General features: G+C 69.2%; 51 protein-coding genes, 1 tRNA gene and 1 riboswitch (1 of these 53 cut by a window edge). Of the genes, 25 read left to right on the top strand and 27 right to left on the bottom strand.

The features are described 5' to 3' along the window. Positions 1-7: 7 nt before the first annotated feature. The 5 genes from pqqE to pqqA are packed head-to-tail and all read right to left on the bottom strand — an operon-like array spanning position 8 to position 3,232. Entirely contained in the window at positions 8-1,159 is a 1,152-nt protein-coding gene (gene pqqE / locus AB5S17_RS20485; RefSeq protein WP_369242895.1) for a pyrroloquinoline quinone biosynthesis protein PqqE, read from the bottom strand. Further along, the gene (pqqD, locus tag AB5S17_RS20480) at positions 1,156-1,434 is read right to left on the bottom strand and encodes a pyrroloquinoline quinone biosynthesis peptide chaperone PqqD (RefSeq protein ID WP_369242893.1); all 279 of its coding nucleotides are present in this window, start codon (positions 1,432-1,434) and stop codon (positions 1,156-1,158) included. The genes pqqE and pqqD overlap by 4 nt, the downstream gene beginning before the upstream one ends. After that, positions 1,431-2,201, bottom strand: a complete 771-nt coding sequence (gene pqqC, locus AB5S17_RS20475) for a pyrroloquinoline-quinone synthase PqqC (protein ID WP_369242891.1) — start codon at positions 2,199-2,201, stop codon at positions 1,431-1,433. Before pqqC ends, pqqD begins: the two co-directional genes overlap by 4 nt. Further along, positions 2,198-3,112 (bottom strand): pyrroloquinoline quinone biosynthesis protein PqqB, encoded by a 915-nt coding sequence (gene pqqB / locus AB5S17_RS20470; protein WP_369242907.1) that lies wholly within the window; start codon positions 3,110-3,112, stop codon positions 2,198-2,200. Before pqqB ends, pqqC begins: the two co-directional genes overlap by 4 nt. 42 nt (positions 3,113-3,154) lie before the next feature. Further along, positions 3,155-3,232, bottom strand: a complete 78-nt coding sequence (gene pqqA, locus AB5S17_RS20465) for a pyrroloquinoline quinone precursor peptide PqqA (RefSeq protein ID WP_369242905.1) — start codon at positions 3,230-3,232, stop codon at positions 3,155-3,157. A gap of 203 nt (positions 3,233-3,435) precedes the next feature. Here pqqA and meaB point away from each other — a divergent pair, with 203 nt between their 5' ends. From meaB to AB5S17_RS20430, 7 genes are all read left to right on the top strand, one after another. Then, on the top strand, positions 3,436-4,434 hold the full coding sequence (gene meaB / locus AB5S17_RS20460) for a methylmalonyl Co-A mutase-associated GTPase MeaB (RefSeq protein WP_369242889.1): 999 nt from the start codon (positions 3,436-3,438) through the stop codon (positions 4,432-4,434). Positions 4,435-4,612: 178 nt separating this feature from the next. Then, complete coding sequence (locus tag AB5S17_RS20455; RefSeq protein ID WP_369242887.1) at positions 4,613-5,404, top strand: NYN domain-containing protein; 792 nt, start codon at positions 4,613-4,615, stop codon at positions 5,402-5,404. Between the two features lie 483 nt (positions 5,405-5,887). Continuing rightward, on the top strand, positions 5,888-6,367 hold the full coding sequence (locus tag AB5S17_RS20450; protein WP_369242885.1) for a GNAT family N-acetyltransferase: 480 nt from the start codon (positions 5,888-5,890) through the stop codon (positions 6,365-6,367). A 256-nt stretch (positions 6,368-6,623) separates the two neighbouring features. Further along, on the top strand, positions 6,624-7,016 hold the full coding sequence (gene sdhC, locus AB5S17_RS20445; protein ID WP_369242883.1) for a succinate dehydrogenase, cytochrome b556 subunit: 393 nt from the start codon (positions 6,624-6,626) through the stop codon (positions 7,014-7,016). 11 nt (positions 7,017-7,027) lie between these two features. Next, complete coding sequence (gene sdhD / locus AB5S17_RS20440) at positions 7,028-7,408, top strand: succinate dehydrogenase, hydrophobic membrane anchor protein (protein WP_369242881.1); 381 nt, start codon at positions 7,028-7,030, stop codon at positions 7,406-7,408. A gap of 2 nt (positions 7,409-7,410) precedes the next feature. Next, complete coding sequence (sdhA, locus tag AB5S17_RS20435; RefSeq protein WP_369242879.1) at positions 7,411-9,312, top strand: succinate dehydrogenase flavoprotein subunit; 1,902 nt, start codon at positions 7,411-7,413, stop codon at positions 9,310-9,312. A gap of 86 nt (positions 9,313-9,398) precedes the next feature. After that, positions 9,399-9,707, top strand: coding sequence for a virulence factor (locus AB5S17_RS20430; RefSeq protein WP_369242878.1), 309 nt, complete (start codon positions 9,399-9,401; stop codon positions 9,705-9,707). 60 nt (positions 9,708-9,767) lie between these two features. Here AB5S17_RS20430 and AB5S17_RS20425 read toward each other — a convergent pair whose 3' ends face one another. Continuing rightward, positions 9,768-9,950 carry a hypothetical protein gene (locus AB5S17_RS20425; protein ID WP_369242876.1) on the bottom strand — a complete coding sequence of 61 codons (183 nt, stop codon included), beginning with the start codon at positions 9,948-9,950 and terminating at the stop codon, positions 9,768-9,770. A gap of 265 nt (positions 9,951-10,215) precedes the next feature. Here AB5S17_RS20425 and AB5S17_RS20420 point away from each other — a divergent pair, with 265 nt between their 5' ends. Continuing rightward, a complete protein-coding gene (locus tag AB5S17_RS20420; RefSeq protein ID WP_369242874.1) occupies positions 10,216-11,625 on the top strand; it encodes a cache domain-containing protein in 1,410 nt (469 codons plus the stop codon). Further along, on the top strand, positions 11,546-12,235 hold the full coding sequence (locus AB5S17_RS20415; protein WP_369242903.1) for a methyl-accepting chemotaxis protein: 690 nt from the start codon (positions 11,546-11,548) through the stop codon (positions 12,233-12,235). Before AB5S17_RS20420 ends, AB5S17_RS20415 begins: the two co-directional genes overlap by 80 nt. Before the next feature lie 201 nt (positions 12,236-12,436). Here the strand turns inward: AB5S17_RS20415 and hutU are convergent, their stop codons facing one another. The 3 genes from hutU to hutI are packed head-to-tail and all read right to left on the bottom strand — an operon-like array spanning position 12,437 to position 16,919. Further along, the gene (gene hutU / locus AB5S17_RS20410) at positions 12,437-14,116 is read right to left on the bottom strand and encodes a urocanate hydratase (RefSeq protein ID WP_369242872.1); all 1,680 of its coding nucleotides are present in this window, start codon (positions 14,114-14,116) and stop codon (positions 12,437-12,439) included. An 11-nt stretch (positions 14,117-14,127) separates the two neighbouring features. Beyond that, a complete protein-coding gene (gene hutH / locus AB5S17_RS20405; protein WP_369242870.1) occupies positions 14,128-15,666 on the bottom strand; it encodes a histidine ammonia-lyase in 1,539 nt (512 codons plus the stop codon). Beyond that, positions 15,663-16,919, bottom strand: coding sequence for an imidazolonepropionase (hutI, locus tag AB5S17_RS20400; protein WP_369242868.1), 1,257 nt, complete (start codon positions 16,917-16,919; stop codon positions 15,663-15,665). The genes hutH and hutI overlap by 4 nt, the downstream gene beginning before the upstream one ends. An 89-nt stretch (positions 16,920-17,008) precedes the next feature. Here hutI and AB5S17_RS20395 point away from each other — a divergent pair, with 89 nt between their 5' ends. From AB5S17_RS20395 to hutC, 6 genes are all read left to right on the top strand, one after another. Then, positions 17,009-18,367: a formimidoylglutamate deiminase gene (locus AB5S17_RS20395; RefSeq protein WP_369242866.1), complete on the top strand. Its 1,359-nt coding sequence runs from the start codon at positions 17,009-17,011 to the stop codon at positions 18,365-18,367. A gap of 196 nt (positions 18,368-18,563) precedes the next feature. Continuing rightward, positions 18,564-19,394: a transporter substrate-binding domain-containing protein gene (locus AB5S17_RS20390; RefSeq protein WP_369242864.1), complete on the top strand. Its 831-nt coding sequence runs from the start codon at positions 18,564-18,566 to the stop codon at positions 19,392-19,394. 71 nt (positions 19,395-19,465) lie between these two features. Beyond that, positions 19,466-20,107, top strand: a complete 642-nt coding sequence (locus tag AB5S17_RS20385) for an amino acid ABC transporter permease (RefSeq protein ID WP_369242862.1) — start codon at positions 19,466-19,468, stop codon at positions 20,105-20,107. After that, positions 20,104-20,772 (top strand): amino acid ABC transporter permease, encoded by a 669-nt coding sequence (locus AB5S17_RS20380; RefSeq protein WP_369242860.1) that lies wholly within the window; start codon positions 20,104-20,106, stop codon positions 20,770-20,772. Before AB5S17_RS20385 ends, AB5S17_RS20380 begins: the two co-directional genes overlap by 4 nt. After that, complete coding sequence (locus AB5S17_RS20375; RefSeq protein ID WP_369242858.1) at positions 20,769-21,617, top strand: amino acid ABC transporter ATP-binding protein; 849 nt, start codon at positions 20,769-20,771, stop codon at positions 21,615-21,617. The genes AB5S17_RS20380 and AB5S17_RS20375 overlap by 4 nt, the downstream gene beginning before the upstream one ends. A gap of 12 nt (positions 21,618-21,629) precedes the next feature. Further along, positions 21,630-22,418, top strand: a complete 789-nt coding sequence (hutC, locus tag AB5S17_RS20370; protein WP_369242856.1) for a histidine utilization repressor — start codon at positions 21,630-21,632, stop codon at positions 22,416-22,418. Between the two features lie 167 nt (positions 22,419-22,585). Here the strand turns inward: hutC and AB5S17_RS20365 are convergent, their stop codons facing one another. Both AB5S17_RS20365 and AB5S17_RS20360 read right to left on the bottom strand, forming a co-directional pair. Continuing rightward, positions 22,586-23,989: an SNF2-related protein gene (locus AB5S17_RS20365; RefSeq protein ID WP_369242854.1), complete on the bottom strand. Its 1,404-nt coding sequence runs from the start codon at positions 23,987-23,989 to the stop codon at positions 22,586-22,588. A gap of 165 nt (positions 23,990-24,154) precedes the next feature. Next, positions 24,155-24,589: a Fur family transcriptional regulator gene (locus AB5S17_RS20360; protein ID WP_369242852.1), complete on the bottom strand. Its 435-nt coding sequence runs from the start codon at positions 24,587-24,589 to the stop codon at positions 24,155-24,157. A gap of 472 nt (positions 24,590-25,061) precedes the next feature. On the opposite strand from AB5S17_RS20360, the gene AB5S17_RS20355 reads away from it, so the two are divergent. Then, a complete protein-coding gene (locus AB5S17_RS20355; protein ID WP_369242850.1) occupies positions 25,062-25,340 on the top strand; it encodes a DUF2312 domain-containing protein in 279 nt (92 codons plus the stop codon). 146 nt (positions 25,341-25,486) lie between these two features. On the opposite strand, the gene AB5S17_RS20350 is transcribed toward AB5S17_RS20355, so the two are convergent. The 5 genes from AB5S17_RS20350 to aroA form a co-directional block, all read right to left on the bottom strand. Continuing rightward, the gene (locus AB5S17_RS20350) at positions 25,487-26,863 is read right to left on the bottom strand and encodes an HD-GYP domain-containing protein (RefSeq protein WP_369242848.1); all 1,377 of its coding nucleotides are present in this window, start codon (positions 26,861-26,863) and stop codon (positions 25,487-25,489) included. A 237-nt stretch (positions 26,864-27,100) separates the two neighbouring features. Beyond that, a complete protein-coding gene (gene rpsA, locus AB5S17_RS20345; RefSeq protein WP_369242846.1) occupies positions 27,101-28,804 on the bottom strand; it encodes a 30S ribosomal protein S1 in 1,704 nt (567 codons plus the stop codon). 274 nt (positions 28,805-29,078) lie between these two features. After that, positions 29,079-29,714 (bottom strand): (d)CMP kinase, encoded by a 636-nt coding sequence (cmk, locus tag AB5S17_RS20340; RefSeq protein ID WP_369242844.1) that lies wholly within the window; start codon positions 29,712-29,714, stop codon positions 29,079-29,081. Further along, positions 29,711-30,169: a hypothetical protein gene (locus AB5S17_RS20335; RefSeq protein WP_369242842.1), complete on the bottom strand. Its 459-nt coding sequence runs from the start codon at positions 30,167-30,169 to the stop codon at positions 29,711-29,713. Before AB5S17_RS20335 ends, cmk begins: the two co-directional genes overlap by 4 nt. 10 nt (positions 30,170-30,179) lie before the next feature. Further along, complete coding sequence (gene aroA, locus AB5S17_RS20330) at positions 30,180-31,547, bottom strand: 3-phosphoshikimate 1-carboxyvinyltransferase (RefSeq protein ID WP_369242840.1); 1,368 nt, start codon at positions 31,545-31,547, stop codon at positions 30,180-30,182. A gap of 281 nt (positions 31,548-31,828) precedes the next feature. On the opposite strand from aroA, the gene AB5S17_RS20325 reads away from it, so the two are divergent. Beyond that, positions 31,829-32,206: a TIGR02300 family protein gene (locus tag AB5S17_RS20325; RefSeq protein WP_369242838.1), complete on the top strand. Its 378-nt coding sequence runs from the start codon at positions 31,829-31,831 to the stop codon at positions 32,204-32,206. A gap of 191 nt (positions 32,207-32,397) precedes the next feature. Beyond that, positions 32,398-32,473 (top strand) — tRNA-Ala (locus AB5S17_RS20320). Between the two features lie 185 nt (positions 32,474-32,658). Here AB5S17_RS20320 and AB5S17_RS20315 read toward each other — a convergent pair. Beyond that, a complete protein-coding gene (locus tag AB5S17_RS20315) occupies positions 32,659-33,567 on the bottom strand; it encodes a mechanosensitive ion channel domain-containing protein (RefSeq protein WP_369242836.1) in 909 nt (302 codons plus the stop codon). Positions 33,568-33,726: 159 nt separating this feature from the next. Then, positions 33,727-34,377, bottom strand: coding sequence for an FMN-binding negative transcriptional regulator (locus AB5S17_RS20310; RefSeq protein ID WP_369242834.1), 651 nt, complete (start codon positions 34,375-34,377; stop codon positions 33,727-33,729). A 184-nt stretch (positions 34,378-34,561) separates the two neighbouring features. Here AB5S17_RS20310 and leuB point away from each other — a divergent pair, with 184 nt between their 5' ends. Next, positions 34,562-35,677: a 3-isopropylmalate dehydrogenase gene (gene leuB / locus AB5S17_RS20305; protein WP_369242832.1), complete on the top strand. Its 1,116-nt coding sequence runs from the start codon at positions 34,562-34,564 to the stop codon at positions 35,675-35,677. Positions 35,678-35,792: 115 nt separating this feature from the next. Here the strand turns inward: leuB and cobO are convergent, their stop codons facing one another. The 6 genes from cobO to AB5S17_RS20275 all read right to left on the bottom strand — a co-directional run bounded on the left by cobO (position 35,793) and on the right by AB5S17_RS20275 (position 44,283). Next, positions 35,793-36,401, bottom strand: coding sequence for a cob(I)yrinic acid a,c-diamide adenosyltransferase (cobO, locus tag AB5S17_RS20300; protein WP_369242901.1), 609 nt, complete (start codon positions 36,399-36,401; stop codon positions 35,793-35,795). Between the two features lie 41 nt (positions 36,402-36,442). Next, positions 36,443-36,895, bottom strand: a complete 453-nt coding sequence (locus AB5S17_RS20295) for a GNAT family N-acetyltransferase (protein ID WP_369242830.1) — start codon at positions 36,893-36,895, stop codon at positions 36,443-36,445. A gap of 31 nt (positions 36,896-36,926) precedes the next feature. Beyond that, on the bottom strand, positions 36,927-41,171 hold the full coding sequence (cobN, locus tag AB5S17_RS20290) for a cobaltochelatase subunit CobN (protein ID WP_369242828.1): 4,245 nt from the start codon (positions 41,169-41,171) through the stop codon (positions 36,927-36,929). Between the two features lie 11 nt (positions 41,172-41,182). Then, positions 41,183-42,271, bottom strand: a complete 1,089-nt coding sequence (gene cobW / locus AB5S17_RS20285) for a cobalamin biosynthesis protein CobW (RefSeq protein WP_369242826.1) — start codon at positions 42,269-42,271, stop codon at positions 41,183-41,185. Positions 42,272-42,312: 41 nt separating this feature from the next. Beyond that, the gene (gene cobU / locus AB5S17_RS20280; RefSeq protein ID WP_369242824.1) at positions 42,313-42,864 is read right to left on the bottom strand and encodes a bifunctional adenosylcobinamide kinase/adenosylcobinamide-phosphate guanylyltransferase; all 552 of its coding nucleotides are present in this window, start codon (positions 42,862-42,864) and stop codon (positions 42,313-42,315) included. Between the two features lie 216 nt (positions 42,865-43,080). Then, positions 43,081-43,330: riboswitch (cobalamin riboswitch) on the bottom strand. Between the two features lie 113 nt (positions 43,331-43,443). After that, positions 43,444-44,283 carry a universal stress protein gene (locus AB5S17_RS20275; RefSeq protein ID WP_369242822.1) on the bottom strand — a complete coding sequence of 280 codons (840 nt, stop codon included), beginning with the start codon at positions 44,281-44,283 and terminating at the stop codon, positions 43,444-43,446. 88 nt (positions 44,284-44,371) lie between these two features. Between AB5S17_RS20275 and AB5S17_RS20270 the strand changes: the two genes are divergently transcribed. Next, on the top strand, positions 44,372-45,898 hold the full coding sequence (locus AB5S17_RS20270; RefSeq protein WP_369242820.1) for an MFS transporter: 1,527 nt from the start codon (positions 44,372-44,374) through the stop codon (positions 45,896-45,898). Positions 45,899-45,939: 41 nt separating this feature from the next. Here the strand turns inward: AB5S17_RS20270 and AB5S17_RS20265 are convergent, their stop codons facing one another. The 3 genes from AB5S17_RS20265 to AB5S17_RS20255 form a co-directional block, all read right to left on the bottom strand. Beyond that, the gene (locus tag AB5S17_RS20265; RefSeq protein ID WP_369242818.1) at positions 45,940-49,437 is read right to left on the bottom strand and encodes an efflux RND transporter permease subunit; all 3,498 of its coding nucleotides are present in this window, start codon (positions 49,435-49,437) and stop codon (positions 45,940-45,942) included. Further along, positions 49,434-50,636, bottom strand: a complete 1,203-nt coding sequence (locus AB5S17_RS20260; RefSeq protein ID WP_369242816.1) for an efflux RND transporter periplasmic adaptor subunit — start codon at positions 50,634-50,636, stop codon at positions 49,434-49,436. Before AB5S17_RS20260 ends, AB5S17_RS20265 begins: the two co-directional genes overlap by 4 nt. Before the next feature lie 116 nt (positions 50,637-50,752). Then, positions 50,753-51,310 carry a TetR/AcrR family transcriptional regulator gene (locus AB5S17_RS20255; RefSeq protein ID WP_369242814.1) on the bottom strand — a complete coding sequence of 186 codons (558 nt, stop codon included), beginning with the start codon at positions 51,308-51,310 and terminating at the stop codon, positions 50,753-50,755. Between the two features lie 137 nt (positions 51,311-51,447). Between AB5S17_RS20255 and AB5S17_RS20250 the strand changes: the two genes are divergently transcribed. The 5 genes from AB5S17_RS20250 to phnE (AB5S17_RS20230) form a co-directional block, all read left to right on the top strand. Continuing rightward, the gene (locus tag AB5S17_RS20250; protein ID WP_369242812.1) at positions 51,448-51,807 is read left to right on the top strand and encodes a hypothetical protein; all 360 of its coding nucleotides are present in this window, start codon (positions 51,448-51,450) and stop codon (positions 51,805-51,807) included. A 103-nt stretch (positions 51,808-51,910) separates the two neighbouring features. Then, positions 51,911-52,750, top strand: coding sequence for a phosphonate ABC transporter ATP-binding protein (gene phnC / locus AB5S17_RS20245; RefSeq protein WP_369242810.1), 840 nt, complete (start codon positions 51,911-51,913; stop codon positions 52,748-52,750). A gap of 105 nt (positions 52,751-52,855) precedes the next feature. After that, positions 52,856-53,761, top strand: a complete 906-nt coding sequence (phnD, locus tag AB5S17_RS20240; RefSeq protein WP_369242808.1) for a phosphonate ABC transporter substrate-binding protein — start codon at positions 52,856-52,858, stop codon at positions 53,759-53,761. Positions 53,762-53,828: 67 nt separating this feature from the next. Then, complete coding sequence (phnE, locus tag AB5S17_RS20235) at positions 53,829-54,785, top strand: phosphonate ABC transporter, permease protein PhnE (RefSeq protein ID WP_369242806.1); 957 nt, start codon at positions 53,829-53,831, stop codon at positions 54,783-54,785. 10 nt (positions 54,786-54,795) lie between these two features. After that, positions 54,796-55,900: the 5' portion of a phosphonate ABC transporter, permease protein PhnE gene (phnE, locus tag AB5S17_RS20230; RefSeq protein WP_369242804.1), read on the top strand. It continues 563 nt past the right edge of the window; 1,105 of the gene's 1,668 nt are visible here — the first part of the coding sequence; the start codon lies at positions 54,796-54,798; its stop codon lies beyond the right edge, outside the window.

Genomic DNA, 55,900 nt, shown 5'->3' with positions numbered 1-55,900 from the left:
CCCTTCCTCAGCCGGCGCGGAAGCCGCGATAGGTCGCGGCGCCGGGATCGCTCACGGCGGACGACTCCGTCGCGGCGATCTCGCCGAGGCGCTCGTGCAGCGGCGACTTGATGCAGGCCGGGTCGGTATTGGCGGCATCGCCGGTCAGCGCCAGGGCCTGGCAGCGGCAGCCGCCGAAGTCGACGTGCCGGCGCTCGCAGGAGCGGCAGGGCTCCTTCATCCAGTCGGTGCCGCGATAGGCCTCGAAGGCCGGAGAGCCGTGCCAGATCTCGCCGAGGGAATGCTCCTGCACCCTCCAGAAGTCGAGATGGGTGATCGTCTCGGCGGCGTGGCAGGGCAGCGCCTTGCCGGAGGGCGTGACGCTCAGCGTACGCGCGCCCCAGCCGCCGTTGCAGAGCTTCGGATAGCGGGCATAGTAGTCGGGGAACACCGCGTCGATGACGAGCCGGCCCTTCAGCCGCTCGCGCGCCTCCTCGACCTCGGCAATCGTGCGGTCGACGTCCTCGCGCGCCGGCATCAGCTGCGCCCGGTTCTTCAGCGCCCAGCCGTAATATTGCGTGTGGGCGATCTCCAGCCGCTTCGCGCCGAAGGCGACGGCCTTGTCGATCATCGCCGGCACCTGATGGATGTTCATCCGATGGATGACGGCGTTCAGCGTCAGCGGGAAGCCGCGCGCGACGACGGCATGGGCGAAGGCCTCCTTCTTCTCGAAGCCGCCGCGATAGCCGCCGACCAGCTCGGTCACGCCGGCATCGGCGCCCTGCAGCGACAGCTGGACGTGGTCGCAGCCGGCCTGAAGCAGCGCGTCGAGCTGCTCTTCCGGGACGCCGATGCCGGAGGTGATGAGGTTGGTGTAGAGCCCGACCTCGCTCGCATGCCGGGTCAGCTCGACGATGTCCTTGCGCGCCGTCGGCTCGCCGCCGGACAGGTGCAGGTGGATGACGCCGAGATCGGCGGCCTCGGCAAACACGCGCTTCCACGTCTCGGTGTCGAGCTCCGACGAGCGCGGATCGAGCTGCAACGGATTCGAGCAGTAGGTGCAGCGCAAGGGGCAGCGATGCGTCAGCTCGGCGAGGAGGCCGAGCGGCGGGGCGGGCACCGGCCGCTCCGCCTGCCTTTCGCGCGCCGCCGGGCGGTCGACAAGAAGGGTCTCGCTCATAGCGTCACCATCTGCTTGTCCCGAAGGTCGAGGAGGAAGCTCTCGACGTCCGGGCGGATCGTGGCGGCATCGGCGGTGAAGACCTCGGTGAGCTGCCGGACGATGCCGGCGAAGTCGGTCTTGCCGTCGACCCGCTTCAGGATCTCGGTCGCGACGCCGTCGGCGTTGAAGATCCGCTCGGGCCCGACCAGGATGAAGCCGCCGCGGGCCTTGTCCTCCCGGAACTTCACGCCGTGCGGCAGTTTCGGAACCGTGTCGTCGGCGATCCCGGTCATGCCGCCGCTCCGATCGCGGCGGACGCCTCGCCCGGCTGCCAGACGCCGGGCGGGATCATGCCGGGCTCGACATAGGAGAAGTACAGCGCATCGAGTTGCGCCCACAGGACGTCGCACTTGAAGCGCAACGCGTCCATCACCGCCTGCTGCTCCTCCGGGCGGCGGGCATTCTCCAGGCAGTAGTTCAGGGCGAAGTCGCTGTCGCGCTTGGCCTGCACCGGCCGCTTGTCGAAATAGGCGAGCGTCTCCTGCGAGATGAAATCGTAATGGGCGAGCATGCCCTTCGTGCGCACGCCGATGACGCTCGGCGAAAACAGCTCGGTCAGCGAGGAGGCGATGGCTTCGAGCAGCGTGCGGTCGCGCACGAAATGCACATAGGCATCGACGGCGAAGCGCGTGCCCGGCAGGATGCCGCGTCCGGAGACGACGTAGTCCCGGTCCAGCCCGACACCGTCGGTCAGCGCGATCCACTTCTCGATGCCGCCGCGCTCGCCCTCGGAACCGTCGTGGTCGATGATCCGCTGGCGCCATTCGCGGCGCAGTTCCGGGGTCTGCAGCCGGGCGAGGATCAGCGAATCCTTCACCGGGATGTTCGCCTGGTAATAGTAGCGGTTCAGCGCCCAGGCCTGGACCTGCGCCCGGGTGAGCTCGCCGTTCTGCAGCTTGATCTGGAACGGGTGGCGGGAATGGTAGCGTTCCTCGCCGATCTGGCGCAGCGCCGCCTCGAACTCCGGCCGATCCATCATTCGCGTCGCCGATCCCGTCATGGCGCGATCTCCATCCCGTCTGCGGTGACCGCCCAGCCGGCGGCTTCCACCGTCTTCCGCTCGTCCGATCCTTCGATCAGGATCCGGTTCGTGTTGTTGATATGTATGTATGCGCGGGTCCCGATCCCAAGGCCGTCGAAGGCGTCGAGGCTGCCGCCCTCGCCGGAGATCGGGATATGGCCCATGCGCCGGCCGGTCTTCTCGCCGACACCGGCCCGTCGCATCTCGTCGTCGACGAAGACCGTCCCGTCGAAGAGCAGCGCGTCGGCGCCGCGCAGCCGCTCGCGCAAGGGCTCCGTCACGCGGGCGCAGCCGGGAATGTAATAGGCGGTGCGGCCGTGGGCCGTCAGCCGCACGCCGACGGTCATCTCGCCTTCCTCGCCGACATCGACCTCGCCCCGCTCCAGATAGAGCGGCACCTTGCCGGGCACCGGGAAGATCTCGACCTCAAGCCCGGGAACCGGCGAGAACGGCTCTTCCGCCCTGACCGGCTCGCGCCGCACATGCGCGGGATCGAGCACGGAAAAGACGGGGTTGTCGGCGATGACGCCGAGCACGCCCGCCGTCCCGTAGAGGGCGAAATCCTGCTTCTCGCGAAGCGTCAGGAGGCCGGCGACATGATCCACGTCGCCATTGGTGACCAGCACCGCGGAGATGGGGCTCGACCGCCGGGCGTCATCCCGCGCATCCGCGTCCGGCCGCAGCGGCCCTGAGGCCATGATCTGCTGCCTGAGGTCCGGCGAAGCGTTGAGGAGGAGCCAGTGGATCCCGTCCGCCGTCGCGGCGATCGACGACTGCGATCGCGCGGCCACCCGTTCGTCGCCCGCCCAATACAGCCGGCAGACGTCGCACAGACAGTTCCACTGGGGATAGCCGCCTCCCGCCGCCGACCCCAAAATGAAAAGCCGCAGGCGAGGATTCTCCCGCCCGCGGCTATCTTCATGCATCGTCAATTAGAATTCGACCGGCATGTAGCCGTTGATTTCCATCGCGACGCAGACTTCGGTGATAACCGGCTTGTTCCAGGCCATTGTACTTCTCCAATAAGCCGAGACCGATCGCGGGGACCGATCTCTTCTACGATGCCCACTGCCGGTCTTTCATAGCAGAAGGCGCACCGGCCTAGAACCCGAAACGGAAGCAAAGGGTTGCCGCGCGAAAAGATCGGGAATGTTTCCCAGCCATGCAGCCGCGGGCGTCGACAGGCGGGAGGCCGGCCCGTAAGGCTGAAGCCATGGCGAACTCACCCGACCCCGAAGAGCTGGCGGCGGCGATCAGGACCGGCCGGCGCGCCGCCCTCAGCCGGGCGATCACCCTCGCCGAGTCGACGCGGGCCGATCACCGGGCGCTCGCGGCGTCGGTGCTCGACCGGCTGGCGCCGCTGCCGCAGGGCACGATCCGGATCGGCATCAGCGGCGTTCCCGGCGCCGGCAAGTCGACGCTGATCGATGCGCTGGGGTCGATGCTGACCGAGCAGGGGCACAAGGTGGCGGTGCTCGCCGTCGATCCGTCTTCGGTGCGCAGCGGCGGCTCGATCCTCGGCGACAAGACGCGGATGCACCGCCTGGCGAGCGATGCGAACGCCTTCGTGCGCCCCTCGCCCTCCTCCGGCACGCTCGGCGGCGTCGCGGCGAAGACCCGCGAGACCATGCTTCTCTGCGAGGCCGCGGGCTTCGACGTCGTGATCGTCGAGACCATGGGGGTCGGCCAGGCCGAAGTCGCCGTCGCCGGCATGGTGGATCTGGTGGTGCTCCTGATGATCGCCGGCGGCGGCGACGAACTGCAGGGCATCAAGAAGGGGATCCTCGAGATCGCCGACATCGTCGCCCTGAACAAGGCCGACGGCGAGGACAGGCCTCGCGCCGAGCGGGCCGCCTCGGAGCTGCGTTCGGCGCTGAACATCCTCTCGCCGCCCTCCCCCGACTGGCGCGTTCCGGTATTGACCGTTTCGGGGGCGACGGGCGCCGGCCTGGACGCGCTCTGGGAGACGGTCCTTCGCCATCGCGCGGTTCACCAGGCGAACGGGGCCTGGCAGGCGCGCCGCGCCGGGCAGCGCATCGGCTGGCTGAAGGCGAGCCTCGACGAGGCGCTGCGTCGGCGGGTGCTCTCTGGGAAACAGGCGCGCGCGGCCTTGGCCGAGGCAGAAGCCGCGGTCGGCACCGGAAGCCGCGCGCCGACGGCCGTGGCCGAGGAAATCCTCGACCGACTGGGCCTGCCCGGGGAGCCGACCTGACGCGCGGCGCGTGCCCGATCCGACGCCCCCGATAGGAAATCGGAACAGAGGTGACCGCATCATCGGCGGCTTCAGCCGACGAAATTCTTCCGGGCCCCGCGCGCATTCGAACCGGACCGTCTATTCGTCGGATCGCTTCGCCTTAACTGCGGACGCGACGAAACCATGAGGAGCCGCCATGTCCGCCACCCAGCGATCCGACCGAACGCCCCGCCTCGCCGTCCTCATCGACGCGGACAACGCTTCGTCGCGCATTGCCGACGGGCTGTTCGAGGAGATCGCCAAGATCGGCGAGGCGAGCGTGCGCCGGATCTATGGCGACTTCTCCAACCAGCGCTCCAAGGGCTGGGCCGACATCCTCGCCCGCCACGCGATCATCCCGCAGCAGCAGTTCGCCTACACCCAGGGCAAGAACGCCTCGGACATCACCCTCGTCATCGACGCGATGGACCTTTTGCATTCGGGCCGGCTCGACGGCTTCTGCCTCGTCTCCTCCGATTCGGACTTCACCCGGCTCGCCGCCCGCATCCGCGAGCAGGGCGTCGACGTCTACGGCTTCGGCGAGCAGAAGACGCCGGAGAGCTTCCGCCAGGCCTGCCGCCGCTTCATCTACACCGAGAACCTCCTGCCGGAGCGGATCTCCGCCGGCGAGGACAATGGTTCGGCGCCGCTCGCCAAGCCGCAGGAGGCGGCCAATCTGCTCAAGCGGGTGATCGACCAGATGGACACCGAGGACGGCTGGGTGAATCTCGGCAGCTTCGGCAAGCAGATCCTCAACCTCTCCTCCGACTTCGACCCCCGCACCTACGGCTTCAAGAAGCTGTCCGACCTCGTGCGCTCGACCGATCTGTTCGAGGTCGACGATCCGGAGGGTGGCAGCGTGCGAATCCGGCTGAAGCCGAAGCGCGCGCCGCAACGGCGGCGCAGCACCGCGCGGCGGACAACGACGCGGAAGGCGGCTGAAAAATAGGAGCCGGGAGCGAGCGGTGGGACCGGCCGGGTTCGGCCTGCCGGCGACACTCGAGATGCGAACAGGAGAGCGGCAACCCCGGCGGGCCCACGGGATGGGCAACCGACAGAACGTCCCCATAGTCGCGGGCGGAGATGGCACCTCGGGGAGCGGCGAAGGTCGAGCCTGTTCCACGGCTCCGGCGGCTCGTCGGCCGCTCCCGAGGCGTGTCAGTGACAAGCCGCTGGACAGGATCCCGAACAACAGATCCTGTCGTCTAGGCGGCGTCCTGCTGGGGTGGTTCCATGTGTACCTCCCGAGGCATCTGCATAAGGACTTTACGCCGATGCCGGCGAGCGTCAAGGAGTAGGCCGGTGGCCGGGACTGTATGCGACAAGAAGGCGTGCCCCGTGCGATCGGATGGCGTGGCCCCATCCCGCCGGTCGCTCTCGCGCTGCGCGGAGGCAGGCTTGACCTTGCGGGCGTTCCGATGAACATCGCCGCATGGAGACTCCCGCACCGGACTTCGAGATCAGAAAGCTGCGCCTGTCGGACGCGCGCGACCTCGCGCCGCTGATCGCGGCCTACAACCAGTCACTGTTCCGCGGCGCCCCCGGCGCGCCGGACACCTACTACGCCGAGCAGCTGCTGCAGGATCGCACCGCCGAGGCGCTCGGCGCGCGGCTCGACGGCGCCCTCGTCGGCTTCATCCTGTTCTACGACATTCCGGACGTGTGGACCGGCATGCGCTCCGGCCTCGCCGACCACATCTATGTCGACCACAGCCACCGCCGCAAAGGCATCGCCAAGGCGATGATCGACGTCCTGGCGGAAGAAGCGGACGGGCGCGGCTGGTCGAAGCTGGTGCTGCATGCACCGCGCAATCCCGGCACCGGGCGCCGGCTCTACGAGAAGGTCGCCGAGCCCGCCGACTGGGCGAGCTACGTCATCCGCTTCGCCGATCGCCAGCCGGCGCCGCGCTGATTCGGTCGGAAGAATGGCTTTGGCACCGCCGCCGCGGCCGCCCGTCCTATTTCCTGCGGAATGCGCCGAGCGCCCGCCGGCCGCGCTCCTCTGTCGCGCCTAATCGATTAAGCGGCTGCGAGACGGGAGGCCTTGCGCCGAACGGCTTGCTTTCGGCGGCGCCTTCGTCCTCTTAGAAGCCTTCCATGCGCGTTGCGGCAGCGCACATTCGTGCTAAATGCGGGCCGCGCAAGCTTGCAGGGACAGGAAGGCACCGATGTCCGACGTCAAATCCGCGCGGCCCCTATCGCCGCATCTGACCATCTACAAATTCCGCCCGACCATGGCGATGTCGATCATGCACCGCATCACCGGCGGCGCGCTCTATGTCGGCACGCTGTTCTTCGTCTGGTGGCTGGTCGCCGCGGCGAGCGGGCCGGATGCCTACGAGACGGCGGCCAACTTCTTCGGCTCGATCATCGGCGAACTCATCCTGTTCGGCTACAGCTGGGCGCTGCTGCACCACGCATTCGGCGGCATCCGCCACCTGACCTGGGACACCGGCCACGGCCTCCAGAAGGAGACCTCGACGCGGATGGCCCAGATGACGCTGGTCGCCTCACTCGTCGCGACGATCGTCCTGTGGCTCATCATCGTGATCTTCACCTGAGGAACGGCCCGATGGAAAACTTCAGAACTCCCCTGCGCCGGGTGCGCGGCCTCGGTGCCACCCGCGGCGGCACCGACCATTTCTGGCATCAGCGCCTGACCGCCGTCTCCAACATCGTCCTCATCACCTTCTTCGTCGTGCTGGCGATCTCGCTGCACCACGACAATTACCTCGGCGTGCGCGACGCCTTCGGCAATCCGTTCGTCGGCATCGTCATGGCGCTGGTCGTGCTGTCGGCGACCTACCACATGAAGCTCGGCATGCAGGTGATCATCGAGGACTACGTGCATGGCGGCGCCAAGATGCCGCTCCTCATCCTCAACACCTTCTTCGCTTTCGTGATCGCCGCCGCGAGCCTGATCGCGATCCTCAAGATGAGCTTCGGAGGCTGACCATGGCCGAGAACGGAACCACCGCCAACGGCGCCACCCAGCCGAGCGCCAAGCCGGACGGCACCGGCGGCTACACCGCGCAGCCGCACCGCACTGCGCCCGGCCAGAACGGCAAGGCCTACGCCTTCGTCGACCACACCTTCGACGTCGTGGTGGTCGGCGCCGGCGGCGCCGGCCTGCGCGCGACGCTCGGCGCCGCCCAGGCCGGGCTTCGCACCGCCTGCGTCACCAAGGTCTTCCCGACCCGCTCGCACACCGTCGCCGCGCAGGGCGGCGTCGCCGCCTCGCTCGGCAACATGGGCAAGGACGACTGGCGCTGGCACATGTACGACACCGTCAAGGGGTCGGACTGGCTGGGCGATCAGGACGCCATCGAATATCTGGTCCGCAACGCGCCGCAGGCGGTCTACGAGCTCGAGCACTTCGGCGTGCCCTTCTCGCGCACCGAGGACGGCAAGATCTACCAGCGCCCGTTCGGCGGCATGACCACCGAGTTCGGCCAGGGCCCCGCCGCCCAGCGCACCTGCGCCGCCGCCGACCGCACCGGCCATGCGATCCTGCACACGCTCTACGGCCAGTCGCTGCGCCATTCGACCGAGTTCTTCATCGAATATTTCGCCATCGACCTGATCATGGACGAGGAAGGCGTCTGCCGCGGCGTCGTCGCCCTCTGCCTCGACGACGGCACGATCCACCGATTCCGCGCCAAGAAGACGATCCTCGCGACCGGCGGCTACGGCCGCGCCTACTTCTCCGCCACCTCGGCCCATACCTGCACCGGCGATGGCGGCGGCATGGTGCTGCGCGCGGGCCTGCCGCTGCAGGACATGGAGTTCGTGCAGTTCCACCCGACCGGCATCTACGGCGCCGGCTGCCTCATCACCGAGGGCGCCAGAGGCGAAGGCGGCTACCTCACGAACTCCGAGGGCGAGCGCTTCATGGAGCGCTACGCCCCCTCGGCCAAGGACCTCGCCTCGCGCGACGTGGTGTCCCGGTCCATGACGATGGAGATCCGCGAGGGCCGCGGCGTCGGCAAGAACAAGGACCACATCTTCCTGCACCTCGACCACCTCGATCCGGCGGTGCTGCACGAGCGCCTGCCCGGCATCTCGGAATCGGCGCGCATCTTCGCCGGCGTCGACGTCACCAAGGAGCCGATCCCGGTCCTGCCGACGGTGCACTACAACATGGGCGGCATCCCGACGAACTTCCACGGCGAGGTTCTGACCAAGAAGGACGGCGATCCGGATGCGGTCGTGCCGGGCCTGATGGCGGTCGGCGAGGCCGGCTGCGTGTCGGTCCACGGCGCCAACCGCCTCGGCTCCAACTCGCTGATCGACCTCGTCGTCTTCGGCCGCGCCGCGGCGCTGCGCTGCGCCGAGACCGTGACACCGTCGGAGGGCCAGCCGGACCTGCCGACCGGTGCCGGCGAGAACGCGCTTTCCCGTCTCGATCGCTTCCGCTACGCCTCCGGGTCGACCCCGACGGCGGAGCTGCGGAACCGGATGCAGCAGACCATGCAGTCGAACTGCGCGGTGTTCCGCACCGGCGAGGTGCTGGAGGAGGGTCACGAGAAGATCCACGACGTCTGGCGCGCCTCCGACGACGTGCGCGTCACCGACCGCTCGCTGATCTGGAACACCGACCTCGTCGAGACGCTGGAATACGACAACCTCATCGCCCAGGCGGTGGTGACGATGGATTCGGCCCGCAACCGGACGGAATCGCGCGGCGCCCACGCCCGCGAGGACTATCCCGAGCGCGACGACGCCAACTGGATGAAGCACACCCTGTCCTTCTGCGACACGGTCGAGAAGACCGTCACTCTGGAGGACCGGCCGGTGCACACCTACACGCTGTCGAACCAGATCGACTACATCGAGCCGAAGAAGCGGGTGTATTGACAGAACGTGATCGCCGGCTGTTTCTTGCCCTCTGAAGGAGACGCCTCATGTCTTCCATCGGACATAACAGCCGGCGGTCAGGATCCATGTTCGCCATCGTCTTCGACCTCGATACCAACAGCCTGAAAGAGGTTTATGGCGGCCCTTCCTGGAACAATGCCTATTCCGACGTGCGCAATTTCCTAAAAAGGCGCGGTTTCGGCTGGCAGCAGGGCAGCACCTATTTCGGCGACGACAGCGTCGACGCGGTCTCCTGCGTCCTGACCATTCAGGACATGACGGCGGAGTTCGACTGGTTTGCGCCCTCGGTCCGGGATATCCGGATGCTCCGGATCGAGGACAACAACGACCTCATGCCGGCGGTCGAGCGGGTGGCGAACCGCAAGAAGCCCTGAACCGCCTCTTTCAGTCAGGGCCTCACGCTCGTCCTTCGATCGGCAAGACTTCGTCGCGCCTCATGGACCGAACGGGTCGTTCTCCGCCTCTTCCTTGTCCTGCTCCTCGATTGGAATGTCGCGGCCGATCAGGCGCTCGTCGTCCGGCTTGCCCGCGAAGGCGTTGTCGGTGCGCTCGATGGCGTTGTCGGCAAGGTCCGGCTTTTCCCGCGTCTTCGGCGGAACCGGCTTCGTCTCGGACATGGTGCTCTCTCCCGTAAAGGCCTGCCACAGAACCGCAGAGGGTGCCCGGACGTTCCCAGGGGCAAGCCAGGCATCACGGCGAAGTTGCCTCAACTCTCCGTAGCGTTCCGCCGCCCTTTCCCGCAGATCGTCCGGCGCCCTTGCTTGTTCCGCAAGGTCAGAGCGGCTGTAGTTCATCCCTCTTTAAAGTGTTCCGGGCTACCGAACGGGGAAGCGGTCGAACATCCGGTTCGTCGCATCATGCGCAAGCCTCTGGACGGACTCGATGAACTTTTCGATTACGCGCAAACTGTCGGCCCTCATCGCCGTCGCGGCCCTTGTCAGCATCGTCGCAATGTCGCTGCAGCTCTACTCGCTGCACGAGACGATCTGGAAGGACCGCAAGAACCTCATCGTCTCCCAGGTCCAGAGCGCGATCTCGATGCTCGCCGGCTTCCAGGCCAAGGTCGAGAAGGGCGAGATGACGCTGAAGGAGGCGCAGGATCGCGCCCGCGAGGCATCGCTGCCGATCCGCTTCGGCCAGAACGACTATCTCTTCATGATGGACGGCAAGGGCCTCCGGGTCATGCATCCGGATCCGAAGCTGACGGGGACCGACTCCTTCACAGCTGTCGACCCGACCGGCAAGTACTACAACAAGGAGATGGTCGAGAACGCCCACAAGGGCGGCGGCTTCACCACCTATTACCGGCCTCGGCTGAAGGGCTCGAAGGAGTTGCAGCCGAAGCTCTCCTACGCCCAGCTGTTCCAGCCTTGGGACTGGACCGTCGCCGCCGGCCTCTATGTCGACGATCTCGACGCACAGTTCATGAAGGAGGTCTACAAGACCCTCGCCTGGTCCGGCCTCCTGCTTCTCGTGCTCGTCGCCTGCGCCTGGCCGCTGGCCCGGTCGATCTCGCGGCCGATCAACGCCATGACCGAGGCGATGCGGCGCCTCGCCTCGGGCGACAAGAGCGTGGAAGTGCCGGCGATCGGCCGCGGCGACGAGCTCGGCGAGATGGCCGGCGCGGTGCAGGTGTTCAAGGAGCAGGCGATCGAGCGTGACCGCCTCGCCGAGGAGGCCGAGGCGGCGCGGATTTCGCAGGACCAGGCCAAGCAGCGTCAGGCGGCGCTGGACAATGCCAAGGCCGAGGACCTTAGGGCCTTCGTCGGCATGGTCGAGGTGGGCTTCGACCGGCTGTCGGCGGGCGACCTCACCGTGCGCATGGCCGGCCAGGTGGCGCCGGAATTCGAGCCGATCCGGGCGNGTGGGCTTCGACCGGCTGTCGGCCGGCGACCTCACCGTGCGCATGGCCGGCCAGGTGGCGCCGGAATTCGAGCCGATCCGGGCCAAGTTCAACGCCTCGGTCGAGGCGCTCGAGGGCGCGATCGGCCAGGTGCTCACCTCGGTCGGCTCGATCCGCACCGGGCTTTCCGAGATCACCATCGCCTCGGGCGACCTCGCCCAGCGCACCGAGCAGCAGGCGGCGAGCCTGGAGGAGACGGTGGCGGCGCTCGGCGAGGTGACCGGGGCGGTGAACCAGACCGCCGACGGCGCCGGCAACGCTCAGAAGGTGGCGAGCGCGGCCCGCGAGAAGGCCGCGAAGGGCGGCGCCATCGTCGCCCGGGCGGTCGAGGCGATGAGCCAGATCGAGGCCTCGTCCAACCAGATCGGCCAGATCATCTCGGTGATTGACGAGATCGCCTTCCAGACCAACCTCCTGGCCCTGAACGCCGGCGTCGAGGCGGCGCGCGCGGGCGAGGCCGGCAAGGGCTTCGCGGTGGTCGCGCAGGAGGTGCGGGGCCTGGCCCAGCGCTCGGCGGAGGCGGCCAAGGAGATCAAGGGGCTGATCCAGGCATCCGGCGAACAGGTCGGGCGGGGCGTCGAGCTGGTGACGGCGTCGGGCCAGTCGCTGGAGGAAATCGTCGCGGAGGTCTCCTCGATGACCGAGGTGATCGCGACGATCGCCGCCTCGGCGCGCGAGCAGGCGGTGAGCCTGCGCGAGGTCTCGACGGCGGCCGACCAGATGGACAAGGTGACCCAGCAGAACGCGGCGATGGTGGAAGAGTCCACCGCGGCGGCGCAGACGCTGGCAGCCGAGACCGACGAGCTGGCAGCCGCCATCACGAAGTTCAAGACCAAGAGCGCAACGGCTTCGGCAAAGCGCGCCCAGCCGGCGGCCCAGGCGCCGGCGCCGCGCCCTGCCGCCGCGCGTCCCGTGCCGCAGCTGCGCGCCTCGGGATCGGGCGGCGCCGCCCGCAAGCCCGCGGCCGCAACAGCCGAGGAAAGCTGGGAGGAGTTCTGAGCCCCGTTCGTCCCCGCAAGGCGTAGAAATCCATGAAGGGGTCGGCCGGCAACGGCCGGCCCCTTGCCGTTTCGGACGCCAGCCCGCGTCAGCCCGTTGTCGGCAACCGCTTCACAGTCCCCAGTACCACCGGCCGGCGAATGGAAGGGCCGCCCGCCCGATCCCCGCGAGGGCCGCGCTCGGCGCCCGGCGCCGCGCGACCTATCCCAGGATGCCCGGCAGCTTCAGCCCCTTCTCCTCCGCGCACGCCACCGCGTCCTGATAGCCGGCGTCGGCATGGCGCATGACGCCGGTGGCGGGGTCGTTCCAGAGCACGCGTTCGAGGCGGCGGGCGGCGTCCTCGGTGCCGTCGGCGACGATCACCATGCCGGCATGCTGCGAAAAGCCCATGCCGACGCCGCCGCCGTGGTGCAGCGACACCCAGGTCGCCCCGGAGGCGGTGTTGAGGAGCGCGTTGAGCAGCGGCCAGTCGGAGACGGCGTCCGAGCCGTCCCGCATCGCCTCGGTCTCGCGGTTCGGCGAAGCGACGGAGCCGGAATCGAGGTGGTCGCGGCCGATGACGACGGGCGCCTTCAATTCGCCCGACGCGACCATCTCGTTGAAGGCCAATCCCAGGCGGTGCCGGTCGCCGAGCCCGACCCAGCAGATTCGCGACGGCAGGCCCTGGAAGCGGATGCGCTCCTTTGCCATGTCCAGCCAGTTGTGGAGATGGGCGTTGTCCGGCAGGAGCTCCTTCACCTTGGCGTCGGTCCTGTAGATGTCCTCCGGATCGCCGGACAGCGCCGCCCAGCGGAACGGCCCGATGCCGCGGCAGAACAGCGGCCGGATATAGGCCGGCACGAAGCCCGGGAAGGCGAAGGCGTCGCCGACGCCCTCCTCCAGCGCCATCTGGCGGATGTTGTTGCCGTAGTCGACGGTCGGAACGCCCGCCTTGTAGAGGTCGAGCATCGCCTTCACATGCACCGCCATCGACGCCTTGGCGGCTGATGTGACGGCTTTCGGATCGCGCTCGCGGGCACGCTCCCATTCGTCGAGCGTCCAGCCGGCCGGCAGGTAGCCGTTGACCGGGTCGTGCGCCGACGTCTGGTCGGTCAGGATGTCGGGGCGCACGCCGCGCCGGACCATTTCCGGCAGGATCTCCGCCATGTTGCCGAGGAGTGCGACGGAGACGGGCGTCTTCGCGGCCGTCGCCTCCTCGATCATCGCCAGCGCTTCGTCGAGATCCTTCGCCTGACGGTCGACATAGCCGGTCTTCAGCCGGAACTCGATCGAGGACGGCCGGCATTCGACGGCGAGGCACGAGGCGCCGGCCATGGTGGCGGCGAGCGTCTGCGCGCCGCCCATGCCGCCGAGCCCGGCGGTGAGGATCCAGCGGCCGGAGAGGTCGCCGCCATAGTGCTGGCGGCCCATTTCCACGAACGTCTCGTAGGTGCCCTGCACGATGCCCTGGCTGCCGATGTAGATCCAGGAGCCGGCCGTCATCTGGCCGTACATGGCGAGCCCCTTGCGATCGAGCTCGTTGAAATGCTCCCAGGTCGCCCAGTGCGGCACGAGGTTGGAATTGGCGATGAGGACGCGCGGGGCGTCCTTGTGGGTCCGGAACACCCCGACCGGCTTGCCCGACTGGACGAGCAGCGTCTCGTCGCTCTCCAGCTCGCGCAGAGCCGCGACGATCCGGTCGAAGCTCTGCCAGTCGCGCGCCGCCCGCCCGATGCCGCCATAGACGACGAGCTCCTGCGGCTTCTCCGCGACCTCGGCGTCGAGATTGTTCATCAGCATGCGCAGCGGCGCCTCGGTCAGCCAGCTCTTGGCGGAGATCTCGCTGCCGCGCGGGGCCGAGATCTTGCGGGCGTTGTCGAGACGGATCGGCGTCGTGGTCATGAAGCGGCTCCTCAGGCGAGCGTCGGAAGGGTCAGCGGGGCGACGGCCTCGGTCAGCGCACCGGAGCGGACAAGCTCTGCCGCGGCCTCGATGTCGGGCGAGAAGTGCCGGTCGTCCTGAAGCATCGGCACCCTCGACCGCACCAGGCGGCGGATGGCTTCGAGCGGCGCGCTGGAGGCGAGGCCGCCGCCGATGAGGTCGCACCCTTGCGCAGCTGCGAGGAGCTCGATGGCGACGACGTTCGACAGATTCTCGGCCATCGCCAGCAGCCGCCGGGCGCCGTGCGCGGCCATGGAGACGTGGTCTTCCTGGTTGGCCGAGGTCGGGATCGAATCGACGCTGGCGGGGGTGGCGCGCTGCTTGTTCTCCGAGACGAGGGCCGCGGCGGTCACCTGCGGGATCATGAAGCCGGAGTTGAGGCCGGGCTTCGGCGTCAGGAACGCCGGCAGCAGCGACAGGACGGGGTCGACCAGCAGCGAGATGCGCCGCTCGGCGATCGAACCGATCTCGCAAAGCGCCAACGCGATCATGTCAGCGGCGAAGGCGACGGGCTCGGCGTGGAAATTGCCGCCGGACAGCGCCTCGTCCTCGTCGGCGAAGATCAGCGGATTGTCGGAGACGCCGTTCGCCTCGGTCGCGAGCGTCGTCGCGGCCTGGCGCAGGAGATCGAGCGCCGCGCCCATGACCTGCGGCTGGCAGCGCAGGCAGTAGGGGTCCTGCACCCGCTCGTCGCCGAGACGGTGCGAGGCGCGGATCGCCGAACCCTCCATCAGCGCGCGCAGCGCCGCCGCGGTCTCGATCTGGCCGGCGTGTCGGCGCAGCGCGTGGATGCGCGGGTCGAACGGCGTGTCGGAGCCGCGGCCGGCATCGGTCGACAGCGCGCCGGTGACGAGGGCGGACTGGTGCAGCCGCTCGGCCTCGAACAGGCCCGCCAGCGCATTGGCGGTCGAGAACTGCGTGCCGTTGAGGAGCGCCAGCCCCTCCTTCGGCCCGAGCGTCAGCGGTTCGAGACCCGCCTCGCGCAGCGCCGCGTCCGCCGCTTTGCGTTCACCGCCGACGAACATCTCGCCGACGCCGATCATCGCCGCCGTCATGTGGGCGAGCGGGGCGAGATCCCCGGAGGCGCCGACCGAGCCCTGGCAGGGGACCACCGGCGTCAGGCCCTTGGCGAGCATCGCCTCGAGCAGCCGCACGGTATCGAGCTGCACGCCGGAGGCGCCCTGCGCGAGCGAAGCCAGCTTCAGCGCCATCATCAGCCGCGCGACCGCCACCGGCATCGGCTCCCCGACGCCGGCAGCATGCGAGAGCACGATGTTGCGCTGGAGGGTTTCGAGATCGCCGTCGCCGATCCTGACGCTCGCGAGCTTTCCGAAGCCGGTGTTGATGCCGTAGACCGGCTCGCCGCGCTCGAGGATCCGGCGGACGGCGGCGGCCGACGCTTCAATGACCGGGGTGGCCGCCGGATCGAGCGCCGGCGTCGCGCCGCGATAGATAGCGCGCCAGCCGGCGAGCGAGACGGCGCCGGGCGTCAGAACCAGAACTTCGCTCATCGTCCGGCCCCTTTCCAGATCCGGCCCTGCCAGATGCGGGCGTGCAGCGGGTTGAAGCCCATGCGGTAGACGAGTTCGGCGGGGCTCCCGATATCCCAGATCGCGAGGTCGGCGGACTTGCCGGCCTCGAGCGTCCCGGTCTCGGCCTGCAGGCCGAGCGCCCGCGCGGCGTTGCGGGTGACGCCGAGAAGGCATTCCTCGACCGTCATGCGGAACAGCGTCGCGGCCATGTTCATCGTCAGGAGCAGCGAGGTCAGCGGCGACGTCCCGGGATTGCAGTCGGTCGCGACCGCCATCGGCACGCCGTGCCGGCGGAAAGCCTCGATCGGCGGGACCTTCGTCTCGCGGATGAAATAGAAGGCGCCGGGCAGCATCACGGCGACCGTCCCCGCCGCCGCCATCGCTTCGGCTCCCGCCTCGCCGGTATATTCCAGATGGTCGGCCGACAGCGCCCCGTAGCGTGCGGCGAGCGCCGCACCGCCGAGATCGGACAGCTGGTCGGCGTGCAGCTTTACCGGCAGGCCCGCCGCCTTGGCGGCGTCGAAGACGCGGGCGATCTCGTCCGGAGAGAAGGCGATGCCCTCGCAGAAGCCGTCGACGGCATCGGCGAGGCCGTCCGCCGCGATGGCGGGCAGCATCTCGTCCGCCACCTTTGCGATGAAGCCCGCCTTGTCGCCGGAAAACTCCGGCGGCAGCGCATGGGCGCCGAGGAAGGTCGTGCGCACGGAGACCGGCCGCTCCTCGCAAAGGCGGCGCGCCGCCTTGAGCGCCTTCGCCTCGCTCGCGAGGTCCAGCCCATAGCCGGACTTCACCTCGACCGTCGTGACGCCTTCGGCGATCAGCGCATCGAGCCGCGGCAGCGTCTCGGCGAGGAGCTCCTCTTCCCCCGCCGCACGCAGCGCCTTGACCGAGGAGACGATGCCGCCGCCGGCCTTCGCCACCGCCTCGTAGCTCGCGCCCTCGAGCCGCAGCTCGAACTCCTTGGCGCGGTTTCCCGACCAGACGAGATGGGTGTGGCAGTCGATCAGCCCGGGCGTGATCCAGCGGCCCTCGCAGTCGACCACCTGGCTCTTGCCGGCGATATCCGCCGGCAGATCCGCCTCCGGCCCGGCAAAGACGATGCGCCCGCCGGCCGCCGCGACGGCGCCGTTCTCGACGATGCCGAGGCCGGAGCGGTCCGCCCGCATGGTCGCGAGGCGCGCATTGCGCCAGACTGTGGGGGCCGTGGGTTCGTCGGGTTCGATCGGGGCCATGGCGCAGCTTTCGTCGGAGGCTCGCTTTTCATCATGTATAGACATAATATCCCGCCTCGCAAGCCGGATCGCCGCCGAAGGAGCCCGAGATGATGACCATCCATGCCGAACGCGCGCTGACGCCCGAGGGTTGGCGCGAGAACGTCCGGATCCTCCTCGACGGCGGCCGGATCACCGCAGTCACCGGCGCCGACGCGGCTCCCGGCGACGAGCGAGCCGCGATCCTGATCCCGGCGATGCCGAACGTCCACAGCCACGCCTTCCAGCGCGCGATGGCCGGCCTTGCCGAAATCCGCGGTCCCGGCGTCGACACCTTCTGGGTCTGGCGCGAGACGATGTATCGCTTCGCCCTGACGATGACGCCGGACGACGTCATGGCGGTCGCGGCGCAGCTCTATGTCGAGATGCTGGAGGCAGGCTTCGGCGCGATCGGCGAGTTCCACTATCTCCACCACGACCATGACGGCCTGCGCTATGCGGCCGTCGGGGCGATGGCCGAGGCGATCGCGGCGGCGGCCGGCGAGGCCGGAATAGGCCTGACGCTGATCCCGGTGCTCTACGCCCATTCGACCTTCGGCGGCGCGGAGCCCAATCCCGGCCAGCGCCGCTTCATCTGCGACCGCGACACCTTCGCGCGTCTCGTGGACGCCAGCGAGGCTGCCGTGGCAGGCCTTCCCGGCGGCGTCCTCGGTGTCGCCGGACACAGCCTGCGCGCGGTCACGCCGGACGAGCTGGCTTTCGCATCCGCCCTGCGGCCGGACGCGCCGATGCACATCCATGCCGCCGAGCAGGTGAAGGAGGTCGAGGACTGCCTCGCCTGGTCGGGCAGGCGGCCGGTCGAATGGCTGCTTCACGAGGCCGACCTGTCGGAGCGCTGGTGCCTGATCCATGCGACGCACATGACGAACGACGAGACGACGCGGCTTTCGGCGAGCGGCGCGGTCGCCGGCCTCTGCCCGCTCACCGAGGCGAGCCTCGGCGACGGCTTCTTTCCGGCCCGCGAGTTCATCGATGCGGGCGGCCGCTTCGGCGTCGGGTCGGATTCCAACATCCTGATCGGCGTCACCGACGAGCTCCGCCAGCTCGAAACCGCCCAGCGCCTCTCCCGCCGCAGCCGCAACGTCCTCGCCGAGCCCGGCGCCTCGACCGGCCGTGCGCTGTTCGAGGCCGCGCTCGCCGGCGGGGCGCAGGCGCTGGGACGCCCGGCTGCGGCGATCGCCGAAGGCGCGCCGGCCGATCTCGTCTCGCTCGACGCCGACCATCCGGCGCTGATCGGCCGGACCGGCGACGCCATCCTCGACTCCTGGATCTTCGGCGCCTCGCGCCCGGCCGTGGACGGCGTCTGGGTGCGCGGCGAGAAGCGCGTGAGCGGCGGCGTGCATCATGCGCGCGAGAGGGTCCTTGCCGGGTTCCGCGAGGCGGTGACACGGCTGGCGTCGCGGCCGTGATCGCCGAGCGCCGGCCGCACGGCAGGATTGAAGGCTGCCGGACTTGTGCCGGCGCCTCCGCCTGATCAATATTTTCGCTCTTCCGCTTCTGCTCAAATCTTGACACACTGAACGGATCGGGCTTGCTTATGTCTAGACTTAATCGGCGCGGCGATCGGCTCCGCGTTCGAGCTTCCACCCCAACGGAGATCCCGGCATGAACAAACGCTTCCTGATGAAGGCGATCCTCGGCCTGTCGCTGGCGCTCGGCCTGCCGCTCGCGGCCCATGCCGAGGACACGCTGGCGAAGGTGAAGTCGGCAGGCGTGCTCAAGGTCGGCACCGAGACCGCCTTCGCGCCCTTCGACTTCATCGACGAGACGGGCGCCCATGCCGGGCTCAACGTCGACCTGTTCGACGAGATCGGCAAGGAGCTCGGCGTCAAGATCCAGTGGGTGGCGCTGCCCTGGGACGGCGTTCTGCCCGGGCTCGAAGCCGGCCAGTTCGACATGGTCGCCGGCCCCGCCACGATCACCAAGGCGCGCGTCGAGCGCTACCGCTTCACCGTTCCGATCGCCGAGGCGACCGTCGCCCTCCTGAAGCGGGCCGGCGACGACACGATCCAGAAGCCCGAGGACATCGCCGGCAAGCTCGTCGGCGCCGGCAAGGCGACGGCGCAGCTGAAGCAGTTGCAGGACTATGGCAAGACGCTGCCGAAGCCGGTCGAGACGCGCGAATATGTCGGCTACAACGAGGCCTATGCCGATCTCGCGGCCGGCCGCATCGTCGCCGTCGCCAACTCGCTGCCGAACATCGCCTTCGTGGCGCAGAAGCAGCCGGACACCTTCGCCGTCGTCAAGCCGGCCTTCGGCCAGCCCAGCTATTTCGGCTACATCGGCACCAAGAAGCCGGAGGACCAGTCGCTGATCGACGCCGTCGACGCCGCCATCCTGAAGCTGAAGAAGAACGGCAGCATGGCCAAGCTTCAGGAGAAGTGGTTCGGCACCACCTTCGATACGCCCGACACCGTGCCGACGCCGAAGGTCTGAACCCCGATCGAACTCCGGCCGCGCCTCCCCGAAAGGTGCGGCCGTCCTGCGACTGACGACAAGGCCTGCCGATGTCCTGGCGACTGTTCGACCTGATGCTCTGGGCGGCCGGCTACACCGTCCTCCTCAGCGGCATCTCGATCGCCATCGGCCTCACCCTCGGCCTTCTGGTCTGCGCCGCCAAGCTGTCGACGAGCCGGCTGCTGTCGGCCCCCGCGACGGTGTTCATCAGCTTCTTCCGCGGCGTGCCGCTGCTCGTCCAGCTGCTGCTGATCTATAACCTCCTGCCGCAGATCGGCATCATGGTGCCGAGCGTCGTGGCGGCGATCCTCGGCCTGTCGCTGTGCACCGCCGCCTATCAGGCGGAGAACCTGCGCGGCGGCTTCAATTCGGTGCCGAAGGGTCTTCTGGAAGCTGCCGACATGGTCGGGCTCTCGCCCTGGCAGCAGCTCACCCGCATCCGCGCGCCGATCGCCTTCCGCCTGACCCTGCCGGCGCTCGTCAACGAGGCGATCCTGATCCTCAAGGCCTCCTCGCTGATCTCCGTCGTCGGCGTCATCGAACTGACCCGGATGGCGCAGAACCTCGCCGCCAGCACCTACAAGCCGCTGCTGTTCTATTCCGTCGCCGGCGGGCTCTACCTCGTCATCTGCTGGACGCTGGCGGGCGGCGGGGCGCTCGCCGAACGCCTGACGCGGACGCATCGCGCATGAGCCTCGACTTCGGCCTGATCCTGAAGCAGATGCCGGACATCCTGTCCGGCCTCTGGGTGACGCTGTGGATGTGGATCGTCGCGACCCTCCTCGGCGCGGCGCTCGGCTTCCTCGTCGCGGTCGGACGGCGCTACGGCCCGGCGCCGCTCGACTGGCTCCTGAAGCTCTGCGTCGAGATGCTGCGCGGCACGCCCTTCCTGGTGCAGCTGTTCCTGCTCTATTTCGGCGGGCCGTTCATCGGCCTCAGGCTGGAGCCGATCCCGGCGGGGCTGCTCGGGCTGACGGTCTATGCCGCGGCCTATTTCTCCGAGATCTTCCGGGCGGGCTTTCAGGCCGTGCCGAAGGGCCATGTCGAGGCCGCCGACATGGCCGGACTCAGCCGCGCGCAGATCCTCCGGCGCATCATCCTCCCCGAGATGACCATGCTGGTCCTGCCGCAATGCGTGAACATGGCGATCGTCCTCATCAAGGAGACGGCGATCCTGTCGATCATCACCGTGCCGGAGATGACCATGGTGATCGGCGCCATCGGCTCGCAGCAATATGCCTTCGTCGACGCGATGTTCCTGCTCGCGATCATCTACTGGGTGCTCGTCGAGATCTGCGGCTTCCTCGGCCGGCTCGCCGAGGCGAGGCTCTCCAAGTTCAGGTTCGCCGCATCATGAATTCCACCGCCCCCTCCCCCGTCCGCGCCGGCGACCCGGCCTCGCAGACCGCCGACGCCGTTCCGGCCGTGGACGTGAAAGGCGTCACCAAGCGCTTCGGCGCCACCGAGGTTCTGCAGGGGATCGACCTCTCCGTGCCGGCCGGTGCGACGACCTGCCTGATCGGCCCCTCCGGCTCCGGCAAGTCGACGCTCCTGCGCTGCATCGCCTTCCTGGAAGAGGCGACCACCGGCACGATCGCCATCCACGGCGATCCGCTCGGCTTTGCGGAAGGGCCGGACGGCAAGCGCACGCGGCTCTCCCCGCAGGCGATCCGGACCGTGCGCTCGCGCATCGGCATGGTGTTCCAGCAGTTCAACCTCTGGCCTCACATGACGGCGCTCGGCAATGTCTGCGAGGCGCTCGTCACCGTGCGCAAGATGAAGCGCAAGGATGCCGAGGAGCGCGGCATGGCGCAGCTCACCCGAGTCGGCCTCGCCAATCGCGCGGCGCATTATCCCTCCGAACTCTCCGGCGGCCAGCAGCAGCGCGTCGCGATCGCGCGGGCTCTGGCGCTCGACCCGGAAATCCTGCTCTTCGACGAACCGACCGCCTCGCTCGACCCGGAGCTGACCGGCGAGGTCCTCAACGTCATGCGCGACCTCGCCTCGTCCGGGATGACGCTCCTCGTCGTCACGCACGAGATCGGCTTTGCGGCGACGGTCGGCCAGCGCATCGCCTTCCTCGACCATGGCAGGCTGCTGCTCAACGGGTCGCCGCGCGAGGTGTTCGGCGAACCGCGCCATCCGCGCCTCGCGCAGTTCCTCGAGACCTATCTCGACCGCGGCGCGGCGACGCTGCTCTAGGCTCCAGCATCCATGGCCCGAGAAGCGGAAGAGCGCCGGGTGACGGCAGAGCGGCGGGCCCGGACGGCGGCGCCCGGTGGCAGGGCGGGCGGCAAGCTCTCGCTGCACCGGACGATCCGCGCCGACATCGAGGGCAAGATCCTCTCCGGCGCCTGGCCGCCGGGCGCGCAGATCCCGTTCGAACAGGATCTCGCCGCCGACTACGGCTGCTCGCGCATGACCGTCAACAAGGTGCTGACGCAGCTCGCCGCCGCAGGGCTGATCGAGCGGCGGAAGAAGGCGGGCAGCTTCGTCAAGCGGCCGCATTCGCATTCCGCCGTCCTCGAGATCTTCGACATCCGCCGCGAGGTGGAGGATCTCGGACTCCCCTACCACTTCGAGATCATGCACCGCGCCGTGCGCCCGGCGACGACGTCCGACGAGCCGCATCTCGCCGTTGCCGCCGGCTCGCCGCTCCTCGACATCGCCTGCCGGCATTTCGCCGCCCGCCAGCCCTTCTGCCTGGAGGAGCGGATCATCAACCTTTCCGCCGTGCCGCAGGCCGAGGCGACGGACTTCTCCGCCATCTCTCCGGGCGCCTGGCTGGTCGCGCAGATTCCCTGGTCGTCGGCCGAGCACCGCATCCGCGCCGCCGGCGCCGACCGGGACGCCGCCGCGGCGCTGCTCATTCCGGCCGGCGCGCCCTGCCTCGTCGTCGAACGCCGCACCTTCGATCAGGACCGGCCGATCACCTTCGTCCGGCTGACCTATCCCGGCGACGGCCACGAGGTCGTCGCGCGTTTCGCGCCGACGGCGGGATGAGGACGCTTCGACGAGGCGACGAAGGCCGCGCGATGCTGCAGACGGGACCCCTTGGCAGGGCCGGTGCGCCGCAAGCCGGGAGACCCGAGCATCCTTTCAAGGCCATGGCAGGCCGGTCGTTCTGACGCCCTCGCGGCGGACCGGCGCGGCCCCCAGCGACGTTGCGGTCAGGCCGCGAGGCCGAGTTCCTCCGCGATCTCCTCGAGCAGGGCGGTGTCATCGCCGGCCATGCCGTCCATCGACGTCATGCGCGCGATGACGATGGCGGCGATCTTCGCTTCGACCGTCCCTTCGGCATAGGCGTAGTAGATCACCGCGCGCTGGCCGTCGCGATGGCAGCGGCCTTCGATCTGCTGCAGCTGGATCGCGCTGTGGCGCATGTCGTGGACGACGAGCGAGCGCTCCCTGTCGCCGCCCGCCATCTCGCCCCGGTGCAGCGAGATCGATTCCGTGACGGTGAAGATCACCACGTCCAGCGCGCCGGTCTGGAAGGCGACGCGCGTCCTCTCGTTGGCTTCGCCCGACTGCTCGCCATTGATCTCGCCGACCTTCCAGCCGTGACCGCGCAGGCTGTCGGCCAGCATCGCGCTGGTTTCGAGGAAGGCGACAGAGACCGCAACCTGCTGGCCGTTTGCGAGGAGATCGTCGACGAAGTCGGTCGTGCCCTTCGCGCGGATCAGGCTGGCCTTCTGGCGAAAGCGAAGGTCGGCCGCCCATCCCGTCGGGCGGCGTGTCGATCCGCCGGCAAGGCCGAGTTCGCGCCGGAACTCGCGCCAGGTGGCGTCGTAAAGGCGCTTTGCCTCGGCATCGAGCGCCGTCGGCGCCAGTTCCCGCTGCACTTCCGGCCAGCCGGCGATGTCTTCCGGCCGGCGGCGCAGTCCGATCGCGTCGGCCCCCTTGTAGAGGAGCGCCGCCATGACCTGCCGGTCGGTCTCGTTCGGCTCCCAGCTCCAGTTTTTCCAGCGTCCCTTTGCGCGGCCGATCTTCAGACGCTTCATCAGGGCGCGGAAGTCGTCCATGTCACCGGACGATCCGCCCGCCGCCACGGCGAGCAGCCGACCGAGATAGGACAATTCGTGCGGCGACTGGCCGGCCGTCGCGCTCATGTAGATCGTGAACTCGGCGGCTGCCGCGACATGCCGGCATACCTGGCCCTGCTGGGAGGACGGGTTGCGGATGCGGTGGCTCTCGTCGACGATCACCAGCGGCCACCGCCGCTTCAGCGATCCGAATTTGGCCAGTTCGTTGTTCTTCGCCCGCGTCGAGCGCCGGTTGCTGGCGGCGGGCGGCGCCATCAGCGACTTCGTCCGCTCGAAATTGATGATGGTGACCGTCTTGCCCGTCGCAGGCGAGCCCGCGATCGTGCGCCGCCACTGCGGGATCGCCCCCTTCGGGCAGATGATCAGCACCTCGGGGTCCGGCATGGCACTGACCGCGGTCCAGGCCGACAGCGTCTTGCCGAGGCCCGTCAGGTCGCCGAGCAGAAAGCCCGGCCGGCCGCCCCGGCGCGCCGACAGAATGGCGTGACAGGCGTCGATCTGATGCGGACGCGGAAGGAACACGCGCGCCACGGCGGGGTCTGGACCGATCGGGGACAAGCTTCTCTCGGGTCGTCTGGGGTTCGGGATCGCGCGGGGGATATGCCCGGGGCACTGGAAGAATGGACGAAGGCGGGACCGGGGGCAGGAATGGGGCTTCCCGAAACGGACGCAGCCTCTGCAGTTTCGCGGACTGTCTCAAGCCGCCTTGCGGCAGTCCTCGCAGAGGCCGCGCAGTTCCACCGTCGTGCGGCGCAGCGAAAAGCCGCTCTCGGCGCTCAGCGCTTCCAGGCGCGCGGTCAGCGCCGCATCGGCGATCTCGGTCACCTTGCCGCAGCTCTCGCAGATGGTGAAGGCGGCGGATTTGTGGGCGGCGCCGTCGTCATGCCGGCAGGGGACGAAGGCGTTGAGGCTCTCCAGCCGGTGCACCATGCCGAAGGCGACGAGCTTGTCGAGCGCCCGGTAGACCTGCAGCGGCGCGCGAAACCCGGACTCGCGCAGAGCGTCGAGGATCGTGTAGGCGCTGAGCGGCCCGTCGGCAGCGTCGAGCACCCCCATGACCAGCGCCTGGTTCTTGGTCAGCGGGCGCTCATGGCGATGAGTCTGATCGTGTGCATGCGTCTCGTCGGTCATGCCCTGCCCCTTCGGCCACTGCGGATCCTGCACGCGTGACGATTCTCGCGACGCGCAGTCGGCCGGGCGCCGGAACGCGTCGCCCTGCGCCACCGTCTGGCTCGCGCCGGAGATGGCGTGCTTGCATCGCCACCTGGCGAGTCGCCGGCTGCCGCGCCGTCCGGCGGAACGGAAGACGCGTCCGCGCCGGCCGCGCAGGCTCGAAATCCTGATATGGCACCCGTTACAACGTAACGCAACTCGTCGCGGCGCCAGGGACGGTCCGCGGCACGGGGCACCGGCGCCGCGCGTCCTCCGGCGCTTCGGTCCAAGCCCGGCGCCTGCCCCCTCCCGCCGCCGCCGACCGCGCATCGGACGTGCCGACCAGGGCGATCCACACCCCCGGGATCGCCCTGTGGATCAGCTGCCGCCGTTAAGCCCGCGATAACGAACTCGGCTCATCTTGCGCCTCGCCATTCACCAAGGAGCAACCATGAGTGACACCGACACGGCCATGATCGCGGGCGGGCGCATCCGCTCCATCGTCGAGCGCATCGAGCAGCTGGACACCGAGATCGCCGAGCTGAACGAGGGCAAGAAGGAGGTCTTCGCCGAGGCCAAGGGCGAGGGCTTCGACGTCAAGGTGATCCGCGAGATCATCAAGCTGCGCAAGCAGGACAAGGACGAGCGCGACGAGCACGAGTCGCTGCTCGACCTCTACATGCGCGCCATGGACCAGTCCGTTCCAGAAGAGACCGCCAAGGCGGCCTGAGCGGCAGCGCAGCCGATCGTCGGGCGGGGCGGCAGCGCCGCGCCCGGCCCGGCGCCTCCCGGCACACCGCGCCGGAGCCCCGCATCCGGTGCCGGTGCCCTCGCAGGTGTTTCGAAAGGGCTGATTGCGGACGGCACGGCCCGCGGTCAGGCCGCCGCCTGTGCCACCTCTTCGGCGTCGAGCTTCTTCAGGGCGCGCCGCAGGGCCGCGACCACCTGCCCGTCCACTGCGGTGCCGGTATCGGCATCGAGGGTCGCCAGCGCCTGCGACAGCGGCATGGCCGCGCGGTACGGCCGGTCGGCCGTCAGGGCGTCGAAGATGTCGGCGACGGTGACGATGCGGGTGTCGAGGCCGATCGCCTCCGCCGTCAGGCCTCTCGGATAGCCCTTGCCGTCCAGCCGCTCGTGATGGGCGCCGCCGATCGTCGCGAGTTCGGAAAAGGCCGCGATCTTCGACAGGATCATCTCGGAATAGACGGGATGGCTGCGCACCTGCGCGAACTCCGCCGCGTCGAGCTTGCCCGGCTTGTCGAGGATGGCGTTGGAAATGCCCAGCTTGCCAATGTCGTGGAGGAGCGCCGCCCGCTTCAGCCGCCGCCGATGTTCCGGATCGTATTCCATCGCCTCGGCGATCATGTCGGTGAACAGCGCGACGCGCTCCGAATGGCCGGAGGTGTAGGGGCTCTTGGAATCGACCACCTCGGCGAAGGCTTCGGCGATGTCGTCGAGATAGTCCTCGTCGGCGCCGAGACGTTCCTGCGGCGGCTCCAGCGCCAGCACCTGTTCGGCAAGTGACCGCGAGGAGAGCGTCTCCCACAGCCCGTCGTCGCAGGCGAGCGCCTCGAAGGCGGCGACCAGCGCCGGGTCGAACCAGCTGCCGGACCGTTCCCGCACCTCCGCAAGCGCCGCCTCCCGGCCCTTCGCCTGAAAGAACACGTCCACCACCTGGGCCAGCAGCGCGATGCGGGAGAACAGCGGGATTGCCTCGCGGGCGAGCCCGGCCGGGCGGCCGCCGCCGTTCCAGTGCTCGTCGAGGCTCATGATGCCGCTGCAGACGGCCTCGCCGAAGCGCAGCTTCCGGGCGATCGCCGCCCCGCGCTGGCAGCGCGTCTCGATCAGTTCCTGCGCGATCGCGCCGCCATTCCGCGCGATGTTGACGAGCGTGCGGAACCGCTCGGCGAGACCGGCCTTCAGCCCGGTCTGCTGCAGAATGAACTTGAGGACGTGGGCCAGGCTGTCGTCGATCTCCTTGAAGCCCTGTTTGAAGCCGAGGTCGTCGGCGAGATAGAGTTCGCAGATCCGCGCGGCATTCGACGAGCAGCCGAGATCCTTCAGGAGAAGCGTGTAGTAGAGTTCGCCCGTCTGGCGCGGCGTGAGGTGCAGGACGCCGCCGAGGCGCACGCCGATATAGCAGCAGCGCATGCAGTGGCCGGGGGGCTGGCCCTCGGTGAGGTCGAGCGCCTCCGACAGCGCGCCGAGGATCTCGGCGAGGCGGAGGGAGACGGGTTCGGGTGCGATGGACATGGGCGGCGCCGGCGATTGCCGCACCGACCATCGATGCGGACGCCGAGAGAACCACGCGATCCGTAAACTTCGACTGAAGCGGCCGACCGAAGCGCGATCACGCTTCCGTAAGACGCCTCGCGCACAAGCGGCGGGGCCGCCCGCGCGCCAAGAAAAAGCCCGCGGCGATCGCTCGCCGCGGGCTTTGCTGTTCCGTGCGTTGCCGGCGCCCGGAGGCGCCGGCGGTCAGCGCGAGGCTTATTCCTCGTCGCCGCGGCCCTTGAGCGCGGCGCCCAGGATGTCGCCCAGCGAAGCGCCGGAGTCCTGCGAGCCGTACTGCGCGACGGCTTCCTTCTCCTCGGCGATCTGCAGCGCCTTGATCGACACGCCGACCCGGCGGGCCTTCTTGTCGAACTGCGTCACGCGCGCATCGACCTTCTGGCCGACCTGGAAGCGCTCGGGGCGCTGCTCGTCGCGGTCGCGGGCGAGATCGGAGCGGCGGATGAAGGAGGTGAGATCGGTATCGACGATCTTCACTTCCAGGCCGCCGTCCTTCACCTCGGTGACCTCGCAGGTGACGATCGCGCCGCGGCGGATCTCGCCGGCCTCGGCCGCCTCGACGAACGGATCACCGCCGACCTGCTTCATGCCGAGCGAGATGCGCTCCTTCTCGACGTCGACGTCGAGGACCTGAGCCTTGACGAGGTCGCCCTTGTTGAACTCCTCGATCACCTGCTCGCCCGGACGGTTCCAGTCGAGGTCGGAGAGATGGACCATGCCGTCCACATCGCCCTCGAGGCCGATGAACAGGCCGAACTCGGTCTTGTTCTTGACCTCGCCCTCGACCTGGGTGCCGATCGGGAACTTGTCGCGGAAGGCTTCCCACGGGTTCTGCAGGGTCTGCTTGAGGCCCAGCGAGATGCGCCGCTTGTTCGGATCGACCTCGAGCACGACCACCTCGACCTCCTGGGAGGTGGAGAGGATCTTGCCCGGATGGACGTTCTTCTTCGTCCAGGACATTTCCGAAACGTGGATGAGGCCCTCGATCCCCGGCTCCAGCTCGACGAACGCGCCGTAGTCGGTGATGTTGGTGACGCGGCCGGTGACCTTGACGCCCATCGGGTACTTGACGCCGATGCCGTCCCAGGGATCCGCCTCGAGCTGCTTCATGCCGAGCGAGATGCGGTGGGTTTCCTGGTTGATCCGGATGATCTGGACCTTCACGGTCTGGCCGATCTGCAGGATCTCGGTCGGATGGTTGACGCGGCGCCATGCCATGTCGGTGACGTGCAGCAGGCCGTCGATGCCACCGAGGTCGACGAAGGCGCCGTAGTCGGTGATGTTCTTGACGATCCCCTCGACGACCTGACCCTCTTCGAGGTTCTGGACGATCTCGGAGCGCTGCTCGGCCCGGCTCTCCTCGAGGACGGTGCGGCGCGAGACGACGATGTTGCCGCGGCGCTTGTCCATCTTGAGGATCTGGAAGGGCTGCGGCGTGTTCATCAGCGGGCCGACGTCGCGGATCGGACGGATGTCGACCTGGGAGCGCGGCAGGAAGGCCACGGCACCGTCGAGGTCGACGGTGAAGCCGCCCTTGACCTGGTTGAAGATCTGGCCTTCGACCTTCTCGTTCTTGTTGAACTTCTCCTCGAGGCGGACCCAGCTTTCCTCGCGGCGCGCCTTGTCGCGCGAGAGGACCGCTTCGCCGAGGGCGTTCTCGATGCGCTCGACATAGACCTCGACGGTGTCGCCGACCTTCAGCTCACCGTCACGGCCCTTGGCGCCGAATTCCTTGAGGGCGACGCGGCCCTCGACCTTCAGGCCGGCGTCGATGACGGCCATGTCCTTTTCGATGCCGACGACGGTCCCCTTGACGACCATCCCTTCGGCAACGTCCTGCTCGTGAAACGAGGCTTCCAACAGCGAGGCGAAGTCCTCGCGAGAAGGGTTGAGGCTAGACATTCGTTCTCCTTGAAGACCCGCCGCTTTGCGGCAGGCAGCGCCACGGGGATGACTGCCCCGACAGGTCAAACGTTTCGTTCGCCCGGCACCGGCGGTTCCGGCCCGTGCCGGAAACCCGGATGGACCCCTGGGCCGCCCTCGGCGGCCCGGTTGGCGCGTGGAACCACCGCCGGACAGGATTCTTGGCCGCGGCAAGGCAAGATGCTGGACTGCCGGGTGCCGATAACCGAAAAGGGCGAACTTCCCGGGGAAGCCGCCCTCGCCATCGCGACGCCTAAGCCAGGGACCTCTCGATCGCCTCGCAAGCGGCACGGAATGCGCCGTCTATATCCAATTCGCTGGTGTCCAGCAAGTGCGCATCGTCTGCCGCCTTCAGCGGCGCGACCGTGCGCCCGGCATCGCGCTCGTCGCGCGCCTTCACCTCGGCGAGTATGCGGTCGTAGTCCACCGCCCGACCCTTCGCCAGGAGCTCGTCGGTGCGCCGGCGCGCCCGCACCTCGGCCGAAGCGGTGACGAAGATCTTCACCCGGGCCTGCGGCCAGATCACCGTGCCGATGTCGCGCCCGTCGAGGACGGCGCCGGCGTGCTGGCCGGCGAAGCTGCGCTGGAAGTCGACCAGCGCCGCCCGCACGCCCGGATGCACGGCGACGCGCGAGGCATGCTCGCCGGCCTCGTGGCCGCGCAGCGCCGGATCGTCGAGATGCGAGAACTCCAGGCGCTTCGCGATGTCCGTCGCGCGGGCGGCGTCGTCGAGGTCGACGCCGGCGTCGAAGGCGAGCTTTCCGACGGCACGATAGAGCAGGCCGGTGTCGAGATAAGGCAGGCCGTAGCGCGCCGCGATCCGCTTGGCGAGCGTGCCTTTGCCGGCGGCGGCCGGTCCGTCGATGGCGATGGTCAGGGGGCGGCTCATCGGATCCACTCCTCGCGCGATGCCTCGCCCGGACCGGCCTCGGCTCCGGCGGGCGACGGCGGGGGAAGCGTCAGGCGGCCGGCGGCCTCGAGCACCAGCATGGCGGCCGCCGCGACCGCGCCGAGAATAAAGGGAATTGCGATCATGAAAAGGATCAGCTCCAGTTCGCCGAGCCAGCGGGCGAGTTGCAGCGCGGCGTCGATGACGACGTGGCCGGTCGTCAGCATGCTGGCGCGCGCCTGGTGTCCGGCCAGCGCCGCCGCCTCCGCCGCCCGGTCCTCGCGCGCACCGATCACCGCGATCGCCGCACATACGGACAGCAGCGCCGGCATCGGCAGCAGCGTGGTCAGACGGGTGCGCAGCGTTCCCGGCCGGGCCCGCAGCACGCGCGCCCGGTAGCGCCCGTAGATCAGCGCCATGGGCAGGAAGAGCAGAAGGGTCAGCGCCGCCGCCACGCCCGGCGCCTCAGCGGTCCGCCGTCGACAGGTCGGCGCCGAGGCCGGTCATCATCGCCTCGAACTCGGGAAAGCTCGTCGCGATCATGCGGGCGTCGTCGATGGTGACGGGCCGGCCGGTCGCCATGCCGAGGACGAGGAAGCTCATCGCGATGCGATGGTCGAGATGCGTCGTCACGAGGCCGCCGCCATAGTCGCCGGAAATGCCGCGTCCCTGGGGATCGCCGGTGACGGTCAGAAAGTCCGGCCCCTCCTCGTGCCGGATCCCGTTTGCCGCGAGGCCGGCGGCGACGGCGGCGAGCCGGTCGCTCTCCTTCACCCGCAACTCGTCGAGCCCGTTCATCCGCGTCGTGCCCTCGGCGAAGGCGGCAGCGACGGCGAGCACGGGATATTCGTCGATCATGAAGGGCGCGCGTTCGGGCGGCACGTCGACCGCCTTCAGCTCGGACGCGCGCACGCGCAGATCGGCGACCGCCTCGCCGCCCGAGTCCCGCCGGTCGAGGATCTCGATAGAGGCGCCCATCTCGATCAGCGTCTCGACGAGGCCGGCGCGCGTCGGGTTCATCAGGACGTTCTCGATGGTGACGTCGGAGCCCGGCACGATCAGCGCCGCCACGATCGGGAAGGCGGCGGAGGAGGGATCGCCCGGCACTTCGAACTCCGGCACCGCCTTCAGCGCCCCCTGCCCGACGAGCGCGATATGCCGCGCGCCCTCGCCGTCCGTCTCGACGGAAAGCTCGGCGCCGAAGCCCTGCAGCATCTTCTCGGTGTGGTCGCGCGTCATCACCGGCTCGATCACCGTGGTGATCCCCGGTGTGTTCAGCCCGGCGAGGAGCACCGCCGACTTCACCTGCGCCGAGGCCATCGGCACGCGGTAGGTGATGGGCGCGCTCGCGCGCGGCCCGTGGATCGACAGCGGCAGCCGGTCGCCAGAGCGCCCGACGACCTGGACGCCCATCAGCCGCAGCGGATCGAGCACCCGGCCCATCGGCCGGCGCGACAGCGAGGCGTCGCCGACGAAGGTCGCGCCGAAATCGTAGGGACCGACGAGGCCCATGGTGAGGCGGGCGCCCGTGCCGGCATTGCCGAAGTCGAGCGGCGCCTCGGGCTCGAGAAGGCAGCCATTGCCGACGCCCTCGACGATATAGGCCGAGCCTTCCTTGCGGATCTGCGCCCCCATCGCGCGCATCGCCCGCCCGGTCGCGATGACGTCCTCGCCCTCGAGCAGGCCGGTGATGCGGGTCGTGCCGGCGGCAAGGCCGCCGAAGAGGAAAGCGCGGTGCGAGATCGACTTGTCTCCGGGCACGCGCACCCGGCCCGAAAGGCCGCCCGACCGCGCCGCCCGGACGGGCCGCGTCGCCGCTCCGTTTTCATGCATGCCCTGCCCCCCGTCCGCCTCGCCGCGCCGCAAGCGCGCCGCAACATTGGTTGCTCGTGCCCGACATGCTTCGGCAGGCCGGTTTCCCGGCCCGAATAGGCCTTTGACAAGGGCTGGGCAAGGCCGTAAGGGACCAACCGATTTTCATCGGAGCGCGACGGCGGCAGGTGTGCGGCGGGAACGCGTCCGCAGCGGCAGTTTCCGCAGCGGACGGGTGATGTTCCCGATCCTTCCGCTCCGGCGGCCCGCAGCGCCGCGATGGCAGGCATGACGAGGCAGTGATGGCAAAGTCGGAACTCGGAACCAAGCGGATCGACCCGGAGACGGGGCGCAAATTCTACGATCTGAACAAGGATCCGATCGTCTCCCCCTATACGGGCAAGTCCTATCCCCGCTCCTACTTCGAGGGTGATTCGCGCCCCGAGCCGGAGGAGGAAGAGGAGGAAGAGACGGTCGAGGTCGAAACGACGCCGAACACCGTCTCCCTGTCCGAGGTCGAAGAGGGCGAGAGCGACAGCGACTCCAGCGATCTGCCGGATGTCGACGAGAGCGACGACGAAGAGCCCGACACCGAGGACGACACCTTCCTCGAGGAAGACGAGGACGACGACGACGTCTCCGACATCATCGGCGGCGGCCGGGACGACGACGAGGATTGATCCGGAACCGGCCGGATCGCGGCGCCCGCATGGCGGCGCCGCGGTGCCGGCCAGCATGACGGTTTGGCGACGCCGGCAAACGCTTCGGATCGCCTGAGAAAACCGCTTGATCTTATGGGCGGGCTTCAGTAAGTACCCGCCACACGCGGCGAGCCTCCCAGGGCCGCCGCTTCGCCGGCAAGCCGGCGCGTGGGGCCATAGCTCAGCTGGGAGAGCGCTACAATGGCATTGTAGAGGTCAGGGGTTCGATCCCCCTTGGCTCCACCAACTTCTCTCGACATCCTTCTTGCAACGGCTCAGGGCGTCTGCTTCCCCGATACAAGCGGATCGGCCAGGACGCGCGAGCAAGAGCAGACGCGATCCTTCTACTCTCGCAAGCTACGTTGGTGCGCCCATCCAGAGATTAGGCCGGGGCTCAGCCTGGGAAGACGTGCCCGGCCCGGGCGAACCGTTCAAGCCGCCGCGACATCGCGCGCCTTCCCTGCGCTCTCGCGCAGCTGCCTGGCGATCTCGGCCCAGGCCCTGGCTTCCGCCGGCTTCGGTGCGGCGGCTCCGATGCCGAGCGCACTCAGCGCTTCCAGGGTGATCGCCTGCTCGTGCGCCCGCGCATCCTTGACCAGGCAGTAGATGACGACGTGGAACTGCAGCTTGCCGAACTCGGTGGTGCCGACCATCACCTCGGTCGCGGGCCCGGCGATCTCGACGCCGGACTTGCGGGCGGCGAACTGGTGGAAGCGGGCCGCGAGGTCCCGGTCGGCGGAGAGCGTCGCCTCCGCCGCCGCCTCGATCGCCTCCACAGCGTCGCGCGGCGGGACCGGCGTCTCCAGCGTCAGGGTGAAGCGATGCGGGGCGTAGTGCCGCGGCTGCGCCTCGACCCGCACCGCGCCCGTCAGGAAGACCGAATTCGGCAGCATGACCGTTCGGCCGGTGCCGGCATGGCCGTGATGGGTCGACGGCAGTTCCATGATCGTCGTCGAGAACAGGCCGTGGTCCATCACCTCGCCGTGGATGCCGGCGAACTCGATGCGGTCGCCGACCTTGAAGAGGTGGCCGCTGAGCCGCAGCATCGAGCCCGCGGCGCACATGATCAGCTCCTTGGCCGCGACGACCATCGCGACGATCACCGCCGTCAGCGACAGCAGCATGTCGTGGATCTCCGACAGCCAGATCGCCAGCAGCGCGACGGCGAGCACCATGTTGCAGACGGTGCGCAGCGTGAAGCGGCGGCGGCGCAGGAGCGCCGGGTCGGAGAGCCGCGTCAGCAGGAGTTCGCCGATCCAGCGCAGCACGAACGCCGAAGCGAGGAGCACCAGCGTCAGCGTGATGTGGTCCGCGACCCGCGAGGGGATGAAGAAATGCAACGAAACCGCCTCCGGAACGGGTGCGCCGCCGGCCGAAGATCGGCCGGGTCGGCGACGTCGACACGGGTGAAGTTCGGTCAGATATCGGCCTGAAGGGTTAAGCGAAGCTTTCCCGATTATGACGATTTGGAGGAGTTTTCCGGGCGCGCGACGACGCGGTTAAGAGGCCGGCTGATCGCCCTTCGCCAGCGCCGCCATCGCCCGGGCGATCTCGCGGTCGCCGCCGCGTGCCGAGGCCGAGAGCCCGTCGATCGTGCCCCGCCGGTCCGCCTCGGGCTTGTGCTGGATCAGCTTCCAGCTGCCCGCGAGCGTCTCCACCGTGAAGCGGATGCCGACGATGGCGCGCGACAGGTTGCGGATGAAGCCGTCCGGGGCGTCGGACGTCGCCCAGGGCTCCGGACGCTGCGCCTCGGTGAACTCGGTCAGCGCCGCCAGATGGGAGAGCAGCCAGTCCTCGTCGGCGATCGCCTCGAGCGTTCCGCGCGCCTCGACGATGACGTAGTTCCAGGTCGGCACGACCTTCCCGTGCTCGCGCTTGGAGGCATAGAAGGAGGGGGAGACGTAGGCATGCGGCCCCTGGAAGGTCGCGAGCGAGGCCCGTGGGCGATCGAGCGCCGTCCAGTGCGGGTTCGCCTTCGCGACATGCGCCTCCAGCGTCAGCGTCCCGCCGTCCTCGCGGACCAACACCGGCACATGCGTCGCGTGGTAGGTCGCGCCGTCGGCCGTCACCAGGCCGGCGAGACGGATCTCGCGCATCGCCGCGACGAGCACCTCGCGGCGCGTCTCCTCGAACTGCGGCGGGATGTACATGGCGGCCTCTCGTCTCCTCTGCGACGCTCGCCACTGTCATAGCGCGTCCTTCTTAGAGCGTCGACGCGGCCGCGATCGGCGAACGCCCGGCGACAAACCTCCCGCAGAGCCTGCCGGAGTTGCCAAGGCGGCGCACAGATCCTATGCCACGTCCACTTTCAGCTCCCCACAGGCAGGCGTTCCCATGGCATCGCGCAAGCTCCTCCTTCTTCCCGGCGACGGCATCGGCGCGGAGATCATGGCCGAGGTCGAGCGGCTGATCGCGTTGATGAACGAGACCGTCGGCGCCGGTTTCGAGACGGAGAAGGCGCTGGTTGGCGGCACCGCCTACGACGCGGAAGGCGCGCCGGTCTCGGACGCGACGATGGACCTGGCGCTCGCCTCCGATGCGGTGCTGTTCGGCGCCGTCGGCGGGCCGAAATGGGACGAGGTTCCCTATGAAAAGCGCCCGGAGGCGGGGCTCCTGCGCCTGCGCAAGGATCTCGGCCTCTTCGCCAACCTGCGACCGGCGATCTGCTATCCCGCCCTCGCCGACGCCTCGTCGCTGAAGCGCGAGGTGATCGAGGGGCTCGACATCCTGATCGTGCGCGAACTGACCGGCGGGGTCTATTTCGGCGAGCCGAAGGAGATCGTCGATCTCGGGAACGGCCAGAAGCGCGCGATCGACACGCAGGTCTACGAGACCTACGAGATCGAGCGCATCGCCCGTGCCGCCTTCGACCTGGCGAAGACCCGCGGGAACAAGGTCACCTCGATGGAAAAGCGCAACGTGATGAAGTCCGGCCTCTACTGGAAGGAAGTCGTCACCCGCGTGCACCGCGAGGAATATCCGGAGGTCCGGCTGGAGCACGAGCTGGCGGACGCCGGCGGCATGAAGCTCGTGAAGGCGCCGAAGCAGTTCGACGTCATCGTCACCGACAACCTCTTCGGCGACATGCTCTCCGACGTCGCGGCGCAGCTGACCGGCTCGCTCGGCATGCTGCCGTCGGCCTCGCTCGGCGCCGTCGACGCGGCGACGGGCACGCGCCGCGCGCTCTACGAGCCCGTCCACGGCTCGGCGCCGGACATCGCCGGCAAGGGCGTCGCCAACCCGCTGGCGATGATTGCCTCCTTCGCCATGGGCCTTCGCTATTCCTTCCGGATGATCGCCGAAGCCGATGCGCTGGAGACGGCGATCGCCGAGACGCTCTCCGACGGCATCCGCACCGGCGACATCATGGCCCCCGGCTGCCGTCAGGTCGGCACGCGGGAGATGGGCGCGGCGGTGGCGGAGCGGTTGAAGGCGAAGCTCGCCGCCTGAGGCACAGCAGCATAAAGGCACGCCGGCGGTGATGCTGCCCGGCGTCGCCCTCGCCCCCAAGCTGCGGCTTCAGCCGTGCAGGGAGCGCTCATCCTGCCTCACCCCGTGAGGACGCTCAGAACTCGATGCCCTTCTGCGCCTTCACGCCGGCCCGGAAGGGATGCTTGACCATCTCCATCTCGGTGACGAGGTCGGCGAGGTCGATCAGCTCGTCCTTGGCGTTGCGGCCGGTGACGATGACGTGCTTCTTCTCCGGCTTCTGCTCGAGGAAGGCGATCACCTCGGCGATGTCGAGATAGTCGTACCGCAGCACGATGTTCATCTCGTCGAGCAGCACCATGTCGTGCTCCTCGTCCATGATCATCGCCTTGGCGCGCTCCCAGGCGGCTTTCGCCGCCGCGATGTCGCGCTGGCGGTCCTGCGTCTCCCAGGTAAAGCCGTCGCCCATCGCCGTCATCGTCACCTGGTCGGGAAAGCGCTCCAGCGCATGGCGCTCGCCGGTCTCCCACTTGCCCTTGACGAACTGGACGATGCCGACCTTCATGCCGTTGCCGAGGGCGCGGAAGACGAGGCCGAAGGCGGCCGTCGACTTGCCCTTGCCCTTGCCGGTGTGGACGATCAGCAGACCCTTCTCGATCGTCTTGGTCGCGAGGATCTTGTCGCGGGCCGCCTTCTTCTTCTTCATCTTCTCGGCATGGCGGGCGTTTAGTTCCGCCTCGCTCATGCCGTCGGTGATCTTTGCGCGCGCCGGCGCCTCGTCCTCGCTCATGCAGCCTTCTCCGGATGGTGGGGCGTGTCCTTTGCGAGGAGCTTGGCGAAGAACAGCCGCTCCTCGCCCTTCGGGTAGTTCGGCAGCCGGCCGAAGGGACGGTAGCCCATCCTCTCGTAGAAGCCCGGCGACTGGAAGGAATAGGTGTCGACCCAGACGCCCGTGCAGCCTTCCTCGACGGCGATGGCCTCCGCCTTGTCGACCAGCGCCCGGCCATGCCCGCGGCCGCGCCAGCGCTCCGGCACGGCGAGGATCTCGATATGCATCCAGTCCCAGTAGACCTGCGCAATCAGGCCTCCGTCGACCCCCGCCTCGTCCTTCAGCGCCAGCGTCACGAAATGCGGCGCGAAGGCGAAGTTCTTGCGGGTCGAATATTCGGCGAGCGGCGCAACGATGCGGGTGCGCAGGTCGGTGTCGGTGAGGTCCAGCCGTTCGATGATGGGTGTCATGGCGATGTCATGGAGCGCGGCATCCATCGCTTCAAGCCCCCGGGCCATGGCGACGGCCCGCCTCGAGCTCCGCCCGGGCGGAGTTGGAACGCGGCGACCAGAGGCCGCGCGCGATCGCCTCGGCGAAGCGGTCGCGGATCTCGGCGAGCGCCGCCGGGTTGTTCCCGGCGAGGAAGGCGCGCACCTGATCGTCCATCAGGAAGGCGTTCCAGGCCGCCTCGAAATGGTGGTCGTTCACCGCGCCGGTCGTCGCCGCGAAGGCGAACATGTAGTCCACCGTCGCGGCGATCTCGAAGGCGCCCTTGTAGCCGTGGCGCATGACGCCGGCGATCCATTTCGGGTTGACGACGCGGGCGCGCACGACGCGGCCGATCTCCTCCTCCAGCGTGCGGACGACGGGGCGCTCCGGCCGCGAGTGGTCGTTGTGGTAGACGACCGGCCGCTCGCCCGAGAGATGCTCGACGGCGGCCGTCATGCCGCCCTCGAACTGGTAGTAGTCGTCGGAATCGAGAAGGTCGTGCTCGCGGTTGTCCTGGTTCTGGACGACCGCCTCGAGCCCGGCGAGCCGCGTCTCGAAGGCCTGCCGCTCGGCCTCCCCCTCCGCGTCGGCGCCATAGGCAAAGGAGCCCCAGACGAGGTAGCTCTCGGCCAGATCGGCCTTGTCGTCCCAGCCCTTCTCGTCGATCAGCGCCTGCAGGCCGGCGCCATAGGCCCCGGGCCTGGAGCCGAAGACGCGGAAGCCGGCGCGCCGCTCGGCCTCGGCGGCATCCGCGCCCGCCTCGACCAGCGCCGCCCGCTCGGCCCGCATGCGCGCAGCGATGGGGTTGTCGGCTTCGTCCTCGTCCAGCGCGCCGACGGCCCGGATCGCCCGGTCGAAGAGGGCGATCTGGTCCGGAAAGGCGTCGCGGAAGAAGCCGGAGATGCGCAGGGTGACGTCGACGCGCGGGCGGCCGAGCCCGGCGAGCGTGACGATCTCGTAGCCGGTGACGCGGCGGGACGCCCGGTCCCACACCGGCTTCGCCCCGATCAGCGCCAGCGCCTGCGCGATGTCGTCGCCGCCGGTGCGCATGTTGGAAGTGCCCCAGGCGGTGAGGCCGAGCGCGGTCGGCCATTCGCCCTGGTCCTGCAGGTGGCGGGTGACGAGCAGTTCCGCCGATTTCCTCCCCAGTGCATACGCGGTCTCGGTCGGCACGGCGCGGGTGTCGACGGAGAAGAAGTTGCGGCCGGTCGGCAGGACGTCCGGCCGGCCTCTGGTCGGTGCGCCGGAGGGGCCGGGCGAAACGAAGCGGCCGGCGAGGCCGGCGAGGAGGCCGGTGATCTCGGCCTCTCCACAGGCTTCCACAGCGAGCTTCAGCCGGGTGTGGATATCATTGAGGACCGGCGCCGTCCGGGGCATGCCGGCGGGCAGCGGCAGATCGCCGGAGACGAGCCTTGCCGCGAGGAGTTCCAGCCGCTCGACGGTGTCGCCGACCGTGCGCCAAGGGTCGGGAGACAGGCTGTGGAGAAGCTGTGGGCGCGGGCCGGTCCAAGGCGCCGCCATCTCGCAGTCAAGGGGGTCGAAGGGGGAATGGTCTTCAACCACGCGCTCCGATGCGCCCCCCTCTGTCCTGCCGGACATCTCCCCCACCGGGGGGGAGATAGGATCTCGTTCAGCGCTTTCGCGCTTTTCGACGAGGTTTTCGTCGGATGCGAAGGCATCGGCACGAGCGCCGCCAGCGCCACCGCCTGATCTCCCCCCTTGTGGGGGAGATGTCCGGCAGGACAGAGGGGGGTGCCTGTCGCCAGCATCACACGCTGACCCGCCGAGCCCCAGATCCGCCGCCAGCGCGCGGATCAGCGACGCCTCGCCGGCCTCGGAGCCACGCGGCAGCCGCGCCAGGGCGACGACGAGGTCGGTGAGGAGCCGCCCCTGCGGCGCCACTCCAAAGACGTGGAGGCCGTCGCGGATCTGCATCTCCTTCAGGTCGCAGAGATAGGCGTCGAGCTTTTCCAGCGCCGCGGCGTCGTCTTCGCCGTCGCCGATGCCTGCATCCCGGTCGAGACCGATGTCGCGGACGAGGTCGAGAATGCGCGTCTTGAGGAGCGCCAGCCGCCGCGGGTCGCCGCCGGCGGCCTCGTAATACTCGTCGACGAGGGCCTCGAGGTCCTTCAGCGGGCCGTAGCTCTCCGCGCGGGTCAGCGGCGGCGTCAGATGGTCCACGATGACCGCGGAGGTCCGGCGCTTGGCCTGCGTCCCCTCGCCCGGGTCGTTGACGATGAAGGGGTAGAGATGCGGCAGCGGGCCGAACACCGCCTCGGGAAAGCATTCCTCCGACAGCGCCAGCGCCTTGCCCGGCAGCCATTCCAGATTGCCGTGCTTGCCCATGTGGATCACGGCATCCGCGTCGTAGGTCTCGCGCAGGAAGGCGTAGAGGGCGAGATAGTTGTGCGGCGGCACGAGGTCCGGGGAGTGGTAGGTCTCCTTCGGGTCGATGTTGTAGCCGCGCGCCGGCTGGATGCCGAGGAGGGTCTCGCCGAAACGCGCGAGGGGCAGGGCGAAGCCGGCCCTGTCGGCGAGGAAGAACGGATCGGTCTCCGGCGCGCCCCAGCGTGCGGTCACCGCGTCGCGCACGGCCTGCGGCAGGCGGTCGAAGAAGGCGCGGTAGGCGCCGAGCGGCATCGTCTCGCGGACTTGCCGCGCCGCCGTCCCGGCATTGGTCGGCCCCGCCATCAGGTGGTCGATCAGCGCGTTGCCGTCCGCGGGGAGATCGCGGACGGGGTAGCCATCCGCCGCCATCGCCCGCAGCACCGTGACCGTGCCCGCAGGCGTGTCGAGCCCGACGCCGTTGCCGAGGCGGCCGTCGCGGTTCGGATAGTTGGCAAGGAGCACGGCGACGCGCTTGTCCACGTTGGCCTTCCGCCGCAGCCGGGCCCATCGGGCGGCGAGACCGGCGACGAAGGCGATGCGGTCCGGCCGGGCGCGATGCGCGACGATATCGGTTTCGGTCAGGGCATCCCATTCGCCGGCCGACTTGAAGGCGATGGCGCGCGACAGGACGCGGCCGTCGAGCTCCGGCAGGGCGACGCTCATCGCGAGGTCGCGGGCGGAAAGGCCCTGGCTGGATGCGGTCCAGGCCTCCTCCGACCCCGACGCCAGCACCGCCTGCAGGACGACCGCGCCGTGTTCCTCCAGCACCGTCGGCACGCGCTCGGCGCCGGGCCCCGCGGCCGGCGAGGACACGGCGAAGCCGGTGAGGTTGATCACGACGTCGGGCTGGCGACGGGCGAAGAGGGTGCGGACGGTCTCGACGGAGACCGGGTCCTTGAGGCTCGCCACGTACACGGGAAGGACGTCGAGGCCGCGCTCGGCCAGCGCATCCGCCAGCGCCGCCACCGGCCCGGTCTGGCCGCTCTGGACGAGGGCGCGGTAGCAGACGATGGCGGCGAGGGGCTCGTTGCGGGTGTCTTGAGGCGAAACCTTTGCAAACGCAGCGCCCTTCGCGCCCCCCTCTGTCCTGCCGGACATCTCCCCCGCAGGGGGGGAGATCGAACCTTGTTCGGCCTCGCCGCTCTGTTCCGTAGCGCCGCTGCTGCCGCTGTTTCCAGTGGGGACAGGCTCCGCATATCCGACACCGCGTCCAACGGCCGGATCCGGTCCCGGACGGCCGGCGCCATCGCCACCGCCTGATCTCCCCCCTTGCGGGGGAGATGGCTGGCAAGCCAGAGGGGGGCGCCTCGCGCTGCCATCTCCGCGAAGATTGATCATCCCCGCTTTGAGCAGCGGCGTCGCCTCGCCCGGCCAGTCGCCGCGTCCGAGCACCGCCCGGCAGCCCGAAAGAAACCCCTCCGCGTTCGCCGGACCGCCCTCGACGAGGAACCGCCACAACCGGTCGCGCTCTTCCAGCGGGATCGTGGTGTAGGCGTCGAGGCCGGGATCCGGCTTGTCGTCGCCGGGGATCGCGACGAGCCTGCTGCCCGAGGCTTGCGCATTCGCCAGCAGCGCGTCGAGGCCGTAGGGCCAGTAGGCGGCGCCGCCGAGGAGGCGCACGACGACGAGCCGGGCGTGCCTCAGCGTCCGGCCGACATGGGCATCGACCGACATCGGGTGTTTCAGCCGCAGGAGATTGGCGAGCCGCAGCTCCTGCGGGCCGAAGCCGAGGCGATGCGCGGCGGCGGAGAGGGCGGCGATCTCCGTGTCGGCCGCGGAGAGGACGGCGATCTCGCCCGGCGACTGGCCGAGATCCACCGCCTCGCCGCCCTCGTCGATCGTGCCCTTCTGCGCGAGGAGGAGGTGCAAGCGGCCGGCCCCTATTCCGCTGCGGCCGCGGTCTCGCCCGCCGCCAGCCCGCTGATCCGCCGGGCGATCGCGTCGCATGTCGCATCGTCCAGCCCGTCATGCAGGCCGATCACCACCAGTCGCGTCTCGCGCTTTTCCTCCGGCCGCCAGGGACGGTCGAAATAGGTCTCGATGCGCTGGCCGACGGCCTGGACGACGAGCCGCATCGGCTTGCCCGGCACGTCCGCGAAGCCCTTCAGCCGCAGGATGTCGTGCTCCCCGATAAGGTCGGAGAGGCCGGCCACGAACGCCTTCTGGTCGGCGAGCGGACCGGCCGAGGCGACGAAGCTCTCGAACTCGTCGTGGTCGTGCGCCTCGCCGCCCTCGTGCTCGATCTCGTGATGCGACTTGCGCGCGGCGATGAGGTCCTCGGTCCCAGCCGCGATGCCGAGGAGGACGTCGGCGGGCAGCTTCCCGTGCTCGGAAGCGACCGTCTTCACCTGCCGGCCGGTGGCCGCCGCGATCTTGCGCCGCACCGTCTCCAGCGCATCGGTGTCGACGAGGTCGGCCTTGTTGAGCACGACGAGGTCGGCGGCGCGGATCTGGTCCTCGAACAGCTCTTCCAGCGGATTGTCGTGATCGAGGCTGTCGTCGGCCGCCCGCTGCGCCGCGACCTTTTCCTCGTCGTCGGCAAAGCGCCCGGCGGCGACGGCCGCCGCGTCGATGACGGTGACGACGCCGTCCACCGTGACGCGGGTCTTCACCTCCGGCCAGTTGAAGGCCGCGACGAGCGGCTGCGGCAGGGCGAGGCCGGAGGTCTCGATGACGATGTGGTCCGGCAGGCTGTCCCGCTCCAGGAGCTTCGTCATCGTCGGGATGAAGTCGTCGGCGACGGTGCAGCAGATGCAGCCGTTGTTCAGCTCCACGACGTCGTCCTCGCTGCAGGTCTCGATGCCGCAGCCCTTGAGGATGTCGCCGTCCACGCCGAGGTCGCCGAACTCGTTGATGATCAGCGCGATCTTCCGGCCGCCGGCGTTCTGCAGGAGGTTGCGGATCAGCGTCGTCTTGCCGGCTCCGAGGAAGCCGGTGATGACGGTGGCGGGAATCTTCTGTTGCGGCATGAATGCCTCCTTGTCGGCCGGCGGGACATTGCGTCCACAACTCAACCCTTCATCTTCAACGGCAGGCCGGCGGCGACGAAATGGACGTCGTCCGCCGCGGCCGCGATCTCCTGGTGCAGGCGGCCCGCATGGTCGCGGAATTCCCGGGCCATCCGGTTGTCCGGCACGATGCCGAGGCCGACCTCGTTGGAGACGAGGATTACCGGCCCGGCGACGTGCTTCAGGCTCTCGGCCAGCGCGCTGCACTCCGCCGGCACGTCCCGCTCCTCCAGCATGAGGTTGGTCAGCCACAGCGTCAGGCAGTCGACGAGCACGATACGCGTTTCGGCGGTTTCGGCCGTGAGCGTCTCGCGCAGGGCGAGCGGTGCCTCGACGGTACGCCAGTCGGCGCCCCGCCGGGTGCGGTGGTCGCCGATCCGCGCCTCCATCTCGGCGTCGAAGGCGCGGCCGGTCGCGACATAGACCTTCGAAAGGCCGCTCGACGCCGCGAGCTTCTCGGCGAAGGCGCTCTTGCCCGAGCGCGCGCCGCCGAGGACGAGCGTGACGGACGGCAGCGCCGGTCGGGCGCGCCCTTGTTCGGATCGGTCGGTCATCTCTGCGCCAGCCCTTGCCGGACCAGCCGCACGAAGGCGCCCGTCAGCCGCTGGCGGCGACGAGCTCCGGTGCGGCCGAACGGGTCAGCCGCGGGCGGCGCCGGCGCCGCAGGCGAAACCGGATGGCGCGCAGCTCCGAACCGGCGGCGATGCGGGATGGCAATCGGTAGTCGGCATCATATCAACCTCCGTGACGGCCGCGCGGGATCGCCCGGCGGCGCAATGTCGAAGGTCGGCAGGTCTCCTGGCTCGCGGGTCGTCGATCGGTCCCTCGCCTTCCCGGAGCCTTGGCTCCAGTGGCTTTTCCGGCAGCAGACAGGGTCGGCCGTTCGGATGGGGCGGTCTCGCCGCTCTACAGTCGCGGGGTCGGCTGCGATATGGGCCCCCGGATTGGGTCGACCCGTCGCATTCCCTCTTCGCCCCTTCCACGGATTGCGGAAGGGGAACCGTCCTTCGGCCGCTCCGCGAAATGCGAAGCGGTGGCGCAGACAGTAGCGGACCGGCCGCGTTTCGCAAACCCGTTTCGCCGCAGGAGCGATCGGCGGGCAGCGAGCTGACTCCTCGTCCGTGCCGCGGACGTCAGTGCGCCAGGATCACCGGCATCTCGGCATTGGCGAGGATGTGGTTGGTGGCGCCGCCGAAGATCATCTGGCGCAGCCGGCTCTGGGTGTAGGCGCCCTTGACGAGGAGGTCGCAGCCGAGCGCGGCGGCTTCCGAAAGGATCGCCTCGCCCGAGCGGATGCGCTTGTCGGGAAGGAGCTTCAGCTCCGCGGCGATGCCGTTCCGCTCCAGCCGGCGCTGGATCAGGCTGCCGGCCGGCCGGTCGCCGATGCCGCCATCGTCGGAGAGGACGACCACCCGCTTCGCCTTGCGGATCAGCGGCATGGCAAGGGCGATGGTGCGGGCGGTCTCGCTGGAGCCGTTCCAGGCGATGACGACCGTCTCGCCGACGCTGTCGAAGCGCTTCGGCGGCACGAGCAGGATCGGGCCGCCGCTGTCGAACAGCGCCGCCTCCAGCGTGGTGATCGAGCTGCCGCCGGCGCGGGGCTGGCCGACGACGGTGAGGTCGAAGGCGCGGCCGTAGCCGCCGAGGAAGCCTTCTCCGGCCATCGCCGCCTCGTTCCAGATCGCGCGCGAGGCCGACGCGTCGCTGGCGGCCTCCGCCCCGTCATGGAGCCCGTGCTCCGCCATGGTGTCGCGGAAGAGCTGCCTCGCCTTCGCGATCGCCTGGCGGTGATCCCAGTCGCTCTCGTGGATCATCGCCACGCTGGCGGGATCCCAGCCGATGCCCGCCAGCGGCGGCACCTGCAGGGCGAAGCCTTCGATGACGCTGTCGAAGCGTTCGGCGAGCGTGGCGGCGAGATCGAGCGCGAAGCGCGCCGAATCGTGTTGCTCGACAGGAACGAGGATCGTTTTCATTTGGACCCTTACGATTATCTAGCGCTAGAGATCGGTGACGCCTCCCGCCCCCGAGTCCCTCCTTCTAGCTGATCGCCATCTCCGTCTCATGTCCAGACCTGCTGCCAGACCCGATCCCGCCGATGCTGCCGCGGCGCCGGACGAATTCGACGACCATTCCGGCGCCCGCCGCAACTTCCTGACGGTCTTCCCGTCGATCATGCTGCCGATGTTCCTGGCGGTGGTCGACCAGACGATCGTCGCGACGGCCCTGCCGGCGATCGCCGCCTCGCTCGGCGATGTCGACCGGCTGTCCTGGGTGGTGGTCTCCTACCTCGTCGCGACGACGATCGCCGCGCCGGTCTACGGGCGGCTCGGCGACGTCCTCGGACGCCGGCGGCTGATGTTCGTGGCGCTCGGCATCTTCGTCACCGCCTCGATCCTGTGCGCGGTGTCGCAGAGCATCGTGATGCTGACGGTCGCCCGCATCCTGCAAGGCGCCGGCGGCGGCGGGCTGATGACGCTGTCCCAGGCGCTGGTCGGCGAGGCGATCCCGCCGCGCGAGCGCGCCCGCTACCAGGGCTATCTCGCGGCCGTCGCGGTGACCTCCAGCGCCTTCGGCCCGGTCGTCGGCGGCTATCTCACCGAGCATTTTGGCTGGCAGTCGGTGTTCCTGGTCAACGTGCCGGTCGGGCTCGGCGCGGCGCTCCTGGCGCTGCGGCTGCCGCAGCGCGCGGGCACCGGCGAGACCTTCCGTTTCGACACGCCGGGGCTCGTGCTCTTCGCCGCCTTCATCGCCTCGACGCTGATCATGCTGGAGGAGACGCAGAGCGCGATCAGCGGCGCCTGGATCATGCCCGCCATCCTGCTCCTCCTCGCGATCGGGTCTGTCGTGCTGTTGATCCGCCGGGAGCGGCGGGCGCCCTCGCCGCTGCTGCCGATCCCGCTGCTGAAGCATCCGGCGATCTGGCGCTGCGACGCCATGGCGGCCTGCCACGGCGCGACGCTGGTCTCGCTGATCACCTTCCTGCCGCTCTATTTCCGCATGGTGCACGGCACCTCGGCCGCGACGACCGGCTTCCTGATCCTGCCGATGACCGTCGGGATCGGCATCGGCTCGCTGGTGACCGGGCGGATCGTCGGGCGCACCGGCCGCACCGCGGTGTTCCCGTCCGTCGGGCTGACGCTCGTCACCATCGGGCTCGCGGCGGTGTCTCTCGCCGCGCCGGACCTGTCGATCGGCGCGCTCTCGATGACCTTCGGCCTCGTCTCGATCTTCATGGGCACGCTGATGGGCGTCGTGCAGCTGACCGTGCAGCTCGCGGCCGGCAGCCGGCAGCTGGGAGCCGGCGCCGCGACGGTGCAGTTCTCTCGCTCGCTCGGCGCGGCGGTCGGCACCGCCATCGTCGGCACGGTGCTGTTCACCACCGTCATGCTGATCAGCCCGGAAGCGGGCTCGGCCTTCGGCCAAATCCTGCAGGAGGGGCCGCAGGCGCTGGAGGCGCTGACCGCGGCGCAGCAGGCGGCGATCGAGGGCGGTCTCGACCAGGCCTTCCGCAACGCCTTCCTGTGCACCGCCGTCTTCGCGGCGCTGGCCATGGTCCTCGCCTGGACGCTGCCGATCCGCCGCGTCTGAGGCGCCCCCCGAGACCTCGGTGCCTTCGGGCAGCCGGCGGCCTATTCGGCCGCTGGCTGCAGGCCGGAATGGTCGGCGCCGTCCTCGCGGACCGGGCGGACCTTGTGCGGGAACTCCGTCACCCGCTTCCAGTTCGGCCCGGGCGGCGGCAGCTCCGGCTCTGGCGCCGCAGTGTTCCCGTGGCCGGCATAGGCCTCGGTCAGGGGCTCGCCCGTCTCCTCCGCCCGGTTCGGCTTCAGCATCCGGCGGAACAGCCGGCCGACGACGTGGGAGAGGTCGTCCATCAGCGTGTAGACCGAGGGGATGAAGACCAGCGACAGCACGGTCGAGACGACGAGGCCGCCGATCACCGCGATCGCCATCGGCGCGCGGAACTCGCCGCCCTCGCCCGACGCCATCGCCGCCGGGACCATGCCCGCCACCATCGCCAGCGTCGTCATGATGATCGGCCGCGAGCGCTTGCGGCCGGCATCGATGATCGCCTCGAACTGGCTCATGCCGTGCTTTTCCTGCTCGACCGCGAAGTCGACGAGCATGATCGCGTTCTTCGTCACGATGCCCATCAGCATCAGGATGCCGATGACCACCGGCATCGACACGGCGTCGTGCGTCAGGAGCAGCGCGCCGACGACACCGCCGACCGAGAGCGGCAGCGAGGCGAGGATGGTGATCGGCAGGAAGACGCTGCCGAACAGGAGGATCAGCACCACCAGCACCATCATGATGCCGGCGCCCATCGCCTCGGCGAAGCCGGCGAAGACCTCCGCCTGAATCTCGGCATCGCCGACCTCCTGCAGATGGACGCCCGCCGGCATGTTCTTCACCGCCGGCATCTGCATGATCGCCGCCATGCCCTGGCCGATCTCGTAGCCCGGCATCATCGAGGCGCCGACCTTGACCAGCCGGTTGCGGTCGTAGCGGTCGATGGTCGAGGGCCCCTGGCCGAACTTGATGTCGGCGACGGAGTCGAGCGGCACGGAGGCGCCGCTGGCCGTCGTCACCCTGAGGTTCTTGAGCGTCGACAGGTTCTTGCGGGCGTCCTGTCTCAGCTCGACGCGGATCGGCACCTGCCGGCTCCCGACATTGAACTTGGCGAGATTGGCGCCGACGTCACCGATGGTCGCGACACGCACCGTCTGGGAGATCTGGTCCGGCGTGACGCCGAGATCGGCCGCCTGGTCGAGGCGCGGGTGGATGCGGATCTCCGGCCGGGCGAAGGAGGCCATCGCCGAGGGGTTGGAGAACATCGGGTTGCGGCGCATCTCGCTTTCGAGCCTGGCCGCGACGGCCGCGACCTTGTCGCCGTCGTCGCCGAGAAGCCCGACGGACAGCTCGCGGTCGCCGCGATCGTTGACGTAGAAGGACCTCAGATCCGGGATCTGCGCCAGCTTGTTGGCGATGATCGGCTCGAGCTCGGCCTGGCTGCGCTTGCGCTCCCATTTGCGCGACAGGTTGATGGTCAGCGCGGCGCGGCGCACCTCCAGCGTGCCGGTCGGGCTGGAGCCGCCGATGACGAGGACGCTCTGCACCTCCGGCAGTTCCCGCACCATCTTCACGGCCTTGTCGGTGATGCGCCGCGTTTCGTCCAGCGTCGCGCCCGGCGGCAGTTCCAGCGAGGCGACGATGCGCGAGGAGTCCTCCTTCGGGATGAAGCCCGTCGGCAGGTACTTGATGCTGTGGATCGACAGGGCGAAGAGCGCCAGGCCGGCGACCAGCGTCACCCAGCGCCAGCGCACGGTCGCCCGCAGCACCGCTGTGTAGGCGCGCATGATCAGGCCGTCGTGCTCGGCGTGCCGGTGCGGCATGCCGACATAGGCGAGCACCAGCGCGAGGACGATGGCGCCGCCGCCGATCGCGATGGACAGATCCTTCGCCTCGGCGACCGAGACCGGCGGCAGATGCGCGGCATAGGACGCGACCGTTTCCATGACGCCGTGGCCGAGATCGGCGTCCGGCAGCAGCGCCAGCGCGAACAGCGCACCGATCGCGAGCCCCGCCAGCGGCCCGAGGACCAGGAGCTTGCGGCCGAACAGGCGGCGGAAGCCGGCGCCCGTGCGCCGATGCGGCCGGAAGAAATAGGCACCGAGCATCGGCGTGATCAGCCGGGCGACGAGCAGCGAGAAGAACACCGCCATCGCGACCGTCAGGCCGAACTGCTTGAAGTACTGGCCGGCGATGCCACCCATGAAGGACACCGGCGCGAAGACGGCCATGATCGTCGCGGTGATCGCGATGACCGCGAGACCGATCTCGTCCGCCGCCTCCATCGCCGCGCGATAGGGCGGCTTGCCCATCGCCATGTGCCGCTCGATGTTCTCGATCTCGACGATCGCGTCGTCGACGAGAATGCCGGTGACGAGGGTGATGGCGAGCAGGCTGATGAGGTTCAGCGAGAAGCCGAAGAGGTCCATCGCCCAGAAGGTCGGGATCGCCGCCAGCGGCAGGGTGATCGCCGCGACCGCCGTCGCGCGCCAGTCGCGCAGGAACAGCAGCACGACGATGACGGCGAGCAGCGCGCCCTCCTCCAGCGTCTCCATGGCAGACTGGTAGTTGCCGTGGGTCGAGGTGACGCTGTCGTCGATCTTCGAGAAGGTCACGTCCGGATAGGTCTTGGCGAGGTTCTTCACCTCGCCGGCCACGGCGTCGGCGACCGTCGTGTCGGAGGCGCCCTTGGCGCGGTACACCGAGAAGGCGACGACCGGCTGGCCGTCCAGCCGGGCGAAGGAGCGCGGCTCCTCCCAGCTGTCGACGACCTCGCCGAGGTCCGACAGGCGGATCTGCCGCCCGCCGGCCAGTGCGATCTTGGTCGAGGCGAGCCCTTGCACCGTGTCGGCGGAAGCGAGCGTGCGGATCGCCTGCTCCTGGCCGCCGAAGTCGGCGCGCCCGCCGGAGCGGTCGACATTGGTCGAGCGCAGCTGCGCGTTGACCTGCGCCGCGGTGACGCCGAGCGCCGCCAGCCGGTCCGGATCGAGCCGCACCTGGATCTCGCGCTCGACGCCGCCCATGCGCTCGACCCGGCCGACGCCCTTCAGCCCCTGCAGGGCGCGGATGACGGTGTCGTCGATGAACCAGGAGAGCTGTTCCGGCGTCTTGCCCGGCGCATAGGCGCCATAGGTGACGATCGACTGGTCCTCGACGTTCAGCCGCTGGACGATCGGCTCGTCGACCGTCGCGGGGAGGTCCGAGCGGATCTTGGCGATGGCGTCCTTGACGTCGTCGAGCGCCTTGCTGCTGTCGACCTCCAGGCGGAACTCCGCCGCTGTCACCGACATGCCGTCGGTGATCGTCGAGGTGACGTGCTTGAGGCCGGAGACGGAGGAGATCGCGTCCTCGACCTTCTTGGTCACCTGCGTCTCGAGTTCAGACGGCGCCGAGCCGGATTCGGTCACCGTGACGGTGATGATCGGCACGTCGATATTCGGAAAGCGGGTGATCGGCAGGCCGGAGAAGCTGACGAGGCCGAGCGCGATCAGCACCACGAAGAGCAGGATCGGCGGGACCGGATGGCGGATCGCCCAGGCGGAGAAGTTCCAGTTCATCGCTGCGCCTCCGCCGTCTTCACCGGCACCGGCGTGACGGCGTCGCCGTCGCGCACGAAGGTGCCGGCCGTCGCCACGACCGCTTCGCCGGCCTGGACGCCGGATTTGATTTCGACCGACGCGCCGTCGGAAATCCCGAGGACGACCTGACGCGTCTCGACCTTGCCGTCACGGACGACCTGGACGCTCGGCCGGTCGCCGTCGAAGATGACCGCCGTGCGCGGCAGGACGACGCCCTTGTCGCGCGCGACCTCGACGACGCCGCGCGCGAAGGCGCCGGCATGCAGCGCATCGGACTTCGGCAGCGCGATCTTGACGTCGCCGAGACGCGTCGTCTCGTCGACCTTCGGCGCCACCAGCCGGATCTCGCCCTGCACGGTCTTGTCGCCGCCCGGCAGGCTGACGCTGACCTTCTGCCCTTTCTCGAGCGCGCCGAGCTGGGTCTCGGGCACCTGCGCGTCGAGCTCGATCAGCCCGTCGCGCGCGATCTCGAACAGCGCGCCGCTGCCGGCGGAGACGACGCTGCCGAGCTTGACCGAGCGCGACAGGACCAGCCCGTCCGCCGGCGCCCGGATCTCGGCCTTCGAGCGTTTCAGTTCGAGCTGCTTGCGCGTCGCCTCCAGCACGGCCTTGTCGGCCTGCGCCACCACGACGCCCTGCTGCGCGTTGGCAAGGCTCGCCCGGCCCGACGTCGCCGCCTGGATGCGCTGGTCGAGCTCGCTCTGTCCGATGATGCCCTTCTTGGCGAGCGGCTGGGCGCGGGCGAGCGCCGCCTCGGCCTCGGTGGCGACTGCCTTGGCGTTCTCGATCTGCGTCTTCGCCTGGGCGAGGGTCGCGTCCGCCTTGGCGATCTGCGCGGCGTTCTGGGCGAGATCGGTCTCGATCATGTCGGTCTCCAGCCGGGCGAGGACCTGGCCGGCCTTCACCGTGTCGCCCTCGTCGGCGAGGAGCTGGATCACCCGGAGCCCGTCGACGTCGGCCCCGACCATCACCGTCTCGCGCGGGGTCAGCGAGCCCGTGACGGTGATCGTCGAAACGAGTTCCTTCACGGCGGCCGGGACGACGGTAACGCTCGGCGGCTGCGGCGCAACGCTCGCGGGAGCCGCGGTTTCGGCTGCGGCCGGAAGCGCGCGCAGGGCCAGCGGAGACACCGCAACGGCGGCCGCGAACAGGCGAAGGGCGAGAGGGCGGACGGACATGCACATGCCTCGACTTCGGATCGGACTTCTTCCGGCAGTCACATCCTGCCGACACGTCAATTGGGCGTTCGCATCGCCGAACGCCATGGGGCCCATGAGGCCAATCGAAGCAGCCGCTATCGCGCGGCCGCCGGTGCCAGCAGGCCGGCGACCACGCGCCGCAGATACGGCTCGATCCGGTCGAGATCGACCGGCTCCATCTGCAGCCGCATCACCAGGCCGTCGCCGACCGCCGACATCACCGTCAACGCCACCTCCAGATCGAGGGCGGGATCGACCTCGCCCGCGGCCTGCGCCCGGCGCAAGACGTCGAGGAACGCGGTGCGCATCTCCCGTTCCAGCTCGCGGAAACGATGGCCGACCGCGGTGTTGCGCAGGCTCTCCGAACAGATCTCGACCATCAGCCCGCCGGTGTCGGGGTCCATGGTCTGGCTGAGATAGTCCATGCCGACGCGGGTGATCCGGTCGACGATCGAGCCCTCGCCGGTCAGCGCGGCCATGCATTCGACGGCGTTGACGCGCTCCTCCTCGGCGATGGCCTCGACGATCGCGTCCTTCGACGGAAAATAGCGGTACAGCGCCCCCGGGCTCATCTTCGCCTCGGCGCAGATCTGCTGCATCGACGCGCCGTGAAAGCCGGCCCGCGCGAAGCAGGTCCGCGCCGCCTTCAGCACTTGCGCCCGGCGCTCCTCATGGGCGCTGGAAATGGAACGAGCGCCCTCAGGGGAGAGGGTCGAGACTGCGACTGCGGGTTCGGACAAACGATTACCAGAGAGTGAGAGCGAACGATCGTTCGCATATACGCGCAACGATGCGCCTTGTCGAGATGCGGTGCAGCAATGCGGCGCAATATCGGCGTACGCGGCTTCGTCACGAGCGGATCGAGCCGTTGGCGCTCCGCATCGACTTCGTCGATTTCCAACTCAAGGATGGCCGACCGGTTGGCGTTCGCGTCGCTGTGCTGGGGCGGCATCTCCATGAGCGTCTCGGAGAAGGCCGCAAGACCGGCCACGTCGTCCGCGACGCGCCCCGACGATCCTGTCGCCGGACTAGCCTCGAAAGCGGCCTGGCAGAGCGCCAGGCGTGCGCCGCCGGGGCGGTGATCATCCTGAGAGCGCTCCCCGCTGCGTCGACCCGCGCACCGGATGTCATCGACCTGAATCCGGACTGACATCGCAGCTTCATCCGCAGTCCCTATTGCAGCGCGACACCAACGAGCGATGACCAGCCGGCCCGGCGACGCTTGTCTGGCCGCAACCGCGATCGGGGCCTTGATGCTGAAACTGGACAACGTCACCCGGCGTTTTGCGACCTTCACCGCCGTCGACGGCGTGACGCTCGACATTCCCGCCGGCCAGATGGTCGGCGTCATCGGCCGCTCCGGCGCCGGAAAGTCGACGCTCCTGCGCATGCTGAACCGGCTGATCGACCCGACCGGCGGCGTCATCCGCTTCGGCGACATGGACGTCACCCGCCTCGGCGGGGCGAGGCTGCGCCGCTGGCAGCGCGACTGCGCGATGATCTTCCAGCAGTTCAACCTCGTGCCGCGCATCGACGTCCTCACCAACGTCCTGCTCGGCCGCCTCAACCACCGCAGCACGCTGCTCAACCTCGCCGGCATCTTTTCCGACGAGGAGCGGCTGCAGGCGCTCGCCGCCCTCGAGCGGCTCGGCATCGCCCAGACGGCGCTGCAGATGGCCGGCACCCTGTCCGGCGGCCAGCAGCAGCGCGTCGCGATCGCCAGAGCCCTGATGCAGGAGCCGAAGGTGCTCCTCGCAGACGAGCCGATCGCCTCGCTCGACCCGCTGAACGCCCAGATCGTCATGGACGCGCTGAAAGACATCAACGCCCGCGAGGGCATCACCGTCATCACCAACCTGCACACGCTCGACACCGCCCGGACCTACTGCGAACGCATCGTCGGCCTCGCCGCGGGCAAGGTGGTGTTCGACGGCGCGCCCGGCGCGCTGACGAGCGAGGCCGTGCGCCGGATCTACGGCGCCGAGGGCGCCGATCTGTCGGAGGCGATCACCTCGACCAGCCTGTCGCAGCCTCATCCCGCTGCCGTCGCCGCGCAGCGGCCGCAGGCCTTCCGGCCGGCGCTCAGCGCCTGAGCCTCAGATCCCGAACATGCTCTGCCGGCGCCGGCGAAGGGGGCCGCGGCGGCGAGAATGCCACTCAGCAGGCAGACGATTCCCCCACCCAACAGGAGAGATCCCATGATCAAGAAGATGCTTCTGGGCGCCGTCGCCCTCGCCGCAGTTGCCGCCGGCACCGTGTCCGCCTCCGCCTCGGAATTCCGCATCGGCATTCTCGGCGGCGAGAACCAGGCCGACCGGCTGCGCAACTTCCAGTGCATGGTCGACCAGCTGAAGACCAAGCTCGGCGTCGACGAGGTCAAGCTGTTCCCGGCCGCCGATTATGACGGCGTGATCCAGGGCCTGCTCGGCGGGACGCTCGACGAGGCCGAGCTCGGCGCCTCCGGCTACGCCAAGGTCTATCTGGAGAACAAGGACGCGGTCGACCCGATCCTGACCACCGTCCAGACCGACGGCTCGACCGGCTATCACTCGGTCATGGTCGCCCGGAAGGATTCCGGCATGACCAAGCTTGCCGACATGAAGGGCAAGAAGCTCGGCTTCGCCGATCCGGACTCGACCTCCGGCTACCTCGTCCCGAACGTCGCCCTGCCGAAGGACATCGGCATGCCGGTCGACAAGTTCTTCGCCTCCACCGGCTTCGGCGGCGGCCACGAGAACCTCGTCCTGGAAGTCCTGAAGGGCACGTTCGACGCCGGCACGACCTGGGCGTCGGGCGTCGGCAAGTTCGAGGACGGCTACACCTCGGGCAACCTGCGCAAGATGGTCGACAAGGGCGAGCTCGACATGAACGACCTCGTCCAGCTCTGGGAGAGCCCGCTGATCCCGAACGGCCCGATCGTCGTGCGCGCCGGGCTCGACAAGGACATGAAGCAGAAGTTCAAGGACTACATGATGAACCTGCCGAAGACCGACCCGGCCTGCTTCGCGGCGGTCGAAGGCGGTGACTTCAAGGGCTTCACCGAGGTCACCCCGGCCTTCTACGAGACGATCATCGCGGCCCGCAAGGCGACGATCGGCGGCTGATTCCAGCCCTTGAGGCGGCGCGTCGCGGCCATCCGCGGCGCGCCCCGCGAGCCCGGATGATCCCCACATGACCGCTTCCGCCGATGATCTCGGGCCCGAGACGCAGCTCGTCTTCCGCCACTTCCGCGAGCTGCAGTGGCAGCGCCGGCTCTACAGCTGGGGCGGCTTTCTGGTCATCCTCGCCGCGCTCTGCGGCTCGCTCTGGTTCGCCAACCAGACCAATGCCGGCAAGTTCTTCGACCGGCTGCCGCATCTCTTCGACTTCGTCGACCAGATGATCCCGCGCGACGCCACCGAGGTCTGGCGCGCGATGTTCGACCTGACGTCGCCCTATGACAACGGCAGCCTGAAATACGACTACCCCGTCGGCCGGGTGTATGTCGGCGACTGGTTCTACATTCCCGAATATTTCTACAAGATGATGGAGACGCTGAACATCGCGCTGGTCTCCACCATCATCGGCTTCGTCTTCGCCTTCCTCCTGTGCTTTCCCGCGGCGCGGAACCTCAAGGCGCCGTTCTGGGTGCGCATCCCGGTGAAGCGCTTCATGGAGATCGTCCGCGCCTTTCCCGAGATCGTGCTCGCCGGCTTCTTCCTGGCGATCCTGTCGATCGGCCCGATCCCGGCGATGATCGCCGTCTCGATCCACGCCATCGGCGCGCTCGGCAAGCTGTTCTACGAGGTGGTGGAAAATGCCGACATGCGGCCGGACGAGGGCCTGCGCGCGGCCGGCGGCTCCTGGGTGGAGCGGGTGCGCTACGGCATCGTGCCGGCGGTCCTGCCGAACTTCCTGTCGTACACATTGCTGCGCCTGGAGATCAACGTCAGGGCCTCGGTGATCATCGGCGCGGTCGGCGGCGGCGGCATCGGCGAGCCGCTGCGCCTCGCAATCAGCCGCGGCCACGAGGCGAAGACGCTGGCGATCATCATCCTGTTGTTCTGCACCATCGTCGCGGTCGACCAGCTCTCGGCGCATCTCAGGCGCCGCCTCGTCGGCAACACCGCCTTCCAGCTCGGCGGCTGAGGAGACAGAGATGAGCGCTCTTTCCGCAAGCGCGGCCGAGGACCTGCGCAGCCGCTACCCGGATGTCTTCCGCCAGTCGGTCTGGCGGCGCTGGCGGATCCCGGTCGTCGCGGCGACCACGATCCTCTACCTCTGCTTCGCCTGGTGGCTGTTCGGCGTCGGCACGGCCCTCTCGAAGGCGAGCTGGCATATCGCCGGCATCTATCTCGCCGACTGGGTCTCCTACGAGGTGCGGCCGACGGTCGAGACGAACGGCCGCAGCCTCACCGTCGCATATCCGCGCTTCTCACCGCTCGGCGACAATCCGAATCCCGACTGGCTGACGAAGGAGCAGGAGACGATCGCCGCGCCGCCGCGGGCGCCGGCCGGCGGCGCGCCGGCACCGTCCGCGCCGGAGACCTCGACGGCGAGCAGCGCCGGGAGCTTCATGGCACCGGCCGGCCCGGCGACGTCTGCTCCCACCACATCCACGCAGAGCAGCGCCGACAGTTTCATGGCACCGGCCGCGCCCGCGTCATCTGCTCCCGCTACGTCCACCCAGAGCAGTGCCGGCAGCTTCATGGCGCCTGCCGCGCCCGCGTCGTCGGCCGGAAGCGCGAAAGGTGCGGCCGATGCCCCGGCGCCGGCCGTTCCGGCCCCTCCAACGACGGAGACGGTGACCACCGCGACGCATCTCGCCATCGGCGCGGCGAGGGTCACCATCGCGCCCCGCACCGTCACCGTGGCCTACGAGGGCGAGACCCGCGTCATTGACATAACGCCCGGCAAAAGCGTGGTGATAAGGGGCGGTCCCCTGCCCGCCTGGGCGAAGCAGGACGGGCACGGCGGCACGCTGCGCTGCAATTTCGGCTTTCGTGGCTCGATCGAGGTGCGCGACGACGAGGTCAAGGTCCGCCACCGCTTCTGGGGCTGGCAGAACTTCTTCTTCGATCCCCAGTCCCCGTTCTTCGGCAAGCCGTACGGCGAAGTGCTGCGCCTGATCTGGTCGGATCCGCGGCTCGATCCGGCGCAGTCGAACCTGTCGCTCGCCTGGAACAACATCCTCAACAATTCGGAGTGGCAGCACGGCGACGTCTGGGAGAAGCTGATGCAGACGATCGTCATGGCCTTCGCCG

Source organism: Jiella sp. M17.18, assembly GCF_041027365.1.
Classification (GTDB): Bacteria; Pseudomonadota; Alphaproteobacteria; order Rhizobiales; family Rhizobiaceae; genus VKMB-3413.
The sequence above is the reverse complement of the archived record's forward strand: the minus strand, read 5'-3'. Positions and strand labels throughout refer to the sequence as shown.

Excerpts from the sequence above, each read along its gene's own strand:
- pqqE (WP_369242895.1), bottom strand. The coding sequence starts at position 1,159 with ATGAGCGAGACCCTTCTTGTCGACCGCCCGGCGGCGCGCGAAAGGCAG.
- pqqD (WP_369242893.1), bottom strand. The coding sequence starts at position 1,434 with ATGACCGGGATCGCCGACGACACGGTTCCGAAACTGCCGCACGGCGTG.
- pqqC (WP_369242891.1), bottom strand. The coding sequence starts at position 2,201 with ATGACGGGATCGGCGACGCGAATGATGGATCGGCCGGAGTTCGAGGCG.
- pqqA (WP_369242905.1), bottom strand. The coding sequence starts at position 3,232 with ATGGCCTGGAACAAGCCGGTTATCACCGAAGTCTGCGTCGCGATGGAA.
- meaB (WP_369242889.1), top strand. The coding sequence starts at position 3,436 with ATGGCGAACTCACCCGACCCCGAAGAGCTGGCGGCGGCGATCAGGACC.
- AB5S17_RS20455 (WP_369242887.1), top strand. The coding sequence starts at position 4,613 with ATGTCCGCCACCCAGCGATCCGACCGAACGCCCCGCCTCGCCGTCCTC.
- AB5S17_RS20450 (WP_369242885.1), top strand. The coding sequence starts at position 5,888 with ATGGAGACTCCCGCACCGGACTTCGAGATCAGAAAGCTGCGCCTGTCG.
- sdhC (WP_369242883.1), top strand. The coding sequence starts at position 6,624 with ATGTCCGACGTCAAATCCGCGCGGCCCCTATCGCCGCATCTGACCATC.
- sdhD (WP_369242881.1), top strand. The coding sequence starts at position 7,028 with ATGGAAAACTTCAGAACTCCCCTGCGCCGGGTGCGCGGCCTCGGTGCC.
- sdhA (WP_369242879.1), top strand. The coding sequence starts at position 7,411 with ATGGCCGAGAACGGAACCACCGCCAACGGCGCCACCCAGCCGAGCGCC.
- AB5S17_RS20430 (WP_369242878.1), top strand. The coding sequence starts at position 9,399 with ATGTTCGCCATCGTCTTCGACCTCGATACCAACAGCCTGAAAGAGGTT.
- AB5S17_RS20425 (WP_369242876.1), bottom strand. The coding sequence starts at position 9,950 with ATGTCCGAGACGAAGCCGGTTCCGCCGAAGACGCGGGAAAAGCCGGAC.
- hutU (WP_369242872.1), bottom strand. The coding sequence starts at position 14,116 with ATGACCACGACGCCGATCCGTCTCGACAACGCCCGCAAGATCTCGGCC.
- hutH (WP_369242870.1), bottom strand. The coding sequence starts at position 15,666 with ATGAGCGAAGTTCTGGTTCTGACGCCCGGCGCCGTCTCGCTCGCCGGC.
- hutI (WP_369242868.1), bottom strand. The coding sequence starts at position 16,919 with ATGGCCCCGATCGAACCCGACGAACCCACGGCCCCCACAGTCTGGCGC.
- AB5S17_RS20395 (WP_369242866.1), top strand. The coding sequence starts at position 17,009 with ATGATGACCATCCATGCCGAACGCGCGCTGACGCCCGAGGGTTGGCGC.
- AB5S17_RS20390 (WP_369242864.1), top strand. The coding sequence starts at position 18,564 with ATGAACAAACGCTTCCTGATGAAGGCGATCCTCGGCCTGTCGCTGGCG.
- AB5S17_RS20385 (WP_369242862.1), top strand. The coding sequence starts at position 19,466 with ATGTCCTGGCGACTGTTCGACCTGATGCTCTGGGCGGCCGGCTACACC.
- AB5S17_RS20380 (WP_369242860.1), top strand. The coding sequence starts at position 20,104 with ATGAGCCTCGACTTCGGCCTGATCCTGAAGCAGATGCCGGACATCCTG.
- AB5S17_RS20375 (WP_369242858.1), top strand. The coding sequence starts at position 20,769 with ATGAATTCCACCGCCCCCTCCCCCGTCCGCGCCGGCGACCCGGCCTCG.
- hutC (WP_369242856.1), top strand. The coding sequence starts at position 21,630 with ATGGCCCGAGAAGCGGAAGAGCGCCGGGTGACGGCAGAGCGGCGGGCC.
- AB5S17_RS20360 (WP_369242852.1), bottom strand. The coding sequence starts at position 24,589 with ATGACCGACGAGACGCATGCACACGATCAGACTCATCGCCATGAGCGC.
- AB5S17_RS20355 (WP_369242850.1), top strand. The coding sequence starts at position 25,062 with ATGAGTGACACCGACACGGCCATGATCGCGGGCGGGCGCATCCGCTCC.
- AB5S17_RS20350 (WP_369242848.1), bottom strand. The coding sequence starts at position 26,863 with ATGTCCATCGCACCCGAACCCGTCTCCCTCCGCCTCGCCGAGATCCTC.
- rpsA (WP_369242846.1), bottom strand. The coding sequence starts at position 28,804 with ATGTCTAGCCTCAACCCTTCTCGCGAGGACTTCGCCTCGCTGTTGGAA.
- cmk (WP_369242844.1), bottom strand. The coding sequence starts at position 29,714 with ATGAGCCGCCCCCTGACCATCGCCATCGACGGACCGGCCGCCGCCGGC.
- aroA (WP_369242840.1), bottom strand. The coding sequence starts at position 31,547 with ATGCATGAAAACGGAGCGGCGACGCGGCCCGTCCGGGCGGCGCGGTCG.
- AB5S17_RS20325 (WP_369242838.1), top strand. The coding sequence starts at position 31,829 with ATGGCAAAGTCGGAACTCGGAACCAAGCGGATCGACCCGGAGACGGGG.
- AB5S17_RS20310 (WP_369242834.1), bottom strand. The coding sequence starts at position 34,377 with ATGTACATCCCGCCGCAGTTCGAGGAGACGCGCCGCGAGGTGCTCGTC.
- leuB (WP_369242832.1), top strand. The coding sequence starts at position 34,562 with ATGGCATCGCGCAAGCTCCTCCTTCTTCCCGGCGACGGCATCGGCGCG.
- cobO (WP_369242901.1), bottom strand. The coding sequence starts at position 36,401 with ATGAGCGAGGCGGAACTAAACGCCCGCCATGCCGAGAAGATGAAGAAG.
- AB5S17_RS20295 (WP_369242830.1), bottom strand. The coding sequence starts at position 36,895 with ATGACACCCATCATCGAACGGCTGGACCTCACCGACACCGACCTGCGC.
- cobW (WP_369242826.1), bottom strand. The coding sequence starts at position 42,271 with ATGCCGCAACAGAAGATTCCCGCCACCGTCATCACCGGCTTCCTCGGA.
- cobU (WP_369242824.1), bottom strand. The coding sequence starts at position 42,864 with ATGACCGACCGATCCGAACAAGGGCGCGCCCGACCGGCGCTGCCGTCC.
- AB5S17_RS20275 (WP_369242822.1), bottom strand. The coding sequence starts at position 44,283 with ATGAAAACGATCCTCGTTCCTGTCGAGCAACACGATTCGGCGCGCTTC.
- AB5S17_RS20270 (WP_369242820.1), top strand. The coding sequence starts at position 44,372 with ATGTCCAGACCTGCTGCCAGACCCGATCCCGCCGATGCTGCCGCGGCG.
- AB5S17_RS20265 (WP_369242818.1), bottom strand. The coding sequence starts at position 49,437 with ATGAACTGGAACTTCTCCGCCTGGGCGATCCGCCATCCGGTCCCGCCG.
- AB5S17_RS20260 (WP_369242816.1), bottom strand. The coding sequence starts at position 50,636 with ATGTCCGTCCGCCCTCTCGCCCTTCGCCTGTTCGCGGCCGCCGTTGCG.
- AB5S17_RS20250 (WP_369242812.1), top strand. The coding sequence starts at position 51,448 with ATGCGCCTTGTCGAGATGCGGTGCAGCAATGCGGCGCAATATCGGCGT.
- phnC (WP_369242810.1), top strand. The coding sequence starts at position 51,911 with ATGCTGAAACTGGACAACGTCACCCGGCGTTTTGCGACCTTCACCGCC.
- phnD (WP_369242808.1), top strand. The coding sequence starts at position 52,856 with ATGATCAAGAAGATGCTTCTGGGCGCCGTCGCCCTCGCCGCAGTTGCC.
- phnE (WP_369242806.1), top strand. The coding sequence starts at position 53,829 with ATGACCGCTTCCGCCGATGATCTCGGGCCCGAGACGCAGCTCGTCTTC.